Origin of the sequence: [Erwinia] mediterraneensis (assembly GCF_900604315.1) — a bacterium.
GTDB lineage: Bacteria > Pseudomonadota > Gammaproteobacteria > Enterobacterales > Enterobacteriaceae > Pantoea > Pantoea mediterraneensis_A.
The window spans coordinates 3048958-3106628 of the sequence record NZ_LR026978.1 but is presented as its reverse complement, the minus strand read 5'-3'; the positions used below and the strand labels follow the sequence as shown (position 1 = coordinate 3106628).

Here is a 57671-nt window from a genome sequence, read left to right as displayed (position 1 = left end):
GCTCGATCTTAATCCGCAATCAACGCTGGCGGTTTACGGTAACAACGAAGAGAATCTGCGCCTCGGCCTGGAAACGCTGATGGCGGTGCTGAACAGCAGCAGCCGTCAGGGCGCGGGCGCTGAGCTGACGCGCTATACCCTGAGCCTGATGGTGCTGGAACGCAAACTCAGCCATAACAAAAACGCGCTGGCGACGCTGGGACAACGCATTGGTCAGCTGGATCGCCAGCTGGCTCACTACGAGCTGGAATCAGAAACCATTACCAGCGCGATGGCCGCTATCTACGTGGATGTGATTAGCCCGCTTGGCCCGCGCATTCAGGTTACCGGCTCCCCCACCGTGCTGCAAAATACACAGCTGCAGAGCAAGGTGCGTGCTACCTTGCTGGCCGGTATCCGCTCGGCGGTGTTATGGCAGCAGCTTGGCGGTGGACGCCTGCAGTTAATGTTCTCGCGCCAGCGTCTGTTGCGCGAGGCGAAAACCATTTTATCCCGTCTGTCACCGGCTTACTGAGCCGGTAAGACCTCACGCTTTGTTAAATGATTCAGGAGTTGCACTGATGGAATTATCCTCTCTGACCGCCGTCTCACCTGTCGATGGTCGTTACGGCGAAAAAGTCAGCCCGCTGCGTGCGATTTTCAGCGAGTATGGCCTGCTGAAGTTCCGCGTAGAGGTTGAAGTTCGCTGGTTACAGAAACTGGCCGCGACCGCAGAGATCAAGGAAGTTCCTGCTTTTGATGCCGACGCAAACGCTTTCCTCGATGAAATTGTCGCCCGTTTCGACGAAAATGACGCAGCGCGCATCAAAACCATCGAGCGCACCACCAATCACGACGTGAAAGCGGTCGAATATTTCCTGAAAGAAAAAGTGGCCGCCGTACCGGCGCTGCAGGCGGTTTCTGAATTTATCCACTTTGCCTGCACCTCTGAAGATATTAATAACCTCTCTCATGCGCTGATGCTGGAAACCGCACGCCGTGAGGTGATCCTGCCTTACTGGCAGCAGATCCTGGACGCCGTGAAGAAGCTGGCGCACGAGTATCGTGATATTCCCCTGCTCTCCCGCACCCACGGTCAGCCTGCCACGCCCTCTACCATGGGCAAAGAGATGGCTAACGTGGCGTACCGTCTGGAGCGCCAGCTGCGTCAGCTCGCGCGCATTGAGGTGATGGGTAAAATCAACGGCGCGGTGGGCAACTATAACGCTCACCTGGCTGCCTACCCGGAAGTGGACTGGCACCAGCTGAGCGAAGCGTTCGTGACATCGCTGGGCATTACCTGGAACCCTTACACCACCCAGATCGAGCCGCACGACTACATTGCCGAGCTGTTTGACTGCATGGCGCGCTTCAATACTATCCTGATCGATTTCGATCGCGATATCTGGGGCTATATTGCGCTGAACCACTTTAAACAGAAAACCATCGCCGGTGAGATCGGTTCCTCCACCATGCCGCACAAAGTTAACCCGATCGACTTTGAGAACTCCGAAGGCAACCTGGGTCTGGCGAATGCCGTCATGCAGCATCTGGCCAGCAAACTGCCGGTTTCCCGCTGGCAGCGCGATCTTACCGACTCCACCGTGCTGCGTAACCTGGGCGTGGGTATTGGCTATGCGTTGATCGCCTATCAGGCCACGCTGAAAGGGATCTCTAAACTGGAAGTGAACCGCGATCGTCTGCTGGATGAGCTGGATCACAACTGGGAAGTACTGGCTGAGCCGATCCAGACCGTGATGCGCCGCTACGGCATTGAAAAACCCTATGAGAAGCTGAAAGAGCTGACGCGTGGTAAACGCGTGGACGCGGCCGGTATGCAGGCTTTTATTGATGGTCTGGATCTGCCGGAAGAAGAAAAAGTGCGTCTCAAACAGATGACGCCAGCGAACTACATCGGTCGCGCAACCACCATGGTTGATGAACTGAAATAAGTCTGCGGCAGGCCGGCAAGATGTCGGCCTGCGTTAACCTGCTGTTTAGCTCGCTGCGCCTATACTTCTCCTTTTTGCTGATTCGCCATTCTGTTTGAAGGTAAAGCTATGCGTGTTCTGGTTGTGGAGGATAATGCCCTGCTGCGTCACCACCTTGCGGTGCAGCTGCGTGATATGGGCCATCAGGTGGATGCCGCTGAAGATGCAAAAGAGGCGGATTATTTTCTTCAGGAACATGCCCCGGATATCGTGCTGGTCGATCTCGGCTTGCCCGATGAAGATGGCATGTCGTTGATTCGTCGCTGGCGCAGCCACAATCTGCGGCAGCCTATTCTGGTTCTGACCGCACGCGAAGGCTGGCAGGCCAAAGTGGAAGCGCTGGAAGCTGGCGCTGATGATTATGTAACGAAACCCTTTCATATTGAGGAAGTGGCGGCGCGCCTGCAGGCGCTGATGCGGCGCAACAGCGGCCATGCCTCGCAGTTGATCTCCCTGCCGCCTTTTCAGATCGATCTGTCACGTCGGGAAATCACTGTTCATGAAACGCCCATCAAACTCACCGCCTTTGAATATACCATTGCGGAAACCCTGATCCGCAATGCCGGTAAAGTGGTCAGCAAAGAGTCGCTGATGCTGCAGCTTTATCCCGATGCGGAGCTGCGTGAGAGCCATACTATCGACGTGCTGATGGGCCGTCTGCGCAAAAAAATCCAGCTGCTGCACGCCTCCGAAGTCATCACCACGGTGCGCGGTCAGGGCTACCGGTTCGATCTCTGAATCATGGCCTGGTTTAAACGCGCCAGACCCTTCTCGCTGCGCGCCCGCTTTCTGTTAGCCACGGCGGCCATTGTGCTGATCCTCTCGCTCTCCTACGGCATGGTGGCGGTGGTGGGCTATATGGTGAGCTTCGATAAAAACACCTATCGCGTGATGCGTGGCGAAAGCAATCTGTTTTTCACCCTGGCGCAGTGGCAGAACAATCAGCTGACCATTGCCCAGCCGGAACGCATGACCTTCAACTTCCCGACACTGGTGTTTATTTACGATGAGCACGGCAAACTGTTGTGGCAGCAGCGCGACGTGCCGGAAATCCGTAATAAAATTCGCCGCGACCAGCTGGCAAAGCCCGGCTTTTATGAAATCGCCACCAGCAACCGCACCAGTCTGGTAGCGATGGGCGATAACCAGGCGGCACAACGACGACTTCATGCCTGGGACAGCGACAGCGACGATACCTTCACCCACTCCGTAGCGGTCAATCGCTATGACGCCACTACCAATCTGCCCGCGCTGACGATCGTGGTGGTCGACTCCATTCCCCAGGAGTTGCAACACTCCGATGTGGTCTGGTCGTGGTTCAGCTATGTGCTGGCGGTAAACCTGCTGCTGATTATCCCCCTGCTCTGGCTGGCTGCTCACTGGAGCCTGCGTCCCATCGGTCATCTTGCCGCCCAGGTGCGTGAACTGGAGCTTAACCAGCGCGAAAACCTGGATGACCATCCTCCGCAGGAGCTGCGCAGCCTGGTACGTAACCTTAACCTGCTGCTGAGTAACGAACGTCAGCGTTATATGCGCTATCGCACCACCCTGTCGGACCTGACCCACAGCCTGAAAACGCCGCTGGCGGTATTGCAAAGCACACTGCGTTCGCTGCGCGGCGGCAAAGCCCTGTCCATTGAAGAGGCGGAGCCGGTGATGCTGGAGCAGATCAGCCGCATCTCGCAGCAGATCGGCTATTACCTGCATCGCGCCAGTATGCAGGCGGATCATAATCCGCTGCAGCGCGATCTCCACTCGGTGTCAGCTCTGCTCGACAGTCTCTGCTCCGCGCTGAATAAGGTCTATCAGCGCAAAGGAATTTCAATCACCCTTGATATTTCGCCTGAACTGACTTTTGTCGGCGATCAGAACGATTTTATGGAGGTGCTGGGTAATGTACTGGATAACGCCTGTAAATATTGCCTGGAATTTGTTGAGGTCAGCGCGCGCCAGACCGACAAGACGCTGCATCTGTTTATCGACGATGACGGACCAGGCATTCCTGAAAGCAAGCGTGATTTAATTTTTGTGCGCGGCCAGCGCGCCGATACTCTGCGCCCCGGTCAGGGGCTGGGACTGGCGGTAGTACGCGATATTCTTGAGCAGTACGCCGGTCAGGTCATCGCCAGTACCAGTCCATTAGGCGGTGCGCGCATGGAAGTGATTTTTGACCACCAGGAAGTGGAACATCATCACGAGTAGAAAACGGCACGTGCTGTTATACTTGCAGGCATTTACTGTTCAAACCGGAACGCTTGTATGGATTATCAGCTCGATCTTGACTGGCCCGACTTTATTCAACGTTACTGGCAGAAACGCCCGGTAATCATAAAGCGCGGCTTTAAAAATTTTATTGACCCTATCTCTCCTGATGAGCTGGCCGGTCTGGCGATGGAAAATGAGGTGGACAGCCGCCTCGTCAGCCATGAAGACGGGAAATGGCAGGTGAGCCACGGTCCCTTTGAAAGCTACGATCACCTGGGTGAAAACAACTGGTCGCTGCTGGTGCAGGCGGTTAACCACTGGCATGAGCCGTCAGCGGCGCTGATGCGTCCGTTCCGTTTTTTGCCCGACTGGCGTATTGATGATCTGATGATCTCCTTTGCCGTACCGGGCGGCGGCGTCGGCCCCCATTTCGACCAGTATGATGTATTTATTATTCAGGGTACCGGTCGCCGTCGCTGGCGCGTGGGTGAAAAGGTGCCGATGAAACAGCACTGCCCGCATCCGGACCTGCTGCAGGTGGAGCCGTTTGACGCCATTATCGATGAAGAGATGGAGCCCGGCGACATTCTCTATATCCCACCGGGTTTCCCGCATGAAGGCTACTCGCTGGAAAACGCCCTTAACTACTCCGTGGGCTTCCGCGCGCCCAGCGGCCGTGAACTGATCAGCGGCTTTGCCGATTACGTGCTGGCCAATGAACTGGGCAGCTATCGTTACAGCGATCCTGAGGTGCCGACCCGTGACTGTCCGTCACAGATTCTGCCACAGGAGCTCGACGCCCTGCGTCAGGTGATGCTGGATGTGCTTAATCAGCCAGAACACTTTAACCGCTGGTTTGGCGAGTTTATTTCGCAGTCGCGTCATGAGCTGGATATCGCTCCGCCGGAACCGCCCTATCAGCCTGACGAGATCTATGATGCGCTGCAGCAGGGCGACAAACTGACGCGTCTTGGCGGTCTGCGCGTGCTGACGCTGGAGGGCGACGTATACGTTAACGGTGAGCGTGTGGCCTGCGACAGGCCTGAAGTGCTGGCGGCGCTGGCGCATCGCGAGGTAATTGGCCTGGAGGAGCTGGGTGACGCCCTTGACGATCCTTCGCTGCTGGCGCAGCTTGCCGCGCTGGTAAACAGCGGCTACTGGTACTTCAGCGGAGAGTAACCCACCCGTGCGTTCCCCCATGGCGGACATGGGGGAACCTTTTCTCTGTCAGCTCAGTGACGGTTTTTTCTCTGCCGCCAGCTCGGCGATGCGCATGATCACCTGCACGGCCTGCTCCATAATATTCAGCGAAGCGAACTCATGTTTACCGTGGTAGTTATAGCCGCCGGTGAAGATGTTGGGACAGGGCAGCCCTTTACAGGAGAGCGCCGCGCCGTCGGTGCCGCCGCGAATCGGCTTCACCTCGGGTTCGATGCCGCAATCGCGAATCGCCTGCAGGGCCAGCTCGATAATCTGCGGATGCGGCTCCACTTTTTCACGCATATTAAAGTAGCTGTCGCTGAGAGTGACTTCAATCCCACACTCCGCCTGCTGGCCGCGGTTCAGACGCTGCGCGATATCCTGCAGCAGCTGCTTACGGGCCGCAAAACTGTCACGATCAAAATCGCGGATAATATAGTGCAGTTCAGCCTGCTCTACCGATCCGCTCATTTCATGCAGATGATAAAAACCTTCGTAGCCTGCGGTAAACTGCGGCTTTTCGTGGGCGGGCACCTCGGCATGGTAACGCATCGCCAGTTCCAGCGCGTTCACCATCACGCCTTTGGCTGAGCCGGGATGCACGTTATTGCCGCGGACTTTTACCGTCGCCGAGGCCGCATTAAAGTTTTCGAATTCAAACTCGCCGAGACCACTGCCATCAATGGTATAGGCCCAGTCGGCGGCGAAGGCTTCCACATCGAAATAACGCGTTCCGCGCCCAATCTCTTCATCAGGCGTAAAGGCGACGCGAATGGCGCCGTGCGGAATATCGCTGTGCGCCAGCCGCGCCATTGCCGTCATGATCTCCGCAACCCCGGCTTTGTCATCCGCCCCCAGCAGCGTGGTGCCGTCGGTAGTGATCAGCGTATGCCCCACCAGCTGGTTCAGCACCGGAAACAGCGCGGGTGACAGTACTTCATTGCCATTGCCGAGCCGGATATCGCCACCCGGATAATTCTCTACAATCTGCGGCTTCACATCGATGGCGGTAAAGTCAGGCGAGGTATCCACATGGGAAATAAAGCCAATTACCGGCGTCGGCCAATCCACATTAGCAGGCAGCGTGCCCATTACCACACAGTGATCGCTCAGAGTAACGTCAACAAAGCCCAGCGCCAGCAACTCCTCCTGTAACTGGCGCGCCAGCGTCCACTGACCTTCGCTGCTTGGCACCTGCGGGGCCTGGGGTTTCGACTGCGTTTCTACCGCGACATAACTTAAAAAACGCTCAAGTAACTGATCCATTTGTTATCCTTCAGAAGAGTCGGTGTTATCGATAACTGGCCGTGACGCCCTGTGGCGTCTGCTGAGATCTTCAGGTTAGTCCCCTCGCCCCCTGTTCAGGAAGCCCCACGAAGAAAAAGAGTCGGAAGGTTCAGCTTAATGGCTTAAATTCTACTCTTTTCCTCCCCAGGTCGTGGCAAAACATGGCATTAGCGCGTTTTTCAGGTATTATCCCGCCCTCACAATAGCAGGCCACGGTTAGCGGCTATGCTGTTATCTGGATCGGCTCTTACCCACTGAGTGACTAAAATGACGCAAACATGCGCGCAGCAGGCGCTGGTTACGCTTTCTGGCATCAGTAAAGCTTTCGACGGTAAATCAATTATTACCGATTTCAACCTGGCGATCGGTCACGGTGAATTTATTACCCTGCTCGGCCCGTCCGGTTGCGGCAAAACCACAATTTTGCGCCTGATTGCGGGCCTGGAAGAGGCCGACAGCGGCCAGATTGTGCTGGACGGCAGTCCGATTACCGATACGCCCGCCGAGCACCGACCGGTGAATACCGTATTCCAGAGTTATGCGCTGTTTCCCCATATGACCGTGTTTGAGAATGTCGCTTTCGGCCTGCGCATGCAGAAAACCCCGGCGGCAGAGATCACCACGCGTGTCAACGAAGCGCTGGCAATGGTGCAGCTCGACCGCTTTGCCGACCGCCGACCGCATCAGCTCTCCGGCGGTCAGCAGCAGCGCGTCGCCATTGCCCGTGCCGTGGTCAATCGCCCGAAAGTGTTGCTGCTGGACGAATCGCTCTCCGCCCTCGACTACAAGCTGCGTAAGCAGATGCAGAACGAACTGAAAGCGTTGCAGCGTAAGCTGGGCATCACCTTTATCTTTGTCACCCACGATCAGGAAGAGGCGCTCACCATGTCGGATCGCATCGTGGTGCTGCGCGACGGCAACATTGAGCAGGACGGCTCGCCGCGCGAAATTTACGAAGAGCCAGGCAATCTGTTTGTGGCGCGCTTTATCGGCGAAATTAACGTCTTTGATGCCGAAGTGATTGCCTGCCAGCAGGAGCAGCGCGTGCGCGCCCGGGTTGAAGGGCGCGAATGTGATATCCAGGTGCCCTTTGCAGTCACGCCAGGCGAAAAGCTGCATGTGCTGCTGCGTCCGGAAGATCTGCGCGTTGAGGAGATTAATGACAATACCCGCGCCGAGGGGCTGATTGGCTATGTGCGCGAACGCAACTACAAAGGCATGACGCTGGAATCCACCCTTGAGCTGGAAAACGGCAAGCTGGTGACCGTCAGCGAGTTTTTTAACGAGGACGATCCCGATTTCGACCATTCCCTGAATCAGAAAATGGCGGTGACCTGGGTAGAGAGCTGGGAGGTGGTGCTGCCTTATGAAGCTGATGCGTAATCGTTTCCAGAAAACCGTTACCGCGTTGATTGTCGGCTGGCTGACGCTGTTCGTTTTTCTGCCGAACCTGATGATTTTTGTCACCAGTTTCCTGACACGCGATGACGCCAGCTTTGTCAGCATGGTATTTACCCTGAGCAACTACACGCGCCTGCTGGACCCGCTCTACGCAGAGGTGCTGCTGCATTCGCTGAATATGGCGGTTATCGCCACCCTCTGCTGTTTGCTGCTGGGCTACCCCTTTGCCTGGTGTCTGACCCGGCTGCCCGCGCGTATCCGTCCGTTGATGCTGTTTCTGCTGATTGTACCTTTCTGGACCAACTCTCTGATCCGCATCTATGGACTGAAAATTTTTCTCGCTACGCGCGGTTGGCTGAATGAGTTCCTGCTCTGGCTGGGGGTGATCGACAAGCCGTTTCGCATTATGTATACCTCGGAGGCGGTGATCCTCGGGCTGATCTATATCCTGCTGCCTTTTATGGTAATGCCACTCTACTCCAGTCTGGAAAAGCTGGACAAGTCGCTGCTGGAAGCGGCGCGCGACTTGGGTGCCAGTAAGGTGCAGACGTTTTTCCGCGTGATCCTGCCGCTGACCATGCCGGGCATCGTAGCGGGCTCCCTGCTGGTGTTGATCCCGGCGATGGGGCTGTTCTACGTCGCCGATCTGATGGGCGGGGCGAAAAACCTGCTGATTGGCAACATCATTAAGAGCCAGTTCCTGAATATCCGCGACTGGCCGTTTGGCGCCGCCACCAGCATTGTGATGACGCTGCTGATGGGGCTGATGCTGCTGTTTTACTGGCGCGCCGCGCGCCTGCTGAACAAAAAGATGGAGCTGGAATGATGGCGCGCTGGTTACGCGGCGGCTTTATGGCCGTGATTTACGCCTGGTTTTATATCCCCATCGTGATTCTGATCGTGAACTCGTTTAACGCTTCGCGCTTCGGCATTAACTGGCAGGGGTTCAGCACGAAGTGGTATCAACTGCTGGTGAATAACGACAGCCTGATTCAGGCGGCACAGCACTCGCTGATTATGGGGATCCTCTCCGCCAGCTGCGCCACGCTGATCGGCTCGCTGACTGCCGTCGCGCTCTATCGCTACCGCTTCCGCGGCAAGCCCTTTGTCAGCGGCATGCTGTTTGTGGTGATGATGTCGCCCGATATCGTAATGGCGATTTCGCTGCTGGTGCTGTTTATGCTGCTGGGTATCTCGCTGGGCTTCTGGTCGCTGCTGTTTTCCCATATTACATTCTGTCTGCCGTTTGTGGTGATCACCGTCTATTCGCGCCTGAAAGGCTTTGATGTGCGCATGCTGGAAGCGGCAAAGGATCTGGGTGCCAGTGAAACCACCATCCTGCGCAAGATTATTCTGCCGCTGGCGATGCCGGCGGTGGCCGCCGGCTGGCTGCTGAGCTTTACCCTGTCGATGGATGATGTGGTGGTCTCCTCCTTCGTCACCAGCCCGACGTTCGAAATTCTGCCGCTGAAGATCTATTCCATGGTCAAGGTGGGTGTATCACCGGAAGTGAATGCGCTCGCTACCATTTTAATGGTGCTGTCGTTGTTGTTAGTGGTCGGCAGCCAGTTGTTGCTTCGTGATAAAACCAAATAACAGAGGATTGCGCATGAAAAAATGGTCTCGCTGGCTGGCCGCCGGGGCGCTGGCATTCGGCATGCAGAGCGCCCGGGCTGACGACAGCAAAACGCTCTATTTTTACAACTGGACCGAGTATGTACCGCCCGGGCTGCTGGAGCAGTTTACCCGTGAAACCGGCATTAAGGTGATCTACTCCACCTATGAGTCCAACGAGAGTATGTATGCCAGGCTGAAAACCTGGAAAGATGGCGCTTATGATCTGGTGGTACCGTCGACCTACTTTGTGGCCCGTATGCGCAATGAAGGCATGCTACAGAAGATCGACAAATCACAGCTCAGCAACTTTAAAAATCTCGATCCCAACCTGCTGAACAAGCCGTTCGACCCCGCGAATGACTACTCTATCCCCTATATCTGGGGAGCCACAGCGATCGGCATTAACACCGATGCCATGGAAGCCAACAGCGTGACGCGCTGGGCGGATCTCTGGAAGCCAGAGTATAAACAGAGCCTGCTGCTGACCGATGACGCGCGTGAAGTGTTCCAGGTGGCGCTGCGTAAGCTGGGCTACTCCGGCAATACGCGTGATGCGAAAGAGATCAACGCGGCCTACGCGGAGCTGCAAAAGCTGATGCCGAACGTGCTGGCCTTCAACTCAGACAACCCGGGCAATCCCTATATGGAAGGCGAAGTTAACCTGGGAATGATCTGGAACGGCTCGGCCTATGTGGCGCGTCAGGCGGGCACCCCGCTGCAGATCATCTGGCCAGAAGAAGGCGGCATTTTCTGGATGGATAACCTGGCGATTCCGACGAATGCGAAGAACAAAGCTGGCGCTCTGCAGCTGATTAACTTCCTGCTGCGTCCGGACGTGGCAGCCAAAGTGGCGGAAACCATCGGTTATCCGACGCCAAACCTGGCGGCGAAAGCGCTGCTGCCAAAAGAGGTGGCCGAAAATCCCTCTCTTTATCCGCCTGCGGAAGTGATTCAGAAAGGCGAATGGCAGGATGATGTAGGTGAAACCAGTGTGCTGTATGAGACGCTGTTCCAGAAGCTGAAAGCGGGACGTTAAGCCCACTTACACAGCGCAAAGGGCGGGCTCTCCGCCCTTTTGTTTTATCCCCGCTTATTCAACCCATGCAGAAAGGTGCGGACAAATTGCGGCACCACCTCGCTGGCAAGACCGTAATGGCTCTCAGCAAATTCACTGCCCATCTGGCTCGGCTCAAGGTTAAGCTCAACGGTATGCGCGCCCTGTAGCTTCGCTTCATGAACAAAGCCTGCCGCCGGATAAACATGCCCTGAGGTGCCGATAGCGATAAAAAGATCGGCTTTCTCCAGCGCCATATAGATGTGATCCATTCCCAGCGGCATCTCGCCAAACCACACCACATGCGGACGCAGCGGCGATGGAAACTGGCAACAGGTGCAGCGATCTTCAGGCTGCAAATCCCCCGTCCACTGCAGCACCTGACCACTGGTGGTACAGCGCACCTTCAGCAACTCACCATGCATATGCAGCACGCGCTGGCTACCGGCACGCTCGTGCAGATTATCGATATTCTGCGTCACCAGCAGAAAGCGATCGCCCAGCAGCGCTTCCATATCCGCCAGCGCCTGGTGGGCCGCGTTGGGCGCAATCTCTGGCTGCTGTAGCTGACGCCGACGCGCATTGTAAAATGCCTGCACCAGCGCCGGATTGCGCTGAAAGCCCTGCGGGGTGGCGACATCTTCTACCGAATGCTCCTCCCACAACCCCTCTGCCGCGCGAAAGGTGCGAATGCCCGATTCCGCCGAGATCCCCGCGCCGGTCAGCACCACCACGTGCGGCAGTACGCGCATAGCCAGCTCAGCCAGGCGGTCGCGCTCGAAAATGCGCTGCCGAAAACGTTGATGCACTTTGCGCCGGTTTTTTTTATAGCGGGCGAGTCGTAAGCGACGATGCGGTGTGAGCATAAAAACTCCCTGATTCCCGGGTATTAACCAGCCGATAATAACGGCTGATGATGACAAAAGCCCACTCACCGGCGCTGCGGGCAGGTTATCCGCTCTGGCGCGCCTGTTGCTGCGCGTCAGAGCGGATGCGCGTTACTGACCGCTAAGCACGCGTGCAGGTTCGATACGGCTGGCACGCCGCGCCGGATACCAGCTGGCGACCAGACTCAGTACAATGGCGGTGACCAGCACCGAAATCACATCCAGCCAGTGCAACTCTGAAGGCAGAAAGTCGATAAAGTAAATATCGCCCGCCAGCAGATGGTGCCCGGAAAGTTTTTCGAGGCCGCTCACCAGCGCCGTCAGGTTCAGCGCAGCCAGTACGCCGAACACCACGCCGCTCAGACTCCCCAGCAGCCCCGCCAGCAGACCATACCAGATAAAAATGGCACGGATCAGGCCATCTTTCGCTCCCAGGGTGCGTAACACGGCGATATCGCTGCTTTTATCCTTCACCGCCATCACCAGGGTGGAAACAATATTAAAGCAGGCTACGCCAATCACCAGGATCATCGCCAGATACATAATGGCGCGAATCATCTGAATATCACGATACATATAACCGTAGGTGCCGACCCAGCTACGAATATAGACATAGGCGTGGGTCGTCTCACCGGCAGCCCGTACCAGTTTCACCGCCTGAAAAGGATCGTCCATTTTCAACGCAATGCCGGTCACACTGTCAGCCATATCCAGATAGCGCTGCGCATCGGCCAGCGGCACCAGCGCCAGACTATGATCGAGCATACCGCTCAGCTGCAGGATCCCGCTCACCTGCAGGCGGATACGCTTAGGCTGCAGTAGCTTGTTCTCGCCGTCATTGTTCGGAATCATCACCGTCAGCCAGTCGCCGGTTTTTACCTTCAGCGCACGGGCGATGCCGCCGCCGAGGATAATCTGCTGCTTGCCTGCAGCAAACTGCGACCAGGCGTTGCCCTGCACAAACTGCGGCAGAGCGCTGAGGCGCGGCTCCTGCTGGGGATCAACCCCTTTGACCTGAATCGCCTGCAGTTTCGCGCCGCTCTCGATCAGCCCGGTAAAATTCACATAAGGCGCAGCGGCAGCGATGCCTTCTACCTGTTCAATCGGCGCAATCAGCTGTTGCCAGTTGTTGAAGGGTTGTTTCACCGGCTCGATTTCGCCATGCGGCACCACCGCCAGAATGCGGCTGTTCAGCTCACGCTCGAAACCGTTCATCGCGCTCAGGCCGATAATCAGCACCGCCACGCCAAGAGCGATCCCCACAGTAGAGATCACCGAGATCAGGGATACCATGCCGCCACGACGACGGCCGCGGCTGAAACGCAGCCCTAACAACAAAGATAACGATGACGCCATTAGCGTACTCCCGTCAGCGTCAGTTCGGGGTTAAGCTGGCCATCACGCATCTCCATCTGATGCCGTAGCCGCTGCGCCAGATGCAGGTCATGGGTCACCACCAGGAAAGCGGTCCCCTGTCTGACGTTCAGCTCGCCGAGCAGATCAAAAATAGCATCGGCGTTGCGCGCGTCCAGGTTGCCGGTGGGTTCATCCGCCATCACCAGACGCGGACGATTTACCAGCGCACGGGCGATAGCCACACGCTGGCGCTCGCCGCCGGAGAGTTCAGAGGGGCGGTGCGCGGCGCGTTTTTCCAGCCCTACCGCAGCCAGCATCTCCAGCGCCTGTGACTGCGCCTCGTTTTTACTCTGACGGCCAATCAGCAGCGGCATCGCCACATTTTCCAGCGCGCTGAAATCGGGCAGCAGATGGTGGAACTGGTAAATAAAGCCCAGCTCACGGTTGCGCAGCTCCGCTTTGGCGGAAGCAGACATGCTGTTCAGCGACTGGCCGTTAAAAATCACATCGCCGGAGGTGGGTGCATCCAGTCCGCCCAGCAGGTGCAGCAGCGTACTTTTACCTGATCCCGAGCTGCCGACAATCGCCGTCATCTCGCCCGGCTGCAGGGAAAAGGTCACGTTACGCAGGACATCGGTCTGCACGCTGCCTTCCTGATAGCGTTTGCACAGGTTGTGACACTGTAACAAAGGGGTATTACTCATAACGTAAAGCCTCAGCGGGTTGTACGGCGGCGGCGCGCCAGGAGGGATAGAGCGTTGACAGCAGGGCAACGGCCATCGCCGTGAACGCGATGGTGACCACCTGCCACGGGTTGATCGCCACCGGCAGCGCCGCGCCATCAAGGAAAAGACCGATCACCGGCAACAGATGGTTAAGCTGGCTGGCTAACAGTACGCCAAGCAGCGTTCCCAGCAGCGCCCCGATAATCCCGGCGCTGGCCCCCTGCACCATAAACACCAGCATAATTTGCCGACGCGTTAGCCCCTGGGTTTGCAGAATCGCCACTTCGCCCTGCTTCTCCATAATCAGCAGACCGAGTGACGTAATGATATTGAAGGCCGCCACGGCAATGATCAGGCTCAGCAGCAGCCCCATCATATTTTTTTCCATGCGTACCGCCTGAAACAGATCCCCTTTGCGCTCGCGCCAGTCTTTCCACTGCAGGCCGGCGGGCAGGTTTTGCTGACTCAGACTCTCCACTTCCAGCGGTTCATCCAGCCACAAACGCCAGCCAGTGATCTGTCCGGCGGGATAGCGCATCACGCGCGAGGCATCCTGTTGATTCACCAGAATCTGATAAGCGTCCACCTCGCTGTTGGCGGCATAGGTGCCCGCCACGGTGAACAGGCGCTGACTGGGGACCACCCCCATCGGCGTGAACTGGCTGACGGAAGGTACCATCAGACGCAGCCGATCGCCGCGCCGTACGCCCAGCTGACTCGCCAGCTGCTCACCGAGGATCACATTGTACTGCCCCGCCTGCAGCACGCTTTGCGGCGTGTTGATAAGAAACGGCGTTAAGGGATCTTTTTCGTCAGGATTAATGCCGAGCATCACCCCGACCGAGACATTATGGGCACTCTGCAGCACCACATCGGCGGTGGTCAGCGGCGCGATGCGGTTGACCCCTTTCAATTGCAGGCTCTGTGCGGGCTGCTGCTGCGGATTCATGCCGCCCTTCTCACTGACAATAAGAGCCTGAGGCATCAGCCCGAGAATATTCCCCTCCAGCTCGCGTTCAAAGCCGTTCATGACCGACAGCACGGTGACCAGCGCCAGTACGCCGAGCGTAATGCCAATGGTCGACAGCCAGGAAACAAAGCGACCGAAGCGGTCTGATGCTCGTCCGCGCATGTAGCGCAGACCGATAAATAGCGCAACAGGTTGATACATGTAATCCGTCCTGGACTGTGGACTAAAATTAAGTAAAAGGGATGATAATAGAGCGGCCTGCTTTATGAAACCTCAAACCCGCTGCGAAACGGCAAAGTTACGGTAAAACCCGGAGATGGCATCCGGCCGCCCGGAAAGCGAGCAAAAACTGTCCACCCGGCGGTCAATGATTGACCGGCTGGTGCCAGGCGACTCTCCCCTTATCCGCAGGCGGGGTGTATCGTGCAGCACGCGCTGGAGTACATGGTATGTGCAAATTTCCCAAAGGCAGTATTGTGAAAATGAAGACCGGAGAGATTAAAGGCGAAGTGATAAATATCTTTAAGCAGGGGGATGCGCCTGCGGGTTACTATGTCAAATGGGACGATGGTAACCACAGCTACCATCTGGAAAATGAGCTTTGCTGGGCGAATATTCACCGTCCACGCATGCATTACAACCCGCCCCCGGCAAAATAAGCTATTTTTGACGTTCAGGCCGCGCCGCGAAAAATCCACGGCGACAGGTGATCCACAGGGCGTATTATGGAATGATGACGCCCTGGAAAAACTGGAGTGAACGTCAAATTCCCATGTCCGAACAGATCCGCTATTCCCTGCCCGGCAAAGCGGGCGATCATCGCCAGCTTGGTCAACTCATTGGTGCCGCCCATGCGGTTGAATGTGCCGATATCGTTGAACGGCACCCCGGTCCGGTACTGATGATTACGCCGGATATGCAAACAGCCCTGCGTCTGCAGGATGAAATTCGCCAGTTTACGGACTATCCGATTACCAGCCTCGCCGACTGGGAAACCCTGCCGTACGACAGCTTTTCGCCGCATCAGGATATTATCTCCGCCCGCCTGTCGACCCTGTATCAGTTGCCCGGGATGACGCGTGGCCTGCTGATTCTGCCGGTGAATACGCTGATGCAGCGCGTCTGCCCGCACAGCTTCCTGCACGGACACGCCCTGGTGATGAAGCAGGGGCAAAAGCTGTCGCGCGATCGCCTGCGTGAGCAGCTGGAGCAGGCCGGTTATCGCCATGTCGATCAGGTAATGGAGCATGGCGAATATGCCACGCGCGGCGCGCTGCTGGATCTGTTCCCGATGGGCAGCGAACAGCCCTACCGTATCGATTTCTTTGATGATGAAATCGACAGCCTGCGCCTGTTCGACGCTGATACGCAGCGTACCCTGGAAGCGGTGGAGGCGATCAATCTGCTGCCAGCCCATGAGTTTCCCACCGATAAAGCGGCGATTGAGCTGTTTCGCAGCCGCTGGCGTGAAATTTTCGAGGTCCGGCGCGAAGCAGAACATATCTATCAACAGGTGAGTAAAGGCACCCTGCCCGCCGGGATTGAATACTGGCAGCCGCTCTTCTTTGATCAGCCGCTGCCGACACTGTTCAGCTATCTGCCGAAAACGGCCCTGCTCATGAACTGCGGCGACCTGGAAGGCAGCGCCAGCCGCTTCTGGCAGGATGTGAATGCCCGTTATGAGAATCGCCGCGTCGATCCGATGCGCCCGCTGCTGGAGCCGGAGAGCCTCTGGCTGCGCCCCGACAGCCTGTTCTCAGAGCTGAAAGCCTGGCCGCGCCTGCAGATGAGCAATGCGCAGTTGCCGGAGAAGGCCGCCAATACCAATCTGGGCTACGCGCCATTGCCGGAACTGACGGTACAGGCACAGTCCAAAACGCCGCTCGACCTGCTGCGTCAGTTCCTGGAGCAGTTTCAGGGCCCGGTGATTTTTTCTGTTGAAAGCGAAGGACGACGCGAAACCCTGCAGGAGCTGCTGGCGCGCATCAAACTGCGTCCGCAGCTGATTCACCGCCTGGACGACGTCGGCAGCAGCGGTCATTACCTGATGCAGGGCGCCAGCGAACGCGGTTTTATCGATACACAGCGCCAGCGCGCCTTTATCTGTGAGGGTGATCTGCTGGGCGAACGGGTCAGCCGCCGCCGTCAGGACAGTCGCCGCACCATTAACCCGGATGTCTTGATCCGTAACCTCGCCGAGCTGCACCCGGGTCAGCCGGTGGTGCACCTTGAACATGGCGTCGGCCGCTATATCGGCCTGACCACGCTTGAGGCGGGCGGCATTCAGGCGGAATATCTGATGCTCGCCTATGCAGGCGACGCCAAACTCTATGTGCCGGTTTCGTCGCTGCACCTGATCAGCCGCTACGCCGGCGGTGCTGATGAAAACGCCCCGCTGCACAAACTGGGCAGCGATGCCTGGTCGCGCGCGCGGCAGAAAGCGGCGGAAAAAGTGCGCGACGTGGCCGCTGAGCTACTGGATATCTATGCGCAGCGCGCGGCGAAGGCGGGTTACGCCTTTAAGCATGATCGCGACCAGTACCAGCTGTTCTGTGAAAGCTTCCCGTTTGAAACCACGCCGGATCAGGCGCAGGCGATTAATGCCGTATTAAGCGACATGTGCCAGCCGCTGGCGATGGATCGTCTGGTGTGCGGCGATGTGGGCTTCGGCAAAACCGAAGTGGCGATGCGCGCCGCCTTCCTGGCGGTAGAAAATAACAAGCAGGTGGCGGTACTGGTGCCAACAACCCTGCTGGCGCAGCAGCATTTCGACAACTTCCGCGATCGCTTTGCCAACTGGCCGGTACGCATTGAGATGCTCTCCCGCTTCCGCAGCGCGCGCGATCAGGCACAGATCCTGGAGCAGGCCAGCGAAGGCAAAATCGATATTCTGATCGGCACCCATAAGCTGCTGATGAGCGACCTGAAATGGCGCGATCTCGGACTGCTGATTGTGGATGAAGAGCACCGCTTTGGCGTCCGGCATAAAGAGCGTATCAAAGCGATGCGCGCTGATGTCGACATTCTTACCCTGACCGCCACCCCGATCCCGCGTACGCTGAATATGGCGATGAGCGGCATGCGCGACCTGTCGATTATCGCCACGCCGCCTGCGCGCCGTCTGGCAGTGAAAACCTTTGTGCGCGAGTATGACAAACTGGTGGTGCGTGAAGCGATCCTGCGTGAAATCCTGCGTGGCGGCCAGGTCTATTATCTCTATAACGACGTGGAGAATATCGAGAAAGCCGCCCAGCGTCTGGCAGAGCTGGTGCCCGAGGCGCGCATCGCCATCGGTCATGGTCAGATGCGTGAACGCGACCTGGAACGGGTGATGAACGATTTCCACCATCAGCGTTTTAACGTGCTGGTCTGCACCACCATCATCGAAACCGGCATCGATATCCCGACCGCCAATACCATCATTATTGAGCGCGCCGACCATTTTGGCCTGGCGCAGCTGCATCAGCTGCGTGGCCGCGTTGGTCGTTCACATCATCAGGCGTACGCCTGGCTGCTGACGCCGCCACCGAAAGCAATGACCAGCGATGCGCAAAAACGCCTGGAAGCGATCGCCTCGCTGGAAGATCTGGGGGCCGGTTTTGCCCTTGCAACGCACGATCTGGAGATTCGTGGTGCCGGTGAGCTGCTGGGAGAAGATCAGAGCGGCCAGATGGAAACCATCGGCTTCTCGCTCTATATGGAGCTGCTGGAAAACGCCGTGGATGCGTTAAAAGAGGGCCGCGAGCCCTCGCTGGAAGATCTTACCAGCAACCAGACCGACATCGAGCTGCGTATGCCCGCCCTGCTGCCGGAAGATTTTATTCCGGATGTGAATACCCGCCTCTCGCTCTACAAGCGTATTGCCAGCGCGGACAGTGAGGCAGAGCTGGAAGAGCTGAAAGTGGAAATGATCGATCGCTTTGGCACCCTGCCTGATGCGGCGCGTAACCTGCTGGATATCGCCGGGCTGCGTCTGGTCGCCCGCGCGCTGGGTATCCGGCGTATTGAGGCGAGCGATAAAGGCGGCTTTTTTGAGTTCGCTGAGAAAAATCAGGTGGATCCCGGCTGGCTCATCAGCCTGTTGCAACAGGAACCGCAGCACTGGAAGCTGGAAGGCCCCACGCGCCTGAAGTTCACGCGCGATCTGGCCGAGCGCAAGCAGCGTATGCAGTGGGTGAAAGACTTTATGCAGCAGCTGCAGAGCAAGGCGGCCTGACGGTTTCAGCCAGTAAAAAAAGGCGCATCACCGGATGCGCCTTTTACTGTGGCTTTGCTGTGTTGCCCGAAGGCGTAATCTTTGCCCAATCAGGCCTGATCAGAGTTCAGGATCAGCTGGCCATTACGGTCCAGCGGGATGCGGGTGCCAGGGTCGTTTTCCATGCGGATTTTGCCCTGCTGGTTGCCTATTTTATAGGTCACATCATAGCCCAACATCTTTTCCTGTTTATCGTACACCGTTTTACAACGCTGCTCGGTGGTAGTGTAGGTATCACGCTGTTGCAGGCCGCCCTGCACCTGATTACCGGCATAGCCGCCGGCCAGCGCGCCAGCTACCGTTGCGACGTCACGACCACGACCGCCCCCGAACTGATGGCCAAGAACGCCACCTGCTACAGCACCCAATACTGAGCCAGTAATACGGTTTTCATCCTGCACCGCACGCCGGTGTGTCAGCGTCACGTTACGGCACTCCTGGCGCGGTGACTTCACTGTTTCTTTGATCGGCGTGGCGGCCAGCACCTGAGCATATTGTGGACCCGGATTAAACACATCCATACTGGCTACCGCAGCGACCCCCAGAGCAGCCACTACGCCAATACCGATACCCGCTAACATTGATTTATTCACAGGAATATCCTCCTGATTATTGTTACCGCGCATTCCTGCCGCTACAGGTTCCCGTGCAACAGCGGTTTGAACGGCGTGCGCGACCCACCGTGTTTGTGAAAAGAAGTTTTACAGATGGCTCACTTTTACGACATCAGAAAAATGGAGGAAAACACGCGAACGCGAGTCGGGAAAACGTTTTCAGAGAGTTCTTATCGCTGGTTTATGCAGCAAAAAGTGGTGGTAATAGCAGCGAACGACGCGGGGAGAAATAACCTAACCTGTTGAAAGGCGAGGAAAACCTCGCCTTAATCGGTCAGTGCAGCTTCAGACGTGGACGGATAACCCGGTTAAGGCTACCCACCACCATCATCAGCCCGGTTTTGAAATATCCGTGGAGCGCAACCTGGTGCATACGATACAGAGAGATATAGACAAAACGCGCGATGCGCCCTTCTACCATCATCGATCCGCGCATCAGGTTCCCCATCAGACTGCCCACGGTGCTGAAGCGCGAAAGCGAAACCAGCGAGCCATGATCTTTATAGACATAGGGTTTCAGCGGTTTAGCGTTTAACTGGGCCAGAATATTTTCCAGCACCTGTGACGCCATCTGGTGCGCAGACTGCGCGCGCGGCGGCACAAAACCGCCGCCAGGCAGGGCGCAGGAGGCGCAATCGCCGATAGCATAGATATCGTCATCCAGCGTGGTCTGCAGCGTCTCTTTCACCACCAGCTGATTAATGCGGTTCGTCTCCAGCCCGCCGATCCCCTGCATAAAATCGGGTGCCTTGATTCCGGCCGCCCAGACCATCAGATCCGCTTCAATAAAGTCGCCGCTTTTGGTGTGCAGACCCTGCTTATCCGCGCTGGTGACCATGGTTTGCGTCAGCACGCGTACGCCCAGTTTGGTCAGCTCCTGATGAGCCGCTGCAGAGATACGCGGCGGCAGCGCAGGCAGGATACGCTCACCCGCCTCCACCAGCGTCACGTTCAGGGCGTCGCTGTCGAGTCCCTGATAGCCATAGCTGTGCAGCTGCTTAACCGCATTATGCAGCTCAGCAGAGAGTTCCACCCCGGTAGCGCCACCGCCGACAATGGCAATATTCACCTTTTTCAGCCGTCCGGCGCTGGCGGAGAACTTCAGGAACAGGTTGAGCATTTCGTTGTGGAAGCGGCGCGCCTGATGGGGATTATCCAGAAAGATACAGTGCTCCCTGACGCCCGGCGTGCCGAAATCGTTGGAGGTGCTGCCCAGCGCCATCACCAGGGTGTCGTAAGGCACCTCGCGCTCTTCGACCAGCACTTCCCCCTGCTCGTTACACACTTCCGCCAGGCGAATGCTTTTGTGTTCACGATCGATAGCGGTCAGCGAGCCGAGCTGAAAGCGAAAGCCGTGATTACGGGCATGCGCCAGATAGCTCAGCGCATCGATGCCCTCATCCATCGAGCCGGTGGCCACCTCATGCAGCAGCGGTTTCCATAAATGGCTGTGGTTACGATCGACCAGAATGATTTCCGCTTTCTTCTTCCGACCCAGCTTATGACCTAACTGGGTCGCCAGCTCCAGGCCGCCAGCACCACCACCAACGATAACGATTTTTCTCATAGATGTCGTCAACAGGACCCCCTCGAAAAGTAAACCAATCGTTAATAAAAGGTTAAAATAAAAACCTTAATTAACATAAGGTTGGCGAATTTAAAGTCGCAATCTGGGGGCAGAATAACATGGTGCGGTGAGTTGGTCATACCAAAATTGACCTGCATCAATTTATCGCGCCCATTCTCAGCGTAGTACGAAACAACGCATTCTACCCGTTTTACACATGCGGGCTTAATCTGTTGTTTTAATGAAGTTAATCAGGAAAGCGTCGGCAGGAAAAAGAGAAAAGCGACCCGGTTGCGACTCAGCCGCACTGGCGACAGACGTCGCGGCCGAGCCACCCGACAAGAATTAACGTGCGGCTTTATGCTCCAGCCAGCGGGCCTGCAGCGCGCTCAGCTGCTGCTGATTCTCCTGCCAGCGTCGGCTTGCCAGCAGCTGCTGACGGTTGTAACGTCCCCGGTGGTAAAGCCCTGGCACCCGGCTGGCTTCAACCGGCGTCAGGTTATCCAGCACGGCAATCGCGCCCTGGCGCTGGTTACAGACCAGAATCATATCGCAGCCCGCTGATAATGACTGGCTGGCGCGCTCTGCATAGCTGCCCATGATCGCCGCTCCCTCCATCGACAGATCGTCAGAGAAGATCACGCCATCGAATCCCAGTTCGTTGCGCAGCACCGTCTGCAGCCAGTATGGTGAGCCGCTGGCGGGCAAGGGGTCAATTTCGCTATAGATGACATGGGCAGGCATAATCGCATCCAGTGCCTGCTCGTCAATCAGCTGGCGGAATATCGCCATATCATGCTGACGCAGGGTAGCCGCATCGCGCTCATCACGCGGCGTCTCTTTATGGGAGTCAGCGCTGACCGCACCGTGGCCCGGAAAATGTTTGCCGGTGGTTTTCATTCCCGCCTCATGCATGCCGGCAATAAAACAGCGCGCAACCTGTAGCGCAATCGCCGGATCGGCATGGAAGGCGCGATCGCCAATCGCCGCGCTGATATGGCCAATATCCAGCACCGGCGCAAAGCTGATATCAATATCCATGGCGATCATTTCAGCGGCCATCTGCCAGCCTGCCTGCTGCGCCAGTGCGCCTGCTTGCGGCAGATCGTGCAGCGCGGCAAAGGATTGCATCGCCGGTAAGGTGGTAAAACCTTCGCGAAAACGCTGCACCCGTCCCCCTTCCTGATCCACGGCCACCACCAGCCGCGTATGGGACGCGCTGCGTATCTGACGGATCAGCGCTGACAGCTGCGCGGGATCGTGATAGTTGCGGGCAAAGAGGATCACCCCACCCACCAGCGGATGTTGCAGAATCTCCCGTTCTTCGGCGTCCAGCTCGTAGCTTTCGACATCCAGCATCAGCGGACCGGGTAACGATGTTGTCATAATCAATGTCCTGTTCACACTCAGCGCAGGAGCGGCCTCTGCCCCTGCGGATTAAAATTGTTGCCAGCCTGCCGCCGCCCGCTGCAACGCCGCGCGATCGTCCTGTTGCTCGGCGCGCAGCTGATACCAGCTGGCCATTAACAGGCGCAGCCAGGGTTGCCAGCGCCGCACCTGCTCTTCCAGCTGTGCCGGTGCCAGCCGCGCCTGGCGCGCATAGCTCGCTATCCAGCACGCCTGACGCTGCGGATCGGCGGCACAGAGTACGGCAACATCCAGCGCCACGTCGGCATCAGCGGCATATTCCCAGTCGATGAAATGGAGTTCGCCCTGCGCCACGATAACATTGCCGGGATGAATATCCATATGCACGGGCGCCAGGCGCAGCGGTTGAGGTTCTCCCTGCCGCGTCAGCCGCCGCAGTGCGCGTTGCCAGCGCAGATTACGCTGGCGACACAGCTGCCAGTAACGCTGTAACAACGGCAGCAGCTGCAGCCGGTAACCGGTCAGCGGCTGGCGATGCAACTGATGCAGCCGGGAAACCACCGCCTCCCGCTGCTGACGAAAGGCGTGTGTATCGATCGTGTCGCCCGCCAGCCAGGGTAGCAGCAGCCAGTGAGCATTATACGCCAGCGGCGACGGCGTCAGCCCGGCGCGGTGCAGCTTTTTCAGCACACGATATTCCCGCTGGCGATCGACAAAGGGAATCGGCATAACAGGCTGACGGCGCGCCAGCAGCGCGCCCGCTGCAGTGTCGATGCGACCACTCTGCCCGGTCAGCCCGACCAGCGGTAAAAAAGAACCGGCAGGATCAACTGCCGGTTGGATGTTGGCGAGCAGCTGCTGCAGCGCGGGATCAATATTGGGTGTCACCGTTGCCTGACCAGATGATTTCGCCGCTCTGCACCAGCATCAGCTGCATCTGCAATTCAGGCGACTTTACATCCCCCTGGGCATTGCTGTAGAGCACATACTGCGCGTTCAGGTAACGGGCCAGCCCCACCGCCTTGCTGCGTGAGCTGAGACTGTCATCCGGCGGCAGACCCAGCGTCTGCTTCGCCTGCGTCAGCTGATCGTCCGTCACCAGGGTAAATTTGCCGTTGTTGTTCAGCGCGCTCTGAATGGCAGCGGTCGCTTTTTCACTTTGCAAATTGCCATTGGTGCTGTTTTTTACCCGATCCACCAGCAATATGCTGCCCGGTGTGACAGTAGCGGACTGCAGCATTTGCGCCACCAGCGGCTGTACGCTGAGGTCCCAGTTAATGGTTTTGAGTTTGGGGGGTTGCGGCACGCTCTCGCCCGGCTGCGGCGCAGGCGGCTGTGGTACGGAGGGCGGCGTCGGCTCGCTGGGGGGCACAGGTTGCGTCGGCTCAACCGGCGCGGGCGGCTGCTGTTGCGTTACACAACCGGCGAGCATAAGCGCCAGACATAACGCGGCGGAAAATTTTACACTGCGAATCACGTAATCGTCCTCAGAGATAGAGATAGAGACGTACCTTGCTGGCCGTCAGATTTCCCGTCTGGGAGACCACTTCGGCGCTGCCGTAACCGGGCACGGTAAACTGCTGAGGTGGCTCCTGCGGCTCGATTTCCAGGCCTTTATCGTCATACCAGTAAAAACGATAGTGCACGGTAACCGGCGTTTCGCGCTGGTTATAAAGCACGCTGCCAGCGCGCTGCTGACCATCACGTTCCGTCAGCGTCGGCTCGCTGGTTAAGATCCCGGCAGACAGCACCGATGAGTCCATCACCAGCGACTGGGAGGTGTTAATCATCGGTTTTTTACTACTGCAGGCGCTCAGACTCAGCAGCAGTGACAGGCTAATCAGCCATAAGCGCATAGCAAGTTTCCATGAAGGCCATCAGTGGGAAAGCATCGGCCCGAGCGGGCGTCCACCTACCAGATGCATATGAATATGATAAACCTCCTGCCCGCCATGTCGGTTGCAGTTCATAATCAGGCGGTACCCATCCTCGGCAATACCTTCCTGACGCGCAATTTTCGCGGCGACCGTAAACATACGCCCGAGCGCATGCTCATGCGCTTCACGCACGTCATTACAGGTCGGGATCAGCACATTCGGGATAATAAGAATATGAGTCGGTGCTTTAGGCGAGATGTCACGAAAAGCGGTGACCAGTTCGTCCTGATAAACCACGTCGGCGGAAATTTCGCGACGAATGATTTTACTGAAAATGGTTTCTTCAGCCATGATGCAATTCCTTGAGCCTGGATGTCAGTAAGGGAGTATGAGGGAGAAAATTGTTTTCTTTCAACCTCCGGACCCTATTTCTTTTCTCAACTGGCTGCCTTTGCAGCGCTTTGCTGACCCGGAAGCGTGCCGTTACACACAACAGCGGAACGGATTTTCCCCGCGCCAGCGTATAAAAAAAGCCCCTGACGGGCTGAGGGTTCCCCATAAATAAAGACAGGCATAGAAGGTTATGATCTACTTAGTGTTCCACCAAAAAGTAAGGTCACACCTCTATGCCTGTTTCACAAGTTTGCCATAAATTTTTTAGCCAGTCCCTGAACTCCATTCATCAGTACCGTAAAAACGCTCTGCTTGATATGACCGTGGCTCTGACGCGTGGTGCTTCGCTTTCTCTTACCAGCATCGGCAGATATCTGCCAGGCCCCGCACGTGTTAAGCACAAGATTAAGCGTGTTGACCGGCACCTCAACAGCGACCTGATGTTCAGTGATATTCCCTGTGTCTACCAGCAGCTTGTATCCCGCCTCACACACAGCCTTTCAGTTTGTGTCATTGCTGTGGACTGGAGTGGTTATCCTTCATCAGAGCTCAGTGTTTTGCGGGCAAGCTTATTGTGTGATGGCAGAGCTATCCCTCTGATGAGTAAAGTCATTTCCTCCCGCTACCAGAACAACTCTGCCGTACAAAATGCCTTTCTCGATCAGATGGCTGTCGCCATCGGCAAAGATAAGCAGGTCATTATTGTGACCGATGCAGGCTTTCGCAGCAGCTGGTTTCACCACATCCGCTCTCTGGGCTGGGATTTTGTCGGACGAGTCAGGGGCAGCCTCTATTTTCAGGTCATCGGGGATGAAGAGTGGCAGATGGCGCGGGATATTGTGTCATCAACAACGGCACGCTACCCGGGATTCGGGCGTCTGGCACGTAACGCCAGTCGTGACTGTCCGGGACATTTCTACACCGTGCATAAGCGGGCGACGGGCAGGAAAAGCAGCCAGCATTACCCCAAAACAGACAGGATGTACCGTAAAAACGCGCGTGAACCGTGGCTGCTTTTTACCAGCCTGATGGAATATAAGCCACGCGAGACAGTTAAACTTTATAGTCGCCGTATGCAGATAGAACAGAACTTCAGGGATGAAAAAAGCGAGCGCTATGGGTTGGGACTGCGGGCAAGTAAAAGCCGGGGAGAAAAAGGAATATCCGTGCTTTGCCTGGTTGCAGCTCTCTACAGCATCATCCTGTGGCTGACGGGATATTACCTTGAAAGTAAGGGAATAAATCGATGGTTCCAGGCGAACAGTGAGAAATCACGCAGGGTGCTGTCGTATCTGACATTGAGTGAAAATGTCATCCGGCAGTCGCCGGAGCTCCTGTCGGGAATGAACCCCGACAGGGTGTATGCCGATATGGCCAGAGCCTACAGAAACATCATCATGGTGTACTGATAATGTTTCTGGGGATCCCTCAGCCCTGACGGGGCTTTTTTGCGTAGTAAGCCATGCTTACATGCTGCGGATATAGTCATCCATTTCCGTTTTCAGGTTATCGGACCTGGTGCCGAAAATCGCCTGAACGCCGGAGCCAGCAACCACCACGCCACGGGCGCCGAGATTTTTCAACTCACCCTGATTCACTTTGCCAACATCCGCCACGCTGACGCGCAGACGGGTGATGCAGGCATCCAGATTGGTGATGTTCTCTTTGCCACCAAAGGCGGTCACCAGTTTGCCAGCCATTTCGCTACCGCTGGCTGTGCTCTGTTCAATCGCGGCATCTTCACGGCCCGGCGTTTTCAGATTCAGTTTGGCAATCAGCACACGGAAAACGGTGTAATAAATCAGACCATAGATAATACCGACAATCGGGAACAGCCAGATTTTACTGCTGTTACCGCTCAGTACGATAAAGTCGATCAGACCGTGCGAGAAGCTGGTGCCATCACGCATGCCCAGCAGGATACAGATCGGGAACGCCAGACCCGCCAGAATGGCATGGATCACGTACAGCACCGGCGCGACGAACATAAAGGAGAATTCAATCGGCTCGGTAATACCGGTCAGGAACGAGGTCAGCGCCGCGGAGATCATAATACCGCCCACTTTCGCCCGGTTTTCCGGTTTCGCTGAGTGCCAGATAGCGATTGCAGCTGCTGGCAAACCATACATTTTGAACAGGAAGCCGCCAGAGAGTTTGCCTGCAGTCGGGTCGCCCGCCATGTAGCGCGGAATATCGCCATGGAAGACCTGACCGGCAGCGTTGGTAAATTCACCAATCTGCATCTGGAAAGGCACGTTCCAGATATGATGCAGACCAAAGGGCACCAGCGCACGTTCTACTACGCCATAGATACCAAAGGCGACAACCGGGTTCTGATAGGCAGCCCACAGGGAGAAGCGCTGGATAGCCGTGCCGACCGGCGGCCAGATAAAGGCGAGCAGCACGCCGAAAATAATGGCGGTCAGACCGGAGATAATGGGTACAAAGCGCTTACCGGCAAAGAAGCCGAGGTATTCCGGCAGCTTAATGCGATAGAAGCGGTTAAACATATAAGCGGCGATGGCACCGGCAATAATGCCCCCCAGCACCCCGGTGTCAGCAAGGTGCTTTGCCTCGATCTCGGCAGCAGGCAGCTGAAGTACCAGAGGCGCCACTACCGCCAGGGTTTTCACCATGATGCCATAAGCCACTACAGCCGCCAGCGCGGACACGCCATCGTTATTGGTAAAGCCGAGCGCTACACCAATAGCAAAAATCAGCGGCATATTGGCGAAAACAGAGCCGCCCGCTTCGGCCATGACGTGTGAGACGACGGCAGGCAACCAGCTGAAGTTTGCTGAACCTACCCCTAATAAAATGCCGGCAATCGGCAGAACCGATACCGGCAACATAAGCGATTTTCCGACCTTCTGCAGGTTCGCAAAAGCGTTCTTAAACATAGCGTGAAGCTCCTGAATAGACTGACATTGCGCGTAACGCGCTTGATAAAGGGAGAGGACCTTTACCGACCTGGCATTGGGCTGCCTTTTGATTTATTACGAAGGGTAAAATAAATAGCGCTGACTTACTTTGACGGTTATCACGTTTCCCTGCACAAAGATGCCTGCAATGCGTAATTTCTGCGCTGCAGGCTGGCGTCGCGCGGCCGCAAAGCCCGCCAGGACCGGGCAACAGGCACAGCAGGCGGACTTTCAGTGATTAATTATGGTCAGTAAAATAAATTGTGTGTTCAGGCTCCGAGGCGGGAAAGCGGAATCTGAAACAGACGCGAGAAGTTCCGGGTAGTGGTCGCGGCCAGGGTTTCAATATCGACCCCTTTCAGGACGGCCATATACTCAGCCACATCGCGGGTATAGGCGGGCTGGTTCTCTTTGCCACGATAAGGAACCGGAGCCAGATAAGGCGAATCCGTTTCCACCAGGATGCGATCCAGCGGCACATAACGCGCCGCCTCGCGCAGCGCTTCTGCGTTGCGGAAGGTGACGATACCGGAAAAAGAGATATAGAACCCCATGTCCAGCAGGCTGGCTGCCGTTTCACGGTCTTCGGTAAAGCAATGCAGTACGCCGCCACAGATGTCAGCCTGCTCTTCACGCAAAATCGCCAGCGTATCTTCGCGGGCATCGCGTGTGTGCACGATGATCGGTTTGTTCAGCGCGCGCCCGGTACGAATATGTTCGCGAAAAGACGCCTGCTGCTGCGCTTTGGTTTCCTGCTGATAATAATAATCGAGGCCGGTTTCACCCAACGCCACCACCCGCTCATCCGCGGCCAGACGACGAAACTCTTCTACATCATAGGGCGTCTCCTGGTTCAGTGGATGCACGCCGCAGGAGAGCGCGATATTAGAACGATCGCCTACCAGCGCTTTCAGGGTATGAAAGCCCGGCAGCGTGGTGGCGATGGCCAGCATAAATTTCACATCACGCGCGGCGGCTTTCGTAATCACATCATCCAGGTCGCGGTGATTTTTTTCATAATCCAGGCCATCAAGATGGCAATGGGAATCCACAATAAACATACTTCTTTTCTCCTGCGTTAACCTGTCATGGCGGGCTTCATGAGTTGTTCCCAGGCCAACAGCTGATCGGTTATCAGTAATTCCCGGTTTACCGCGGACACCTGCAGCAGATGCTCACGGCACTGCATCCAGCGCTGCGCACTTGCGTTCAGTGCACTGACGGACAGGTGTTGCGCCAGCAGCTGAACCAGATCGGGACGGTCGCAATTTATCAGCCACTGGCTTGCGCCCTGCTGAGCCTTCATGGCATCCACCAGCAGCGTCAGTAACCAGCTGATACGTGCCGGGGCGTCATCACTGTTCAGTACCGGCAACAGCTGCAAAATATCCTGCTGCAATGCCGTGGGGAGCGCCGTACAGAGCGTTTCCCGCGCCTGCCAGGTGCGGTTTTCCAGCAACGTCAGCGCCGCGCCGGGCGCGCCGCCAGCCAGGCGCAGCGCCGTCAGCCGCGTTGCCTCGCCGGCGGGAGTCTGCTTCGCCAGCCATTGCAGACTCTGATTTTCCTCTGGCGGGGAGAGATGGAGCGCCATACAACGGCTGCGCAACGTCGCCAGCAGGCGGGACGGCTCACGGCTGGAGAGAAAGAACCAGCTGTTGGCTGGCGGCTCTTCCAGCGTTTTCAGCAGCGCGTTGGCCGCAGCTTCACTCAACTGCGACGCATCCGGCAGCCAGACCACTTTGGCGCCGCCCTGCTGAGCAAAATGCCAGAGCTTTTCGCTTACCTGACGTACAGCGTCAATTCCCAGCGTGCTTTTACCCTTTTCCGCCTCGAGGCGATACCAGTCCGGATGAGTATGGGCCTGCATCAGCTGACAGCCATGACAGTGGCCGCAACTTTTCAGTCCGTCCGGCTGCTGACACATCAGCCAGCGGCTGATGCCCCAGACCAGCGCGTCATCTCCCATGCCCGCCATCGCCTGGATCAGTAAAGCGTGATGGGCGCGGTTCTCCTGATGCTGCGCAATAATGTGCCGGTAAGGCTGATTCAGCCAGGGATACCAGTTCATCACGCCTGTTCCGCCAGCCACGCCGTCAGAGTCCATTTAAGTGACGCTGTCACTTCTTCCAGCGACTGTGTGGCATCCAGTGTCCGGATGGTCGGATCGGCTGCCGCCAGGCTCAGATATCGTTCACGCGTGCGCTCAAAAAAGCGCAGCGACTCCTGCTCAATCCGATCCAGTGCGCCGCGCGCGCGCGCACGTTGCAGGCCGATCTCCGGCGTTACGTCGAGGTAAAGGGTAAGATCAGGGCGAAAATCGCCTAACACCGCATCGCGCAGCGTCTGCATCAGCCGGATATCCAGCCCACGCCCACCGCCCTGATAGGCCTGGGAAGAGAGATCGTGACGATCGCCTATCACCCAGGCCCCACGCGCCAGAGCTGGTTTGATAATGGTATCCACCAGCTGGACGCGTGCGGCATACAGCATCAGCAGCTCCGCTTTCGCGGTCACCTGCTCGCCCTCTACTCCCTGTTTGACCAGCACCCGCAGCTGCTCCGCCAGCGGCGTGCCGCCCGGCTCCCGGGTAAACACCAGATCGGTAATGCCCTGCGCCTGCAGCACCTCAACCAGCGCATCACGCGCGGTTGTTTTACCTGCACCCTCCAGGCCCTCAATCACAATGAACTTACTTTTCATTCTTTTCCTTCATCGCCAGCCGCCAGGCCTGCACGGCACGGTTGTGACTGGCGAGATTGGTAGTAAAGGTGTGGCCACCCTTACCATCCGCCACAAAATAGAGATAGTTGCTTTTCACCGGATGGGCCGCCGCTTCCAGCGAGGCTTTGCCCGGCATCGCGATAGGGCCCGGCGGCAGACCATTAATGGTATAGGTGTTGTAAGGGGTCGGCGTATCCAGATCTTTGCGCGTCAGCGTGCCGTTCCACGCCTCGCCCAGACCGTAAATCACGGTGGGATCGGTCTGCAGACGCATCCCGATACGCAACCGGTTAATAAACACCGAGGCCACTTTACTGCGCTCCTCGCTGACGCCGGTCTCTTTTTCAATAATCGACGCCATGGTAACCAGATCGTTTTCATTGCGGTAGGGCAGATCGGCCTGTTTATTTTGCCATACCTCGCGGATCGCTTTTTCCATCCGTTCATGAGCGCGCTTTAAGATCGCCACATCGCTGGTATTAGCGGTATAGAGGTAGGTATCGGGATAGAACCAGCCTTCGAGGCGCGCCCTGTCCAGCTTCAACGCCGCAGCGACCGCGTCAGCGTTATCTTCCGGCAGCGTATGATGGATATAAGGCGCAGCGCGCAACTGACTCAGCCACTCCTGCAGGCGAGAACCTTCAATGAAGCGCAGAGGGAACTGCGCTTCTTTACCGCTGGCGAGCAGCTGCAGCAGCTCGCGTACGGTCATGCTCGCTTCCAGGCGATAAGTCCCGGCTTTAAAGCGCGCCAGTTCAGGCTCCAGCTTTAACAGGCTGCTAAACCAGATGCTTTGCGGAATAATATGCTGACTGACCAGTTGCGCTTCCAGCGCCACGCGGCCTGTCCCGGCAGGGAGCGTGTAGATTTTTTCCTGTTGCAGCGTCAGCGGCGTGGCGGCAAAGCGTTTGATTTGCCATCCACAAAACAGGAGAGCCAGTGTTACGATCGCCATAGCGGCGACGATAACTTTCGTTGTTCGGGTCATCATGCTTCCATTTTTTCACAGCTGGCGTAAAGCAGGTCGAACAGCATACGGGCACGATAAGTGACATGATCAAGCTGCCTGACCGGTAAAACCGGCATCAGCGCATTACATATTACCACTTCATCCGCCTCCAGAACCGCTTCTATTCCGGCGCTCACCACCTGGCAGGCGTGATCAGCGCTTGCCATCTCATCCAGCAGATAACGCCGCATCGTACCTGCTACCCCCGCCTCATCCAGATTCGGGGTAAAAATCTGTTCGCCTTTGCGCCAGAATAAATTGGCCGCACAGCATTCCACCACCCTGCCCTCGGTGTCAAGCACCAGCGCCTCATCGGCGTCGCTCTGGTCGAGATGTGCCCGAATCAGCACCTGCTCCAGCCGGTTAAGGTGTTTAATCCCGGCCAGCAGCGGGTTGCGCCCCAGTCTGATCGGGCTGAGCGTCAGGTAGACACCGGTGCTGCGTTGCGTACGGTAATGTTGCGGGTAAGGCAGCAGAGACAGGATGCGCGTCGCCTCGCCGCATCCGGCGCTGCTGTAACCACGTCCGCCTTCGCCACGGCTGATTATCACTTTCAGTACCGCTTCCTGCTGCTGTTGCGCCAGCTGACGCATCTCGTGCTCGAGCTGCAGCCAGTCAACCTGACCGATTAGCAGGCGCTGACACCCTTCCTGCAGACGCTGCAGATGCGCGCCGAGGTGAAAGATTTGTCCATTTTTAACCGCGCTGGTGGTAAAACAGCCGTCGCCGAACTGTACCGCGCGATCGCGGGCGGAAAGGCGATGTTCTTCATGTCCGTTAATCCATATCATGTCGCGATCTCACTGATCTGAGCGTTAAGCTTACCGATTTCTACAGCTGACAATTAGCAGAATTAAAAAAGGCCCGCAATGCGGGCCTCAGAGAGAGCAGAAAGGGATTAAACCTTACGGAAGATCAGTGAACCGTTGGTGCCACCGAAGCCGAAGGAGTTACACAGGCTGTACTCCAGACCGCTAACCTGACGTGCTGTATGCGGAACGAAGTCTAAATCGCAGCCTTCATCCGGGTTGTCGAGGTTGATGGTTGGCGGAACCGCCTGATCGCGCAGCGCCAGAATCGAGAAAATCGCTTCAACCGCTCCAGCCGCACCCAGCAGGTGACCGGTCATGGATTTGGTTGAGCTGACCATCACATTTGCCGCTGAAGCGCCAAACACCGATTTTACCGCCTGCGCTTCGGCTTTATCGCCGGCAGGGGTAGAGGTGCCATGAGCATTCACGTAACCAATCTGTTCAGGCGACAGCTGCGCATCGCGCAGCGCGTTGGTCATTGCCAGCGCAGCCCCGGCGCCATCTTCCGGCGGCGAGGTCATATGGTACGCATCGCTGCTCATACCAAAGCCAACCACTTCCGCATAGATTTTCGCGCCACGTTTTTTCGCATGCTCATACTCTTCCAGCACGAGAATACCGGCACCATCGCCCAGCACGAAGCCGTCACGATCTTTATCCCAGGGACGGCTCGCCGCCTGAGGATTATCGTTGCGGGTAGAAAGCGCACGCGCCGCGCCAAATCCGCCCACGCCCAGCGGCGTACTGGCTTTTTCCGCGCCACCGGCCAGCATGACGTCAGCATCATTGTAAGCAATGATACGCGCCGCATGACCAATATTATGCACGCCAGAAGTACAGGCGGTTGCAATGGAGATGCTCGGGCCCTTCAGACCAAACATGATGGTCAGGTGCCCAGCCACCATATTGACGATAGTGGAAGGAACAAAGAACGGACTGATTTTACGCGGTCCGCCTTTCACCAGCGCGGCGTGGTTTTCTTCAATCAAACCGAGCCCGCCAATGCCTGAACCAATGGCCGCACCGATGCGACTCGCATTTTCATCGGTCACAATCAGGCCGGAATCCTGCATCGCCTGGATACCCGCGACAACGCCATATTGGATGAACTCATCCATCTTGCGCTGATCTTTGCGCGAGATGAAATCATCACAATTAAAATTATTTACTAAGCCAGCAAAACGTGTTGCGTAGGCACTAGTATCAAAATGGTCGATCAGGTTGATGCCGCTCTGACCGGCAAGAAGAGCACGCCAGGTAGACTCTACGGTATTGCCGACAGGAGACAACATGCCAAGACCGGTCACAACTACTCGACGCTTAGACACGTTCGTCCTCCGGGGACGGGGAAAAAAGATCTCTGTGGGACGGACTTAAAACTCAGGCGGTCGAGCGACCGCCTGAAGATATTCATTAACCGTTGTGGCTAGTGACGTAGTCGATCGCTGCCTGAACGGTAGTGATTTTCTCAGCTTCTTCGTCTGGAATTTCAGTATCAAACTCTTCTTCCAGAGCCATTACCAGCTCAACGGTATCAAGAGAATCAGCGCCCAGGTCTTCCACGAAAGACGCAGAGTTAGTCACTTCGTCTTCTTTAACACCCAGCTGCTCTGCAATGATTTTCTTAACGCGTTGTTCGATATCGCTCATACTATTTAATTTCCTATCAAAACTCGCTTACGCGATGGTTTTCGTAGTGTATAAAATGTTGAAAAAGATGCAACAAAATCCCGGCTGGTCGAACCACGATTTTACGCTATTTTGCGGTTTTCACCGCAAATAATGCAAATGGTTTTCGTGATTATCAGACCATGTACATTCCGCCGTTGACGTGCAGCGTCTCACCTGTGATGTACGCCGCCTCGTCAGAGGCTAAAAATGCAACAGCATTGGCGATTTCCTGCGCGTCGCCTAAACGACCTGCCGGAACCTGCGCCAAAATACCAGAACGTTGATCTTCGTTCAGTGCACGCGTCATGTCCGTCTCAATAAAGCCCGGCGCCACGACGTTTACGGTAATGCCACGTGACGCGACTTCACGCGCCAGTGATTTGCTAAAGCCAATCAAACCCGCTTTTGCTGCGGCGTAGTTTGTCTGACCCGCGTTACCCATGGTGCCAACAACGGAACCAATGGTGATGATACGGCCCACGCGTTTTTTCATCATGGCACGCATAACCGCCTTCGACAGACGGAAGACGGAAGAGAGGTTGGTTTCCAGAATATCCTGCCACTCATCGTCTTTCATGCGCATCAGCAAATTGTCACGCGTAATGCCTGCATTATTGACTAAAATATCAACTTCGCCAAATTCAGCGCGAACTTTCTCAAGAACGCTGTCGATCGATGCGGGATCGGTCACGTTGAGCATCAGGCCTTTGCCCTTGTCGCCCAGGTAAGCGCTGATCGCTTCAGCACCGCTTTCGCTGGTAGCGGTTCCGACCACTTTCGCACCCCGTGCCGCCAGGGTTTCAGCGATAGCACGACCGATACCGCGGCTTGCACCGGTAACCAGTGCAACTTTTCCTTCGAAGCTCATGTTCATCCTCTTACTTTTGTTCAGCCGCCGCGGCCAGTGAGGCGGGATCGTTCACCGCGCTCGCTGTCAGGGTGTCAACAATACGTTTTGTCAGGCCGGTCAGCACCTTGCCCGGACCCATTTCCAGCAGCGAGGTAACGCCCTGAGCGGCAATGTATTCAACGCTTTCCGTCCAGCGTACCGGGCTGTACAGCTGACGCACCAGCGCGCTGCGGATCGCTTCCGGACGCGTTTCGCATTTCACATCCACATTGTTAACGACCGGCAAAGCGGGCTCGTTAAAGGTGATGTCTTCCAGCGCCTGCGCCAGTTTTTCAGCGGCAGGTTTCATCAGGGCGCAATGGGAAGGTACGCTCACCGGTAACGGCAGCGCGCGTTTGGCACCGGCCGCTTTACAGGCTGCGCCTGCGCGTTCAACCGCGTCTTTATGACCGGCGATCACCACCTGGCCTGGCGAGTTGAAGTTCACCGGAGAAACCACCTGGCCCTGGGCGCTCTCTTCGCAGGCTCTGCGAATAGAATCATCATCCAGACCGATAATCGCCTGCATAGCGCCAGTACCTTCCGGCACCGCTTCCTGCATCAGCTTACCACGCAGTTCCACCAGTTTAATCGCGTCGGTGAAATCGAGCACGTCGGCACAGACCAGCGCGGAATATTCACCCAGGCTATGGCCAGCCATCAGCGCTGGCTGTGCACCGCCCTGCTGCCGCCAGGCACGATAGATTGCGACCGACGCCGCCAGCAGTGCCGGCTGCGTCTGCCAGGTTTTATTCAGTTCTTCGGCCGGACCCTGCTGCACCAGCTGCCATAAGTCGTAGCCCAGGGCTGCAGAAGCTTCGCTAAAAGTAGCCTCGATTTCAGGAGAGACCGTTGCCAGTTCCGCCAGCATACCCACGGTTTGTGAACCCTGTCCCGGGAACACCATTGCAAATTTTGTCATGTTAAGTTCCTGACAATCAAAAACGAACCAGTGCCGAACCCCAGGTGAAACCGCCACCAAAGGCTTCCAGCAAAATGAGTTGTCCACGCTGGATACGGCCATCGCGTACCGCTTCATCCAGCGCGCAGGGCACCGACGCCGCAGAGGTGTTGCCATGGCGATCAAGCGTCACCACCACTTTATCCATCCCCATATGCAGTTTTTTCGCCGTTGCACTGATGATACGCAGGTTAGCCTGATGCGGCACCAGCCAGTCAAGCATTTCATGATCGAGATTATTTGCCCGCAGGGTTTCATCCACAATGTGCGCCAGTTCAGTCACTGCCACTTTGAAGACTTCATTACCTGACATGCTCAGGTAAGCGGGTTGATCCTGCTGTGCGCGATCCTGATACGGCAGCGACAGCAGCTGACCATAACGTCCGTCAGCATGCAGATGGGTCGACAGAATGCCCGGCTCCTCGCTCTGGCCCAGCACCACGGCGCCTGCGCCATCACCAAACAGGATGATGGTGCCGCGATCGGTGGGGTCAAGCGTACGCGCCAGCACATCGGAACCGATCACCAGCGCATATTTTACCGCACCGCTTTTGATGTATTGATCGGCAACGCTGAGGGCGTAGGTAAAGCCGGCGCAGGCTGCAGCCAGATCGAAGGCAGCACTGTCGTTGATGCCCAGCATCTGCTGAATCATACAGGCTGAACTGGGAAAGGCGTGACTGGAAGAAGTGGTGGCGACGATAATCAGGCCAATTTCCTGACTTTCAATCCCGGCCATCTCCAGCGCACGTTGAGCGGCAGTGTAACCCATGCTGGCAACCGTTTCATCGGCTGCGGCAATGCGGCGCTCACGGATACCGGTACGGGTGACAATCCACTCGTCCGTCGTCTCCACCATTTTTTCCAGGTCGGCGTTCGTGCGGACCTGGCTGGGCAAATAGCTGCCCGTACCGATAATTTTGGTAAACATCTAGGCTTTGTCACTCCTGGCTAATACAGCGTTCAGGCGCGCAGCGATTCGCTCAGGAATATTACGCCGCACCGCCTGCTCTGCCTGTTCTATCGCCACGGCAAATGCACCTACGTTTGCCGCGCCGTGACTCTTGATTACTATCCCGCGCAATCCTAACAGACAAGCGCCATTGTACTGGTCGGGGTTGAGATGGCCAAAGCGCTTCATCAGGCGTTTCTGGATCCAGCGCCCTGACAACTTTAGCCACCATGATCGTTTATTTCCCGCGCCCGATGATTTGAGCAAAGAGAGAAACATTCTTACCACGCCTTCCATGGTCTTCAGCGTGACGTTACCGAGGAATCCATCACAAACCAGCACATCTGTCTTGCCAGTAAGGAGATCATTACCTTCAAGGTAACCAATATAATTGATCCGGGGCGTTTCGCGCAGAACTGTTGCCGCTTCGCGAATGCTGTCGAGCCCTTTCGTCTCTTCCTGGCCGATATTCAGCAGCGCTACGCGCGGTTGAGCAATACCCAGTATCTCTTCCGCCATAACAGCGCCCATCACGGCAAACTGTACCAGCATGGCGCCGTCCGAATTCACATTGGCGCCCAGATCCAGCAATACCGTTTTGCCACGCTGTTGATGCGGCAATACAGACATCAACGCCGGGCGGTCAATGCCGTCCAGCGATTTTAACAATAATTTTGCCAGGCCCATCAGGGCACCGGTATTGCCCGCGCTGACGCAGGCATCGGCTTTACCCTCTTTCACCAGCTCCAGCGCGATACGCATGGAGCTGCCCCGGCTGTGTCGCACCGCCTGAGAGGGCTTAGCATCACTTGCGATAACCGATTCCGCAGGGATCACCTGCAAACGCCCCAACAGGGAGGAATCTGCTTTAGCAAGCAATGGCGTGATAATGTCGGGATCGCCGACCAGAAAGAGAACCAGTTGCGAATGAGAGGCCAGAGCCTGCAAAGCTGCAGGCACTGTCACGCGGGGACCGAAGTCCCCGCCCATGGCATCAATTGCCAGGGTCAAACGTGTCAAGGTATCGCCTTGCGAAGCCGCAAGAATTACTTAACGATAACCTTGCGACCGCGGTAGTAACCGTCCGCAGTGATGTGGTGACGCAGATGAGTTTCACCAGAAACTTTATCTACAGACAGAGTGGCAGTGGTCAGTGCATCATGAGAACGACGCATACCACGCTTAGAACGGGTGGGTTTATTCTGTTGTACGGCCATGGACCTTACTCCTATTACTTACGCTTTAAACTGGCTAATACGGCAAATGGGTTTGGTTTCTCCGCCTCTTCAGGCAATTTGCCAAAGACCATGTCCGCGTCGGACACTTCACAGTGTTCAGAATCGTGCACCGGAACGACTGGCAGCGCGAGGATAATTTCGTCCTCGATTACGGCCAGCAGATCGACTTCGCCAAACTCATCGACTTCGACCGGCTCGTACATTTCCGGCAGTGCATCGGCCTGCTCATCACTTGACACAGGACTGAAGCAATAGCTTACGTGAACATGATATGGAAAGGGTTGATTACAGCGCTGACATGACAACGTCACCTGCACTTCAGCTGTACCTTTCAGTACCGCGAGGCGCTGGTTGTCAACGGCAAACGACATATCACAGACCACATCACTGTCCACACTGACGACCGATTCGGCCACCCGCTCAACCTGCTCAGCGGCATAAACGCCCTGATAATCGAGGCGTTTTTGGGCGGATCGTACCGGATCCAGCGTCAGGGGTAATTTTACCTTTTGCATAGGGCGCGCATATTAACTTTGTAACGTCTTAGAGTCAAAGAAAAAGGCCTTTTAACAGCATCTTTCACCCATTGTTCGCATCCAGTGCGGCGCACAGTTTAAAATGACTGTATCCAATTCGCTATCTCTATCCGCAAAAAAATGCAGACATTACTTCTTTTAGCTTCTACATCGCCTTTCCGCCAGACGTTACTGCAGAAACTTGGCCTGCCTTTTATTACCGCCGCTCCGCATGTCGATGAAACGCCGCTGGCGCAGGAGACGGCGCCGGAACTGGTGCAGCGCCTTGCTGTCGCGAAAGCCCGGGCGCTGTCTGAACAGTATCCGCACCACTGGATTATCGGTTCCGATCAGGTTTGCGTGCTTAACGGTGCCATTACCGGCAAACCCCATACGCCAGAAAATGCCTGCCGTCAGTTGCGTGCCGCCAGCGGTCAGGCCGTGACCTTTTATACTGGCCTGGCGCTCTGGTCAGCACAGCACCAGCGTCTGATGCAGTGCTGTGAACCCTTCACCGTGCACTTTCGCATGCTCAGCGAGGAGGAGATCAGCGGTTATGTTGCCAGAGAACAGCCGCTGCAATGTGCCGGCAGTTTTAAAAGCGAAGGGTTAGGGATTTGTCTGTTTGACCGGCTGGAAGGGCGCGATCCTAATACGCTGGTGGGTCTCCCGCTGATTGCGCTGAACGCCATGCTGCGCGAGGCGGGCATCAATCCCCTGCTCGGGGAAAGCTGCCCGTAATGCATCAGGCTTTCTGCTGACGCAACGCGGCCAGACATTGCCGGAGCTCCGCGTCGAGCGGGGCTTCCAGCCGTAAAGTTTCGCCGCTTTGCGGATGGGTAAACGTCAGGGCCGCAGCGTGCAGAAACAGGCGGCTCAGGCCAGTGGCCGTCAGCTGACGATCGAATTCGCGTTCGCCGTAGCGATCGTCAAAGGCGATAGGATGACCCGCATGCAGCGTATGAACGCGGATCTGGTGTGTACGTCCGGTCACCGGGCTCGCCTTGACCAGTGTGGCGAACTGAAAACGCTCTTCAACCTTAAAGCGCGTTTCTGAGGGCTTACCTTCACTGCTGACGCGCACCACGCGCTCGCCGCTCTGCAAAATATTTTTCAGTAACGGCGCCTGCACCACCTTGAGATGAGACGGCCAGTTACCGCGCACCAGGGCGAGATAATCTTTTTGCATACCTTTGTCACGCAGCTGTTCATGCAGAGAACGTAACGCTGAACGCTTTTTCGCTACCAGCAGCACACCGGAAGTGTCGCGGTCGAGGCGATGCACCAGCTCGAGAAAGCGCGCTTCCGGACGCAGGGCGCGTAATCCTTCGATCACGCCAAAGCTGAGACCGCTGCCGCCGTGCACGGCGGTGCCGGACGGCTTATTCAGCACCAGAATCGCCTCATCTTCATAGAGAATAGCATCCGCCAGCGCGGCAATTTTATCCAGTTTCGGCGAGAGGTTTTGCTCTTCACGCTCGGCGACGCGCACCGGCGGAATACGCACCTCATCCCCCTCCTCCAGTTTATATTCCGGCTTAATGCGCTTTTTATTTACCCGCACCTCGCCTTTACGCAGAATGCGATAAATCATACTTTTTGGCACGCCCTTTAATTGGGTGCGCAAAAAGTTATCAATGCGTTGTCCGGCATTATCAGCCGAAATGGCGACAATTTGTACGCCAGGAGTCTGAGTTTTCATGGCGGCGATTCTAAATAGTGTCTCTCCATAGCGCCACCCCTTTTTATGTGCTTAACTCACTCGGTATTGCCTGATAAAGCGGGTCAGAATGACTGCTTTTTCATCAATCTGCTTATTAGCCCTGCAAATTAACGGGTTAACAGCAAAGAAAGTATAGCGGGGGGTAAAAGTCGCCTTGCTATATGAAGGTTAGCAGTGGAATAATGCTGTTGTTTCTTACCTGACAGGTTCAGGCGAGAAAAGAGCGAAATAAGTCATTTGGCCGGATGAAACAGACACGCAGCAATGGCGTAAGACGTAATGTTAAATCAGGCACTTAGCGGGCTGCGGGTTACAGCCTGGACGAAAGACTGGGATGCACAGGTTTTACGCATTATTTGTGGCATTTCCACCATCGGGCGCTGTTTTTCCTTATGAAAAACAGGCCACCGACTCTATTTGCGCCCCTCGAGCGGTCGACAGCCGTGAGGTTGACGTCATTGCGATAAGACACGGGGCCATCGGTTGACACTCGTCCTGGGTAACTATGCCCGCAGCTTTATCACTCATGTGAGAATAACGAGTAAGTCACGATGAAAAGAATGTTAATTAACGCAACTCAGCAGGAGGAGTTGCGCGTTGCCCTGGTTGACGGACAACGTCTGTACGATCTGGATATTGAAAGTCCCGGGCACGAACAGAAAAAAGCCAACATCTACAAAGGTAAAATTACCCGCATTGAACCCAGCCTTGAAGCTGCGTTTGTCGATTACGGCGCTGAGCGTCACGGTTTTCTCCCTCTGAAAGAAATTTCCCGCGATTATTTTCCTGCCAGTTACAACGCTCACGGTCGTCCCAATATCAAAGACGTGCTGCGCGAAGGTCAGGAAGTGATCGTTCAGATCGATAAAGAAGAGCGCGGCAATAAAGGCGCGGCGCTGACTACCTTTATCAGTCTGGCGGGCAGCTATCTGGTCCTGATGCCGAACAATCCACGCGCTGGCGGTATTTCGCGCCGGATTGAAGGCGACGATCGCACCGAGCTGAAAGAAGCGCTCTCCTCGCTGGAGCTGCCGGAAGGCATGGGCCTGATTGTGCGCACCGCGGGTGTGGGCAAATCGGCGGAAGCGCTGCAGTGGGATTTAAGCTTCCGTCTGAAACACTGGGAAGCGATTAAAAAAGCCGCCGAAAACCGCCCTGCCCCCTTCCTGATCCATCAGGAAAGTAACGTGATTGTGCGCGCTTTCCGCGATTATCTGCGTCAGGACATCGGTGAAATCCTGATCGATAATCCCAAAGTGCTTGAACTGGCGCGCCAGCATATCGCCGCGCTGGGCCGTCCCGACTTCAGCAGCAAAATCAAGCTCTATACCGGTGAGATCCCGCTGTTCAGCCACTACCAGATTGAGTCACAGATTGAATCCGCCTTCCAGCGTGAAGTGCGCCTGCCTTCCGGCGGCTCGATTGTTATCGACAGTACCGAAGCGCTGACCGCCATCGATATTAACTCGGCCCGTGCGACACGCGGCGGTGATATCGAAGAGACCGCCTTTAACACCAACCTGGAAGCGGCCGATGAGATTGCCCGTCAGCTGCGCCTGCGTGACCTGGGTGGCCTGATCGTTATTGACTTTATCGATATGACGCCAGTTCGCCATCAGCGCGCCGTCGAGAATCGTCTGCGTGAAGCGGTACGTCAGGATCGCGCCCGTATTCAGATCAGTCATATTTCCCGCTTTGGCCTGCTGGAGATGTCACGTCAGCGCCTGAGCCCGTCGCTGGGCGAGTCAAGTCATCATGTCTGCCCGCGCTGTAGCGGCACCGGCACCATCCGTGATAACGAATCCCTGTCGCTCTCGATTCTGCGTCTGATTGAAGAAGAGGCGCTGAAAGAGAACACCAAAGAAGTCCACGCTATCGTCCCGGTGCAGGTTGCCTCCTACCTGCTGAACGAGAAGCGTGATGCAGTTAACGCCATTGAGAAACGCCAGGGCGGCGTGCGTGCGATTATCGTCCCTGACGATCGCATGGAGACGCCGCACTACTCCGTGCTGCGTGTGCGCAAAGGCGAAGAGACACAAACCCTCAGCTATCACCTGCCCAAACTGCACGAAGCGGAAATGGCCCTGCCTTCTGAGGAAGAGCATGGTGAGCGTCGTCGTCCTGAGCAGCCGGCTCTGGCCGCCTTTGTGATGCCTGATGCCCCACCAGTCCCTGCCGAGGTGGCCTCCCCTACGCCGGATGCCGCCCGGACAGCCGAAAAACCGGCTGCGCAGGCAGCTGCAGCTACCGGTGGCGGGTTACTTGGTCGTCTGTTCGGGGGCCTGAAGAAACTGTTTGCCGGTGAAGAGCAGACCGCAGCGACCCCTGCCGCCGCGCCAGCGCCGGAGCAAACGGAAGCAACCAGCGACGAAAGTAACGCACAGCGTGGCGAACGTCGTAACAATCGCCGCAACCCACGCCGTGAACGCACACCGCGTAACGGTGAAGGGGCGACCGCACGAGAAGCACGCGAGCCACGTGAAGCGCGCGAACCGCGTGAGCCGCGTGAAAGCCGTGATGAAAATCGCCGTAACAAACGCCAACAGGCACCTGTCAGCGAAGCGCGCGAAGATCGCACCAATACCCCGCTGAGCGAAGAAGCGCGTCAGCAGCGTGAAGAGCAGCAGCAGCAACGTCGTGAGCAGCGTGCAGAACGCCAGCGTCGTCGTCAGGAAGAGAAACGTGCTCAGCAGGAAGCGAAGAACGCTGAGCAGGCGGTACAGCCGGAAGCAACGCCTGAGGCGCAGCCAGAAGAAGAAGATCGCGTGCAGGTTATGCCGCGTCGTAAGCCGCGTCAGCTGAGCCAGAAAGTGCGGGTGGAAGAGAATACCCAGCCTGAAGCCAGCGCCGTACCGCCACGTGCGGAAAGCGACGTGCCGCGCCCTGTGGCTGTTGAAGCGGCTGAACCCGCGGAAACAGAAGAACAGGATGAGAACGACAGCCGTGAAAATGGCAGCATGCCTCGTCGTTCACGCCGTTCGCCGCGTCATTTGCGCGTCAGTGGCCAGCGTCGTCGTCGCTACCGTGACGAACGTTATCCAACGCAGTCAGCTATGCCGCTGACCGTGGCCGCCGCATCGCCGGAAATGGCATCAGGTAAGGTATGGATTCGTTATCCGGTGGCGCAAAGCAACGAGACAATTACGCCCGAAGCAGTGAACGAGACGCCTGACTACAGCCGTGAAGAGACAGCCGCCGCTATTCCGCTGGCTGCCGCGAGCGAAGTGCCGTCACTACCGGAAACCGATGCGAATGCGGCGGTGCATGATGCCGGGCCGCAGACGGAAACCCCGATCGCGCTGGTCAATACCGATGACATCACCGCCATCGAAACCCCGGTGAATGAAGAGCCCTCAGTGATTTCTGCCGCAGACGAAGCCCGTGCAGCAGCGGTCGCAGCGGAGGCTGTCCCTGCCGATGCCGTCACCGAAGCGGCTGCGCAAGCGCCTCAGCCTGCAACGCCGACTCAGGAAGAGCAGAGCGCCAGGCTTGCCCGGGCAATGCCAGCTGAAGTCACGCCAGAAAGCCAGCAGCAGGTCGCTGAGGTGCTGGCGGCGCCAGTGGCCGCAGAAGCGATGCCTGAGCCGGTACAGGAACCCCATGCGCCGGTAGCGGCACGTGACAAGGCGCCTGAGCCTGTGGCAGAAAGCGCACGCTCAACGCATTTTGCCAGCGCGCCGATGACCAAAGCGCCCGCGCCCGCCTGGCAGCCCGAGCCAGCGCGTCACAGCGACTGGGTACGTCCGCCGTTCAAATTTGAAGGTAAAGGGGCCGCAGGTGGTCACAGCGCCAGCCATCAGGCGACAGCACCAGCGACCAAACCTGAGAATCCCTGATCCTCCAGGCTGTAGTATCAACCCCGGCATCGCCGGGGTTTTTTATTACCAACTTAAAACCACGTCCTGCGGGCGTAGTCATCAATACGTTTTGGCTCTGCCTTATCGTCTCTGGATTTGAATCTTACGGAACAGGCAGAGACTGCTTTTTAAGATTTTTGGTACACCCCTATGGGGTGCAAACAAAGCCGCCTTCTATGAAGGCGGATTTTTACTACCAGCAATCTGCAGACAAAAAAAATCCCACGGGCTTCGCAGGCCGTGGGAGAAATCAAGCACACCCGGTTTAAGTGCGCTCAAATCGTCAGTACAGTTACGCGTTCAGCTGGAACAGCGACATTTTGGACATGTCAGTAAAGGTCTTATAAGACGCCTGCAGCGCTGTTTGCTGCATGGTGTAGCTGGAGATTGCCTCGGTATAGTCGACATCCACCAGATCGCTCATCTCGGTGGTCAAAATCAGCTGACGATCGTCACCCTGAGCATTCAGCGTATCGAGCTCGGACAGCTGAATACCGATTTCAGAACGTACGGCCAGCACATTATTCAGCGCGTTGCTCAGGCCACGGTTGGTTTTATCCATGGCATCCTGGAAGCTCTGTTTCGTGGCGTCATCCGCATCAGTCTGCGGCGTGCGCAGCGCTGCAATCGCACTGTCGAGCATGTTAAACAGATTGGTCTCGCTCGGGTCACCGTTCGGCTCCGGCGTCGCATTGCCGGTAATCGACATAAACACCGCATCACCGGTATGACTCACGGTCATGGAGCGGCTGCTGTCCACCTTTTGCGTAATCGCCTCGGTGCCGCCGACATAGGTCACGCTGCCCGTAGTGTCATCGAAAGGGGCCTTGTCGGTGTTGTAACCGGCAAAGATATAACGACCGTTGCCATCTTTGCTGTTGGCCAGGTTCAGCAACTGGGCACGAATCCCCTCCAGTTCAGTGGCCAGCGATCCGCGGTCATCATCGCTCAGGGTACCGGTAGAACCATTGACGATCTTGGTTTGTGCCGCCTGGATGCTTGTCGTAACGCTTTTCAGCGTGTTCTCTTCCATCGACAAGCCCTGACTGGCGAAAGTGCGCGCCAGCGCATATTGTTTGGTTTGCGTCTGGGTCTGCGAAAGCACCACGGCACGGGAGGCCGCAATGGGATCGTCAGAAGGGTTGGTGACGCGTCGACCACTGGAGAGCTGCTCACCCACTTTCAGCCATGAGGCCTGAGAGTCGGTGATGCCGCGCACCTGCTGGTTGAAAATCATATTGGTACTGAGTCGCATAATTAATCAGTCCTTGTTACTTATCGGGTTGCGCTCAGCAGCGCATCGAAAATCGCACTGGCTGCCTGCAAAACCTGCGCATTCGCCATATAAAACTGCTGATATTTGGTCAGGTTGGCGTACTCTTCATCCAGGTTCACGCCGGAAACCGACTGCTGGCGGTCGCTCAACTGATTGACCACATGCTCCTGGGAAGTGCTGGTGACCTGCAGTGAATTGGTTTTGTTGCCCACGCTGCTTACCAGGCTGGCGTAAGCCTGTGACAGAGTTGCATTACCGTTAACCACATTCGCGTCCTGCAAATCGAGCAGTTTCTGCGCGTTGCGGTTATCGCTCTCACCGCCCGGCGCAGCGGCGGCGGCAATCTGTGATTCACTGGTGATCGCCACTGACATGCCGCCAATCACATTCTGTACCGGTTTTACCAGGAAGCTGTCTTTTGCAGCAGGCGTCCCGTCAACTGTGAGCGTGACCCCTTCAAAACTCAGGGTCGTGTTACCTGACGCATCAACATCCTGCGTCGGCGTCACTTTAACATTGTCAGACATACGCGTCACAGACCAGCTGGTGCCGTCATAGCTGACCGTGTAATTAGAGGCTTTCAGTGCGCCGGCATCGTTCCAGCTGGCCGTTACCGTCGTAGCAGAGCTGTTTTTGCTGTTACCCAGGACTGTCGGGCTACCGATAGTGAAAAAGTCAGTGCCCGGGTTACCTTCGCTGTCGAAACCTTGTTTATGCACTTCGTTAAAGCTGGAGGTAAAAGCGGCCGCCAGTTGTCCCAGCTGATTCTGCGCCGTATCCAGATCCTCACGGCGAAAAGCCAACAGGCCGCCCAGAGAACCGGTAGTAAGCATTTTTTCCGGCAGTTGGACATTACCGGCCATGTTATCTACATAACCCACTGTAATACGCGTCGGATCACTGTCGGAAGGCATCGCCACCAGGTCGGTGGATTTGGTGCCGCTGACCAGCGTTACGCTGCCCATGGCGACCACATAGTGACCATCCTGCTGTGAAACCGACACGCCAGCGATATTGTTCAGATCGTTGACCAGCTGATCGCGCTGGTCCAGCAGGTTGTTCGGCGCAGCGCCGCTTCCGCTGGTGAGCTTAGCGATCTGCTTGTTGAGATCGGCAATCTGGTCGCTATAGGTATTGATTTGCGCTACGCTGGAGGCGATATCAATGTTGACGTTGCTCTGCATATTCGTCAGATAGTTTGACGTGGTCTGGAACTGGTTCACCAGACCCTGTGCGTAGCTGAGCATCGACTGGCGTGCCGAGGGATCGTCCGCGTTACTGACCACGTTCTGCACGTTGGTAAAGAAGCTTTGCAGCGAATTAGAGAGGCTGGTGGTCGAGGTAGACAGCAGATCATCAATACTGGAGATCTGATTGTATTGCGTCGTCACTGCGCTGCTGGTGGCGCTGGCGCTGCGCAGCTGAGAAGTAATAAATTCATCATACTCACGCTGTACGCCGGTCACCGTCACGCCATTACCGTAATAGGTGTTGCCCATCAGGGTGCTTTGCGCCTGAGAGAGCAGCGTGGTCTGCCGCGAATAGCCCGCCACAGTGTAATTACTGATGTTGTTGCTGGTGTTACTTAAGGCGGCCTGCGCGGCGCTAAGCCCGCTCATGGCGGAGTTAATTATGCTGGACATCTCGGTTCCTTAGTTTCCGTTCACCGGACTGGCAGTCAATAATGCGGTTGCCAACGGGCGAAAACGCTCGCGGCCTTTCTCTGTTATCGACGTGCCAGCGTGAAACTTGAGGCTGAAAATCAGAACAGACTGCTTAAATCCTGACTGTAGGCTTTCACCACTTTTTCGCCCATGCCTTTGAATTGCTGAATCATTCCTACCAGTTTTTGCGCGTAACGCGGATCGGTGGCGTAACCCGCCGCCTGCAACGCGTGCGCGCCCTGCTCCGCCGTCTGGGCATTGCTGACCGCGGCGTAGCGCGGGTTGTTGGTCAGTAGCTTCACGTAATCGCTGATCGCTTCCAGATAGGAGCCATACACGCGGAAGCTGGCGCGCACTTTTTTCGCCTCGCCATGCTCATATTCGGTGGTCATGATATCGGTGGTTTCGCCCTGCCAGTTGCCGCTGGCCTTAATGCCGAACACGTTATAGCTGGGCTTACCGTCGCGAGTCAGAATCTGACGCTGGCCCCAGCCCGACTCCAGCGCCGCCTGCGCCAGAATCAGGTGATGCGGGATACCGCTCTGCTCGCTGGCGATTTTCGCCGGCTGCGCCAGCTGGGCAATAAACTCGCTGCTGTCGCCGGGCAGATCGGCGGGTGACACGGGCAGACGCGGCAGCGCTTTACGCACCATCTGCTCCAGCTGCACCGGTGCCATACTGGAGACGATAAAGTTGTTATCCAGCTTCATCGGCACGGTGCCCGCCTTCTCGTCCGGCGCCTGCGCAGGCTGCATCTGTTTCACGATGGTTTCCGCCAGCCCCAGTCCGCGATTACCGATTTCCTGCGCGATCTGCTGATCGTACAGCGAGGTATAGAGGCGTGTTTGATCGTTGCTCAGGATGCCGTCCTGCGGCAGCGCGGCGCGCATGCTCTTCAGCATCATCTGCACGAACATCCCTTGCACCTGTTTCGCCACCTGCAGCGCTTTGCCCTGCGGGTCGCTGCTCGCCTGGCGTTTCAGTTCGTTGAGTGAGCGGCTGTCATATGCCGCTCCGGTCAGGCTATCCAGATCAGCCATCAGATAATTTCCAGTCTGGCGCGTAAACAGCCGGCACTCTGCATCGACTGCAAAATGGACATCAGTTCAATCGGGGACGCACCCAGCGCATTCAGCGCGCGCACCACGTTATTCAGATTGGCGCTGGCGCTGACCCGCTGCAGCGCGCCGCCGCTCTGGCGCAAATCGATCTGCGTTTGCGGCGTCACCACCGTCTGACCGCCAGCGAATGGCGTATTCGGCTGGTTGACGTTCTGCTGCTGATTCACCGTGACGGAGAGGTTGCCCTGCGCCACCGCACAGGTATTCAGCGTTACTTCGCGGTTCATCACCACCGAGCCGGTACGCGAGTTAATAATCACCTTCGCGTCTTCCAGCGGAACAGCCACATCAATGTTCTGAATATCGGCCAGCAGGCGCACCTGAGCACTGTTATTCGGTGAGACACGCACCTGTACGGTACGGGCATCAAGCGGTTGTGCGGCACCGTAGCCGCCGCGGCTGTTAATGGCATCAGCAATGCGTTGTGCCATGGTGAAATCTTCGGTGTTCAGCTGCAGGTTGATAACGTTCTGGCTGCCGAAGTTGCTTTGCAGTTCACGCTCGACCGTAGCGCCACCGGTGATGCGGCCACCGTTCAGCTGGTTAACCTGTACGCTGCTGCCGCCCGCCTGGGCTCCCGCACCGCCAACCAGAATATTGCCCTGGGCCAGCGCATAAACCTGGTTATCAACGCCTTTCATCGGCGTCATCAGCAGCGTACCGCCGCGCAGGCTTTTCGCATTACCCAGCGACGAGACCACCACATCCAGGGTTTGTCCCTGACGGGCAAAGGAAGGCAGCTTCGCCGTCACCATCACGGCCGCGACGTTCTTGAGCTGCATATTGGTGCCGGGTGGCACCGTGATCCCCAGTTGAGAGAGCATGTTACTGACCGTCTGGGTGGTGAATGGCGTCTGGGTGGTCTGATCCCCGGTTCCATCCAGTCCCACCACCAGGCCATAACCAATCAGCTGGTTTTCACGCACGCCCTGTACCGTGGTGAGGTCACGTATGCGATCGGCCTGCACCAGGAAACTCAGGCCGAGCAGCAGGCCCAGGCCCACGCGCAGCAACGTTAACTTTTTCATCATAACCCTCTTACATCGGTGAGATGTTCAGGAAGAAGCGTTGCAGCCAGCCCATGGTCTGCGCTTCATTAATATAACCGTTACCGACGTACTCAATACGTGCGTCAGCCACCGCCGTTGAAACCACCGAGTTGCTGGCACTGATGGTGCGCGGATTCACCACGCCTGAGAAACGAATGAACTCGGTGCCCTGATTAATCGCGATCTGTTTTTCACCCACCACCTTCAGGTTGCCATTGGACAACACCTGATTAACGGTCACGGTAATGGTGCCGGTAAAGGTGTTATTGGCCGAAGCGCCACCTTTGCCCGCGAAATCGTTATTGCCTTCTGCCGCAAAATTGGCTTTTTCGCCACCGGCACCCACCAGCCCGGCAAGACCGGTTGGTATGGAACTCAGGCCAAAGCTGTTGCTGCCGTCGCGGCTGGCGTTAGCGGATGAGCTTTTACTGGCGCTGACATTTTCCTGCAGGGTAATGGTCAGCGTATCGCCGACGTTACGTGGACGACGGTCTTCAAACAGTGGCTGATAGCCGTAGTTAAGCGGCGCCACACCCTGAAAAATAGAGCCGTTGACCACCGGCGGCGCAGAGGGCAGCGGCTGAGCCGAAGTTGCCCCTTCCACCAGTGGCGTGCGCGGCACTAACGCACAACCGTTAAGGGTCAGCAGCGTTGCCACTAACCAGTATCCAGGCTTGATATTCACTTGCTTCGCCACGGCGTCACGACCTTATTCATATTCTGGGTTGGGCCAGCCGGAGCTGGCCCTTAACGCACCGGTTTACACCTGTGTTAATTTTTGCAGCATCTGATCAGAGGTGCTGATCGCTTTACTGTTAATTTCATAAGCACGCTGGGTCTGAATCATGGTAACCAGCTCTTCCGCCACGTTGACGTTTGAGGTTTCAACATAGCCCTGGTAGATCAGACCGGCGCCATTCTGGCCCGGGGTGCTCTCGGTCGGCGCGCCTGAAGCCTGAGTTTCCTGGTAGAGGTTTTCACCAATACTTTCCAGACCTGAGTCGTTGATAAAGGTGCTCAGGGTCAGCTGTCCAACCTGCACCGCCTGCGCCTGGCCCTGCTGCGTCACGCTGACCACACCATCGCGGGCAATGGTAATGCTCAGCGCATTCGCCGGAATGGTGATGCCTGGCTGCACCGGGAAACCGGCGTTGGTCACCAGCTGGCCATTCTGATCCACCTGGAACGAGCCGTCACGGGTATACGCAGAGGTGCCATCCGGCATCTGTACCTGGATATAGCCCTGGCCGTTGATCGCCACATCTTTCGAGTTGCTGGTTTGCGACAGGTTACCCTGATTGTGCAGACGTTCCGTGGTGACCGGACGCACACCCGTACCGATCTGCAGACCGGAAGGCAGCGTGGTCTGTTCAGACGACTGAGCACCCGGCTGACGCAGCGTCTGATACATCAGATCTTCAAACACAGCACGCGAGCGTTTAAAGCCATTGGTGCTGACGTTCGCCAGGTTGTTGGCGATCACGTCCATATTGGTTTGCTGTGCGTCAAGACCGGTTTTCGCGATCCATAAAGAACGAATCATTATTTTTCCTCGCGCCTTAGCTGCTCATATTCAGCAGCTGGTTGGCTTTTTGTTCGTTTTCATCCACGTTTGAGATCACTTTCATTTGCATCTCAAAACGGCGGGCATTGGTGATCATATCAACCATGGTTTCCACCGGCTTGACGTTACTGCCTTCCAGCACGCCCGGCATGACCTGCACGGTAGCGTCATTGGGCAGCACCGCGCCACGTTGCGCCTGGGCATTTGCTGTCAGACGAAACATGCCGTCGTCGCCGCGCGTTAACTCGCTACCCGTGGCCTTCACCAGTTTGAGACGTCCCAGCTGCACAGTGGCATTGGGGGCGTCGCCGGCGTTCAGCGCAGTAATCGAGCCATCGGCGGCAATGGTCAGCTCCGCGCCTTGCGGCACGGCGATCGGGCCGCCATCACCCATTACCGGGTTGCCCTGGATCGTCAGAATGCCGGTCGGGCTGATCTGCATGCTACCGTTACGGGTGTAGGCCTCGCTGCCATCGGCGGTGCGTACTGCCAGCCAGCCGTCCTGCTGTACCGCCACATCCAGCGGACGCTCGGTATAGTTCATCGCCCCCGGGCTCATATCAGCACCCGGGGTTGACGCGGCCACCAGGGTACGGGTCGGCAGCGACCAGCCCTCGACCGGCACCGCGCGCAGCGCGTTGAGCTGCGCACGAAAACCTGGCGTGGAGGCGTTGGCGAGATTGCTGGCCGTGACCGCCTGCTGATCCAGCGTCTGACTGGCGGCGCCCATGGCGGTATATATTGCGTGATCCATAAGGCAATCCCGTTAGCGTATTAACGCAAGTTAACCAGTGTGTTGAGGATCTGATCCTGGGTTTTGATCGTCTGGGCGTTCGCCTGATAGTTACGCTGCGCCACGATCATGTTCACCAGTTCCTGGCTCATATCGACGTTGGAGGATTCCAGCGCGCCGGCGATCAGCGATCCATAGGTGCCGGTGTTTGCCAGGCCGATGGCCGCCTGTCCGGATGCGTTGGTTTCAGACCAGACGTTGTTGCCTTCTGACTTCAGGCCTTCAGAGTTTGAGAAGCTGGCCAGCACAATCTGACCCAGCAGCTGGGTTTTCTGGTTGGAGTAGGTACCGGTGATGGTGCCGTCATCGTTGATCGCATAGCTGGTCAGATCGCCCGGTGCATAGCCATCCTGGGTCGGGTTACCAAAGGTCGTGGCGCCGGTGTTCTGCTGCATGCTGTTCAGCATGCTGAGGGTAATGTTCTGGTTTGCTGCTGCACCGTTAGAACCATTGATGGTCAGGGTAACGGAGGTACCAGTTGCAACAGTAGTGCCAACACCAGTAATGCCGGTCATCGTACCGTTTTCATCAAACGCCATCTTAAACTCGCCAGCATTACCACCTGTGGTGGAATCCAGAGCATGCACATTCCATGTATTGGCTGGGGTGGAAGCTTTAACGAAATAAAGGTCCAATTGATGATCGTTCCCTTGGGAATCAAAGGTAGTGATAGTGCTTTTGCCGTTATAGCTGTCGATCTTACTGGCGTCAAAAGCTACGGCTGGTACTTGATCGGTGGAGTTCAGGTTAGCAACCAGTGAAGCATTGGCGGTCGCGCGCGCCTGCATCTGGGTGGCCGGAATGCTCAGCGCTACCGGGTTAGCACCGGTCTGAATGGTCGGCGGCGTGCCGCTGGCCGGATAGCCGGTCACGTTCAGGCCCTGGGTATTCACCAGGTTACGTTCGGCATCCAGGGTAAACTGGCCGTTACGTGAGTAATACACCGCACCGCTCTGATCAGCCATACGGAAAAAGCCGTTACCGCTCAGCGCGACGTCAAGACCGCGGCTGGTGGTGGTGGTGGATCCATCGTTAAAGTTCTGGATCACCGCAGCCACTTTGGTGCCGAGACCCACTTTAGAGCCGGCATACATATCGGCGAAAGCGATGGTACTGGATTTAAAGCCTGCTGTAGCGGAGTTAGCGATGTTGTTGCCGATAACGTCGAGGTTACTGGAGGCAGCACCCAGGCCGCTGACCGCTTGGGAAAATGACATGTGTTTTATCCTGTTAAGAGGTTAATCAGAGAATCTGACGAATTTCATCCAGGGTCGCAGTGCCCATGGTGCCGAGATCAAGACGCGTCACTTTGTCGGTGGTGCTGACGCCGCTGACGTACGCATAGTTCAGTGGCTGCGCCACCAGCTGCTCTGAGCCGTTACTGGCGGCGACAGAGACGCTGTATTTCCCGTCCGGTGCCGCAGAGCCGTCGGCCAGCTTGCCGTCCCAGGAGAAGGTATGTACCCCGGCGGAGAGCCCGCCGATTTCAATGGTGCGTACCACGCTGCCATTGCTGTCTTTAATGGTGGCCGTGGTCGCGGTGGACGCGCTGCCCAACTCCACGCCAAAAGGTGTGCTGGTGCCGTTGCCGACCAGCACCTGGGTTCCTTTCACCATCACGCCGTGACCAATCAGCGTCGAGCTCTGTAGCGACTGGCCAGCGGTAATCTGACCGGAAATCGAACCCAGCGTGGTGTTGAGTTTTTCAATACCGCCCAGCGTGTTGATCTGCGCCAGCTGGGTCGTCAGCTGGCTGTTATCCATCGGGTTGGTTGGATCCTGGTTCTGCAACTGCGTCACCAGCAGGGTCAGAAACTGGTTCTGTAAGTCCTGCGCATTATTGGCTGTCTGGCTGCTGCTGGAACTGAGGACGCTGGGATCCAACGACTCATTAACGCCTACCGCGATGCCCATAGTTACTCTCCGTTATTGACCCATGGTCAGGGTTTTCATCATCATTGATTTCACGGTATTCAGGACTTCCACGTTGGCCTGATAGCTGCGTGAAGCGGACATGGTGTTCACCGTCTCGGCTACCACATCGACGTTGGGCATCTTGACGTAGCCCTTGTCATCAGCCATCGGGTTACCCGGGTCATAGACCAGTCTGGCGGGAGAGGGGTCCTCGACCACCTGCGCCACGCGCACACCACCGGTCGCCGCGCCCGGGGCGGCATCGGTCTGAAACACCACCTGTTTTGCCGCATAAGGCTGGCCGTCCGGCCCGGTGACGCTGTCGGCGTTGGCCAGGTTACTGGCGCTGACGTTGAGTCGCTGGGATTGTGCGGTCATGGCTGAACCGGCAATGTCAAAAATATTCAGCAATGCCATCTTTATTGCCCCTGCAAGACGCTCATCATGCCTTTGATCTGGCTGCTGATGAGGGTGAGATCGGTTTGATATTTCAGGCTGTTATCCGCGAACTGCGTACGCTCACGATCCATATCAACGGTGTTGCCATCCGCCGAAGGCTGATCGGGAATGCGATAGAGCAGATCCAGTGCCGGCTGGGAATTGTTTTGCGCTTCGATGTGGCGTGTCGAGGTTACCTTCAGCGCCATGCTGCGCCCTTCGGCACGTCCGTTTTGCATCACGCGACTCAGCTCACTGGCAAAGTCAATATCCCGTGCCTGATAGCCCGGCGTATCTGCGTTAGCGATATTGGACGCCAGAATCTCCTGACGTTGTGCACGCAGGTTAAGGGCTTCAGTACCGAATCGCATTGCCGCATCCAGTTTGTCGAGCATGCTTCCTCCGCAAATGAGAATTTCGAGCTGACAGCTTACGGGGTGAAAAGCAAGGGCCATCGTCTGAATAAAGCCTAAAAGATCGGTTATTTTTCGCCTTGAGTTCACGCGTGTCTGCGTAGAATCAGCGTCACTGTCAGTAAGGAGATGCAACATGCGTGGATATTCAGTGCTGTTGGGCATGCTGCTGGTGCTGATTGCCCTGCCGGTGCGCGCCAGCGATCTCACGGCACAACTGACCCGTTTCTTTCAGGTGCGCGACCCGCAACATGCCGCTGGCATGAAGGTGGTAGTGCGCACGCCTGAGGCGCAGTGGCCCGCCTGTGAAGCGCCTCGTTTTACCCTGCCGGGCAACAGCCGCCTGTGGGGCAACCTGAGCGTGGCGGCCAACTGCGGCGAAAACCGCCGCTATCTGCAGGTGCAGGTCCAGGTCACCGGCAACTATCTGGTTGCCACCCACGCGCTGACGCGCGGCAGCAGCGTGACGGCCAGCGATTTTCGTCTGCAGTCCGGGCGCCTCGATACCTTACCGGCACGCGCGCTGTTCAACAGCAACGGTCTCAACGATGCAGTGGTGCTGCGCGATATCCTGCCGGGACAGCCTGTGACGCTCTCCATGCTGCGTCAGCCCTGGCGCGTGAAGGCGGGACAAAAGGTGGTGGTGATCGCCAGCGGCGACGGCTTTAACGCCAGCGGCGCAGGACAGGCGCTGAATAACGCCGCTGCCTCGCAGTGGGTACGTGTGCGTATGGGAAATGGCCAGGTGGTCAGCGGCCGGGTGGACGATGATGGGAATATTCTGATAACGCTATAAAGCGCTAAAGTACCCTGTTGCTTTGCCGATAGAGTAAGCAACATTGATCATACTCTACGCTGATGCAGGCGGCACGATCCGCCCAGCTTACAGGAGCCCAAGAATGAGCATCGACAGAACTCAACCTTTAAACCCGGTTAGCACGGTTCAAACCCGCGAAAACAACGACAGCAACAACACCACGAAGGTGCGTCAGGCTGCTACGCCCGCGACCAGTGAAACCGGGGCTCAGGTCCGTCTGAGTGAAGCCCAGGCGCAATTAACGAAACCCGGCGCGCAAGACATTAATATGGCACGTGTTGAGCAACTGAAAACCGCTATCCGTAACGGCGAGCTGAAAATGGATACCGGCAAAATTGCTGACGCGCTGATCGCCGATACCAGAGATTATTTACAGGGTAATTAACTCCCATGACTGATTTGCTGACCACACTGGATAAGATGCAGGCCGTGCTTTCCTCACTGGCAGAAGTGATGAACGAAGAACAACAGCAACTCTCTGCTGGCCACATCAACAGTAATTTGCTGCAGCGTATTACCGAAGATAAGAGCGCGCTGCTCGCTACGCTGAACTATCTGGATGAAATGCGTCGTGCCAGCGAAAAGAGCTGCGGCGTACAGGCACCTTATCGTGGTCAGAGCGAGATGACACGCCGCTGGGAGGCGATCCAGCTGCAGACTCAGCGTCTGCGTGACACCAACGTGCATAATGGCATGCTGTTGCAGCATCAAATCGATTATACCGATGAGGCGCTCAGGGTGTTAAAACCGCACCAGACCCAGGCATTTTACGGCCCGGACGGGCTGGGCAAAGGCAACGCCACCCTGAGTCGCAAGGCATAAAAAAAAACCGCTGGCCTACACCAGCGGTTTTTTTCTGTCTCAGGCGTGGGTACGACGCGCAAAGTCGCTCAGACGGAAACCCATCAGCGCCAGCATCATAAAGTAAGCCGCGCCGCCTGCCGCGCAGATCCCTGCCAGGCGTAACAGACGCCAGAGCATATTGCCCTCTTCCCAGGCTGGCATCACCTGCATCAGTCCCCAGAGCGTGCCCGCCATCACCGCCACCGCCACGATCAGCCGCAGCATAAAGGCGTACCAGCCCGGCTGTGGCTGAAAAATTTTCTGCTTACGCAGCTGCCAGTAAAGCAGTGCGGCATTCAGACAGGCGGCCAGGCCAATCGACAGCGCCAGCCCGGCATGCTTCAGCGGGCCGATAAAGGCCAGGTTCATCAGTTGCGTCATGATCAGGGTGACAATGGCGATTCTTACCGGGGTTTTGATGTCCTGGCGGGAATAGAAGCCCGGCGCCAGCACTTTTACCACAATCAGCCCCAGCAGACCGACAGAATAGGCAATCAGCGCGCGCTGGGTCATCAGCGCATCGAAGGCGCTGAACTTACCATACTGAAACAGGGCGATGGTCAGCGGGCCGGAAAGAATGCCCAGCGCCACCGCACTGGGTAACGCCAGCAGAAAACAGAGGCGCAGGCCCCAGTCCATCAGGCGCGAATATTCATCGTGATTGCCGGTGGCGAAACTTTTCGACAGCGACGGCAGCAAGATGGTGCCAAGCGCCACGCCCAGCACGCCAGAAGGGAACTCCATCAGGCGATCGGCGTAATACATCCAGGAAACCGAGCCGGAAACCAGAAAGGAGGCGAAAATGGTGTTGATAATCAGGGAGATCTGGCTCACCGATACCCCGAGGATCGCCGGCCCCATCTGCCGTATCACGCGCCAGACGCCCGCATCCTTCAGGTTGAGGCGCGGCAGCACCAGCATGCCGATCTTTCTCAGGTGCGGCAACTGGTAGCCCAGCTGCAGTACGCCACCGGCCACCACGGCCCAGGCGAGTGCCAGCACCGGTGGGTCAAAATGGGGAGCCGCAAACAGGGCAAATCCGATCATGCTGATATTCAGCAGCGTTGGCGCAAACGCGGGCACTGAAAAGCGGTTCCAGGTATTCAAAATCGCGCCCGCCAGCGAGGCGAGCGAGATCAGTAAAATATAGGGAAAGGTGATACGCAGCAGCGATGAGGTTAAGGCGAATTTATCGGCGGTGTCGGCAAAACCGGGCGCGGTGACCAGAATTACCCAGGGCGCGGCGAACATGCCCGCGAGCGTAACCACGGCCAGCGCCAGTGTCAGCAGGCCGGAAACCCAGGCAACAAACAGTCGGGTCGCCTCTTCCCCCTGCTTGCTTTTATATTCCGCCAGGATGGGCACAAAGGCTTGCGAAAAGGCACCCTCGGCAAAAATGCGGCGTAACAGATTGGGCAGCTTGAAGGCGACAAAAAAGGCATCGGTCGCCATGCCGGCACCAAATACACGCGCAACGATGGCATCGCGGGTAAAGCCCAGCACGCGGGAAAACAGGGTCATCGAACTGACCGCTGCCAGCGATTTTAACAAATTCATAAGTGGCGGCGCATCCTGAAAAGAAACGGCAAAATGAGTGACTTAGCGCGGACATCCTTTGATGCCCGGCGATAGTCTACTGACAAAGCGGGAAATGACCAGCAGCGATTGTGATCAGAGGTTAGTGTTGTTGCGCTTTACGCCACAGTTTTTCGACCATTCGCTGCGCCAGCAGCGCCTGTTCGCCACTGGTTTCAGGCATCGTCT

General features: G+C 56.8%; 57 protein-coding genes (2 of these 57 only partly in view). 17 read left to right on the top strand and 40 right to left on the bottom strand.

Translation table 11 applies throughout. The annotated features are described in order from the left end of the window. The 5 genes from hflD to E0E17_RS14580 all read left to right on the top strand — a co-directional run. Positions 1–514, top strand: partial view of a high frequency lysogenization protein HflD gene (gene hflD / locus E0E17_RS14600; protein WP_130834744.1) — the 3' portion only. The gene continues 128 nt to the left of window position 1, outside the view; only the last 514 of its 642 coding nucleotides appear in the window; the start codon falls outside the window, past its left edge; the stop codon is at positions 512–514. Between the two features lie 46 nt (positions 515–560). Beyond that, positions 561–1931: an adenylosuccinate lyase gene (gene purB / locus E0E17_RS14595; RefSeq protein ID WP_130834743.1), complete on the top strand. Its 1371-nt coding sequence runs from the start codon at positions 561–563 to the stop codon at positions 1929–1931. Between the two features lie 108 nt (positions 1932–2039). Next, positions 2040–2708: a two-component system response regulator PhoP gene (phoP, locus tag E0E17_RS14590; RefSeq protein WP_130834742.1), complete on the top strand. Its 669-nt coding sequence runs from the start codon at positions 2040–2042 to the stop codon at positions 2706–2708. A 3-nt stretch (positions 2709–2711) separates the two neighbouring features. Beyond that, positions 2712–4172 carry a two-component system sensor histidine kinase PhoQ gene (gene phoQ, locus E0E17_RS14585; RefSeq protein WP_130834741.1) on the top strand — a complete coding sequence of 487 codons (1461 nt, stop codon included), beginning with the start codon at positions 2712–2714 and terminating at the stop codon, positions 4170–4172. Between the two features lie 57 nt (positions 4173–4229). Beyond that, positions 4230–5354: a ribosomal protein uL16 3-hydroxylase gene (locus tag E0E17_RS14580; protein ID WP_130834740.1), complete on the top strand. Its 1125-nt coding sequence runs from the start codon at positions 4230–4232 to the stop codon at positions 5352–5354. A 48-nt stretch (positions 5355–5402) separates the two neighbouring features. Here E0E17_RS14580 and pepT read toward each other — a convergent pair whose 3' ends face one another. Next, a complete protein-coding gene (gene pepT, locus E0E17_RS14575) occupies positions 5403–6641 on the bottom strand; it encodes a peptidase T (RefSeq protein ID WP_130834739.1) in 1239 nt (412 codons plus the stop codon). A gap of 288 nt (positions 6642–6929) precedes the next feature. On the opposite strand from pepT, the gene potA reads away from it, so the two are divergent. Genes potA through potD form a run of 4 tightly spaced genes read left to right on the top strand, consistent with a single transcriptional unit; the run spans position 6930 to position 10716 of the window. Further along, entirely contained in the window at positions 6930–8045 is a 1116-nt protein-coding gene (potA, locus tag E0E17_RS14570) for a spermidine/putrescine ABC transporter ATP-binding protein PotA (protein ID WP_130834738.1), read from the top strand. After that, positions 8029–8889: a spermidine/putrescine ABC transporter permease PotB gene (potB, locus tag E0E17_RS14565; protein ID WP_130834737.1), complete on the top strand. Its 861-nt coding sequence runs from the start codon at positions 8029–8031 to the stop codon at positions 8887–8889. The genes potA and potB overlap by 17 nt, the downstream gene beginning before the upstream one ends. Continuing rightward, positions 8886–9659, top strand: coding sequence for a spermidine/putrescine ABC transporter permease PotC (potC, locus tag E0E17_RS14560; RefSeq protein ID WP_130834736.1), 774 nt, complete (start codon positions 8886–8888; stop codon positions 9657–9659). Before potB ends, potC begins: the two co-directional genes overlap by 4 nt. A gap of 13 nt (positions 9660–9672) precedes the next feature. Beyond that, entirely contained in the window at positions 9673–10716 is a 1044-nt protein-coding gene (gene potD, locus E0E17_RS14555; protein WP_130834735.1) for a spermidine/putrescine ABC transporter substrate-binding protein PotD, read from the top strand. A gap of 44 nt (positions 10717–10760) precedes the next feature. Here potD and cobB read toward each other — a convergent pair whose 3' ends face one another. From cobB to lolC, 4 genes are all read right to left on the bottom strand, one after another. Next, positions 10761–11600 (bottom strand): Sir2 family NAD+-dependent deacetylase, encoded by an 840-nt coding sequence (gene cobB / locus E0E17_RS14550; RefSeq protein WP_130834734.1) that lies wholly within the window; start codon positions 11598–11600, stop codon positions 10761–10763. Between the two features lie 132 nt (positions 11601–11732). After that, entirely contained in the window at positions 11733–12977 is a 1245-nt protein-coding gene (lolE, locus tag E0E17_RS14545; RefSeq protein ID WP_130834733.1) for a lipoprotein-releasing ABC transporter permease subunit LolE, read from the bottom strand. After that, positions 12977–13681 (bottom strand): lipoprotein-releasing ABC transporter ATP-binding protein LolD, encoded by a 705-nt coding sequence (gene lolD / locus E0E17_RS14540; RefSeq protein ID WP_130834732.1) that lies wholly within the window; start codon positions 13679–13681, stop codon positions 12977–12979. Before lolD ends, lolE begins: the two co-directional genes overlap by 1 nt. After that, positions 13674–14873 carry a lipoprotein-releasing ABC transporter permease subunit LolC gene (lolC, locus tag E0E17_RS14535; protein ID WP_130834731.1) on the bottom strand — a complete coding sequence of 400 codons (1200 nt, stop codon included), beginning with the start codon at positions 14871–14873 and terminating at the stop codon, positions 13674–13676. Before lolC ends, lolD begins: the two co-directional genes overlap by 8 nt. Before the next feature lie 248 nt (positions 14874–15121). On the opposite strand from lolC, the gene E0E17_RS14530 reads away from it, so the two are divergent. Together E0E17_RS14530 and mfd are read left to right on the top strand one after the other, a co-directional pair. Next, on the top strand, positions 15122–15331 hold the full coding sequence (locus E0E17_RS14530; RefSeq protein WP_130834730.1) for a hypothetical protein: 210 nt from the start codon (positions 15122–15124) through the stop codon (positions 15329–15331). Positions 15332–15444: 113 nt separating this feature from the next. After that, positions 15445–18888 carry a transcription-repair coupling factor gene (gene mfd, locus E0E17_RS14525; RefSeq protein ID WP_130835565.1) on the top strand — a complete coding sequence of 1148 codons (3444 nt, stop codon included), beginning with the start codon at positions 15445–15447 and terminating at the stop codon, positions 18886–18888. An 89-nt stretch (positions 18889–18977) separates the two neighbouring features. Here the strand turns inward: mfd and E0E17_RS14520 are convergent, their stop codons facing one another. The 7 genes from E0E17_RS14520 to hinT all read right to left on the bottom strand — a co-directional run bounded on the left by E0E17_RS14520 (position 18978) and on the right by hinT (position 24704). Beyond that, positions 18978–19520, bottom strand: a complete 543-nt coding sequence (locus tag E0E17_RS14520; RefSeq protein WP_130834729.1) for a glycine zipper 2TM domain-containing protein — start codon at positions 19518–19520, stop codon at positions 18978–18980. Positions 19521–19815: 295 nt separating this feature from the next. After that, on the bottom strand, positions 19816–21120 hold the full coding sequence (locus E0E17_RS14515) for an NAD(P)/FAD-dependent oxidoreductase (protein WP_130834728.1): 1305 nt from the start codon (positions 21118–21120) through the stop codon (positions 19816–19818). A gap of 333 nt (positions 21121–21453) precedes the next feature. Next, positions 21454–22494, bottom strand: a complete 1041-nt coding sequence (gene nagZ, locus E0E17_RS14510) for a beta-N-acetylhexosaminidase (RefSeq protein WP_130834727.1) — start codon at positions 22492–22494, stop codon at positions 21454–21456. A 51-nt stretch (positions 22495–22545) separates the two neighbouring features. After that, complete coding sequence (gene thiK, locus E0E17_RS14505; RefSeq protein WP_130834726.1) at positions 22546–23364, bottom strand: thiamine kinase; 819 nt, start codon at positions 23362–23364, stop codon at positions 22546–22548. Further along, positions 23348–23953 carry a penicillin-binding protein activator LpoB gene (gene lpoB, locus E0E17_RS14500; protein ID WP_130834725.1) on the bottom strand — a complete coding sequence of 202 codons (606 nt, stop codon included), beginning with the start codon at positions 23951–23953 and terminating at the stop codon, positions 23348–23350. The genes thiK and lpoB overlap by 17 nt, the downstream gene beginning before the upstream one ends. A gap of 10 nt (positions 23954–23963) precedes the next feature. Beyond that, positions 23964–24332 (bottom strand): YcfL family putative periplasmic lipoprotein, encoded by a 369-nt coding sequence (locus E0E17_RS14495; protein WP_130834724.1) that lies wholly within the window; start codon positions 24330–24332, stop codon positions 23964–23966. A 21-nt stretch (positions 24333–24353) separates the two neighbouring features. Next, positions 24354–24704 (bottom strand): purine nucleoside phosphoramidase, encoded by a 351-nt coding sequence (gene hinT / locus E0E17_RS14490; RefSeq protein WP_130834723.1) that lies wholly within the window; start codon positions 24702–24704, stop codon positions 24354–24356. A 275-nt stretch (positions 24705–24979) separates the two neighbouring features. Between hinT and E0E17_RS14485 the strand changes: the two genes are divergently transcribed. After that, complete coding sequence (locus tag E0E17_RS14485) at positions 24980–26155, top strand: IS4 family transposase (RefSeq protein ID WP_130834722.1); 1176 nt, start codon at positions 24980–24982, stop codon at positions 26153–26155. A 57-nt stretch (positions 26156–26212) separates the two neighbouring features. Here the strand turns inward: E0E17_RS14485 and ptsG are convergent, their stop codons facing one another. From ptsG to yceD, 14 genes are all read right to left on the bottom strand, one after another. Beyond that, a complete protein-coding gene (gene ptsG, locus E0E17_RS14480) occupies positions 26213–27646 on the bottom strand; it encodes a PTS glucose transporter subunit IIBC (protein ID WP_130834721.1) in 1434 nt (477 codons plus the stop codon). 290 nt (positions 27647–27936) lie between these two features. Further along, entirely contained in the window at positions 27937–28728 is a 792-nt protein-coding gene (locus E0E17_RS14475; RefSeq protein ID WP_130834720.1) for a metal-dependent hydrolase, read from the bottom strand. 17 nt (positions 28729–28745) lie between these two features. Further along, positions 28746–29735, bottom strand: a complete 990-nt coding sequence (gene holB / locus E0E17_RS14470) for a DNA polymerase III subunit delta' (RefSeq protein WP_130835564.1) — start codon at positions 29733–29735, stop codon at positions 28746–28748. Then, complete coding sequence (gene tmk / locus E0E17_RS14465) at positions 29735–30367, bottom strand: dTMP kinase (RefSeq protein ID WP_130834719.1); 633 nt, start codon at positions 30365–30367, stop codon at positions 29735–29737. The genes holB and tmk overlap by 1 nt, the downstream gene beginning before the upstream one ends. After that, positions 30357–31376, bottom strand: a complete 1020-nt coding sequence (gene mltG, locus E0E17_RS14460; protein ID WP_130835563.1) for an endolytic transglycosylase MltG — start codon at positions 31374–31376, stop codon at positions 30357–30359. Before mltG ends, tmk begins: the two co-directional genes overlap by 11 nt. Further along, complete coding sequence (pabC, locus tag E0E17_RS14455; RefSeq protein ID WP_207302057.1) at positions 31376–32188, bottom strand: aminodeoxychorismate lyase; 813 nt, start codon at positions 32186–32188, stop codon at positions 31376–31378. The genes mltG and pabC overlap by 1 nt, the downstream gene beginning before the upstream one ends. A gap of 107 nt (positions 32189–32295) precedes the next feature. Beyond that, positions 32296–33537, bottom strand: coding sequence for a beta-ketoacyl-ACP synthase II (gene fabF / locus E0E17_RS14450; RefSeq protein WP_130834718.1), 1242 nt, complete (start codon positions 33535–33537; stop codon positions 32296–32298). An 85-nt stretch (positions 33538–33622) separates the two neighbouring features. Beyond that, complete coding sequence (gene acpP, locus E0E17_RS14445; protein ID WP_130834717.1) at positions 33623–33859, bottom strand: acyl carrier protein; 237 nt, start codon at positions 33857–33859, stop codon at positions 33623–33625. A gap of 154 nt (positions 33860–34013) precedes the next feature. After that, positions 34014–34748 (bottom strand): 3-oxoacyl-ACP reductase FabG, encoded by a 735-nt coding sequence (gene fabG / locus E0E17_RS14440; protein WP_130834716.1) that lies wholly within the window; start codon positions 34746–34748, stop codon positions 34014–34016. A gap of 10 nt (positions 34749–34758) precedes the next feature. Beyond that, a complete protein-coding gene (gene fabD / locus E0E17_RS14435; protein ID WP_130834715.1) occupies positions 34759–35691 on the bottom strand; it encodes an ACP S-malonyltransferase in 933 nt (310 codons plus the stop codon). Positions 35692–35707: 16 nt separating this feature from the next. Continuing rightward, a complete protein-coding gene (locus E0E17_RS14430) occupies positions 35708–36661 on the bottom strand; it encodes a beta-ketoacyl-ACP synthase III (RefSeq protein ID WP_130834714.1) in 954 nt (317 codons plus the stop codon). Beyond that, entirely contained in the window at positions 36662–37702 is a 1041-nt protein-coding gene (plsX, locus tag E0E17_RS14425; RefSeq protein ID WP_130834713.1) for a phosphate acyltransferase PlsX, read from the bottom strand. A gap of 26 nt (positions 37703–37728) precedes the next feature. After that, positions 37729–37899, bottom strand: coding sequence for a 50S ribosomal protein L32 (gene rpmF / locus E0E17_RS14420; protein ID WP_013025362.1), 171 nt, complete (start codon positions 37897–37899; stop codon positions 37729–37731). 14 nt (positions 37900–37913) lie between these two features. Continuing rightward, positions 37914–38435 (bottom strand): 23S rRNA accumulation protein YceD, encoded by a 522-nt coding sequence (gene yceD, locus E0E17_RS14415; RefSeq protein ID WP_130834712.1) that lies wholly within the window; start codon positions 38433–38435, stop codon positions 37914–37916. Positions 38436–38576: 141 nt separating this feature from the next. Here yceD and E0E17_RS14410 point away from each other — a divergent pair, with 141 nt between their 5' ends. Further along, positions 38577–39176: a Maf family protein gene (locus E0E17_RS14410; RefSeq protein WP_130834711.1), complete on the top strand. Its 600-nt coding sequence runs from the start codon at positions 38577–38579 to the stop codon at positions 39174–39176. A 4-nt stretch (positions 39177–39180) separates the two neighbouring features. Here the strand turns inward: E0E17_RS14410 and rluC are convergent, their stop codons facing one another. Continuing rightward, positions 39181–40137 (bottom strand): 23S rRNA pseudouridine(955/2504/2580) synthase RluC, encoded by a 957-nt coding sequence (rluC, locus tag E0E17_RS14405; RefSeq protein WP_130834710.1) that lies wholly within the window; start codon positions 40135–40137, stop codon positions 39181–39183. Positions 40138–40709: 572 nt separating this feature from the next. Between rluC and rne the strand changes: the two genes are divergently transcribed. Then, a complete protein-coding gene (gene rne, locus E0E17_RS14400) occupies positions 40710–43994 on the top strand; it encodes a ribonuclease E (protein WP_130834709.1) in 3285 nt (1094 codons plus the stop codon). Positions 43995–44307: 313 nt separating this feature from the next. Here the strand turns inward: rne and flgL are convergent, their stop codons facing one another. The 11 genes from flgL to flgB all read right to left on the bottom strand — a co-directional run bounded on the left by flgL (position 44308) and on the right by flgB (position 54229). Beyond that, the gene (gene flgL / locus E0E17_RS14395) at positions 44308–45270 is read right to left on the bottom strand and encodes a flagellar hook-associated protein FlgL (protein ID WP_130834708.1); all 963 of its coding nucleotides are present in this window, start codon (positions 45268–45270) and stop codon (positions 44308–44310) included. Between the two features lie 20 nt (positions 45271–45290). Next, positions 45291–46934, bottom strand: coding sequence for a flagellar hook-associated protein FlgK (gene flgK, locus E0E17_RS14390; RefSeq protein ID WP_130834707.1), 1644 nt, complete (start codon positions 46932–46934; stop codon positions 45291–45293). Between the two features lie 119 nt (positions 46935–47053). After that, on the bottom strand, positions 47054–47995 hold the full coding sequence (gene flgJ / locus E0E17_RS14385; protein ID WP_130834706.1) for a flagellar assembly peptidoglycan hydrolase FlgJ: 942 nt from the start codon (positions 47993–47995) through the stop codon (positions 47054–47056). Continuing rightward, positions 47995–49104, bottom strand: a complete 1110-nt coding sequence (locus E0E17_RS14380) for a flagellar basal body P-ring protein FlgI (protein WP_130835561.1) — start codon at positions 49102–49104, stop codon at positions 47995–47997. The genes flgJ and E0E17_RS14380 overlap by 1 nt, the downstream gene beginning before the upstream one ends. Before the next feature lie 10 nt (positions 49105–49114). Beyond that, complete coding sequence (locus tag E0E17_RS14375) at positions 49115–49822, bottom strand: flagellar basal body L-ring protein FlgH (RefSeq protein WP_130834705.1); 708 nt, start codon at positions 49820–49822, stop codon at positions 49115–49117. A 63-nt stretch (positions 49823–49885) separates the two neighbouring features. Beyond that, positions 49886–50668 (bottom strand): flagellar basal-body rod protein FlgG, encoded by a 783-nt coding sequence (gene flgG / locus E0E17_RS14370; protein WP_130834704.1) that lies wholly within the window; start codon positions 50666–50668, stop codon positions 49886–49888. Between the two features lie 16 nt (positions 50669–50684). Then, positions 50685–51443, bottom strand: a complete 759-nt coding sequence (locus E0E17_RS14365; protein ID WP_130834703.1) for a flagellar basal body rod protein FlgF — start codon at positions 51441–51443, stop codon at positions 50685–50687. 20 nt (positions 51444–51463) lie between these two features. Then, a complete protein-coding gene (gene flgE, locus E0E17_RS14360) occupies positions 51464–52699 on the bottom strand; it encodes a flagellar hook protein FlgE (protein WP_130834702.1) in 1236 nt (411 codons plus the stop codon). Between the two features lie 25 nt (positions 52700–52724). After that, positions 52725–53396 carry a flagellar hook assembly protein FlgD gene (gene flgD / locus E0E17_RS14355; protein ID WP_130834701.1) on the bottom strand — a complete coding sequence of 224 codons (672 nt, stop codon included), beginning with the start codon at positions 53394–53396 and terminating at the stop codon, positions 52725–52727. A gap of 12 nt (positions 53397–53408) precedes the next feature. After that, entirely contained in the window at positions 53409–53813 is a 405-nt protein-coding gene (flgC, locus tag E0E17_RS14350) for a flagellar basal body rod protein FlgC (protein WP_130834700.1), read from the bottom strand. A gap of 2 nt (positions 53814–53815) precedes the next feature. Further along, a complete protein-coding gene (gene flgB / locus E0E17_RS14345; protein WP_130834699.1) occupies positions 53816–54229 on the bottom strand; it encodes a flagellar basal body rod protein FlgB in 414 nt (137 codons plus the stop codon). Between the two features lie 154 nt (positions 54230–54383). On the opposite strand from flgB, the gene flgA reads away from it, so the two are divergent. From flgA to flgN, 3 genes are all read left to right on the top strand, one after another. Then, the gene (gene flgA, locus E0E17_RS14340; protein ID WP_130834698.1) at positions 54384–55043 is read left to right on the top strand and encodes a flagellar basal body P-ring formation chaperone FlgA; all 660 of its coding nucleotides are present in this window, start codon (positions 54384–54386) and stop codon (positions 55041–55043) included. A 103-nt stretch (positions 55044–55146) separates the two neighbouring features. Next, on the top strand, positions 55147–55449 hold the full coding sequence (gene flgM, locus E0E17_RS14335) for a flagellar biosynthesis anti-sigma factor FlgM (RefSeq protein ID WP_130834697.1): 303 nt from the start codon (positions 55147–55149) through the stop codon (positions 55447–55449). 5 nt (positions 55450–55454) lie between these two features. Beyond that, positions 55455–55886 (top strand): flagellar export chaperone FlgN, encoded by a 432-nt coding sequence (gene flgN, locus E0E17_RS14330; protein WP_130834696.1) that lies wholly within the window; start codon positions 55455–55457, stop codon positions 55884–55886. A gap of 39 nt (positions 55887–55925) precedes the next feature. On the opposite strand, the gene murJ is transcribed toward flgN, so the two are convergent. Both murJ and E0E17_RS14320 read right to left on the bottom strand, forming a co-directional pair. Then, entirely contained in the window at positions 55926–57464 is a 1539-nt protein-coding gene (gene murJ, locus E0E17_RS14325) for a murein biosynthesis integral membrane protein MurJ (RefSeq protein ID WP_130834695.1), read from the bottom strand. Between the two features lie 121 nt (positions 57465–57585). Then, positions 57586–57671, bottom strand: partial view of a Gfo/Idh/MocA family protein gene (locus tag E0E17_RS14320; protein ID WP_130834694.1) — the final stretch only. Its footprint extends 835 nt past the window's final position; 86 of the gene's 921 nt are visible here — the last part of the coding sequence; its start codon lies off the right edge, out of view; it ends in the stop codon at positions 57586–57588.

Coding starts and splice junctions, on each gene's coding strand:
- purB (WP_130834743.1), top strand. CDS start 561: ATGGAATTATCCTCTCTGACCGCCGTCTCACCTGTCGATGGTCGTTAC.
- phoP (WP_130834742.1), top strand. CDS start 2,040: ATGCGTGTTCTGGTTGTGGAGGATAATGCCCTGCTGCGTCACCACCTT.
- phoQ (WP_130834741.1), top strand. CDS start 2,712: ATGGCCTGGTTTAAACGCGCCAGACCCTTCTCGCTGCGCGCCCGCTTT.
- E0E17_RS14580 (WP_130834740.1), top strand. CDS start 4,230: ATGGATTATCAGCTCGATCTTGACTGGCCCGACTTTATTCAACGTTAC.
- pepT (WP_130834739.1), bottom strand. CDS start 6,641: ATGGATCAGTTACTTGAGCGTTTTTTAAGTTATGTCGCGGTAGAAACG.
- potA (WP_130834738.1), top strand. CDS start 6,930: ATGACGCAAACATGCGCGCAGCAGGCGCTGGTTACGCTTTCTGGCATC.
- potB (WP_130834737.1), top strand. CDS start 8,029: ATGAAGCTGATGCGTAATCGTTTCCAGAAAACCGTTACCGCGTTGATT.
- potC (WP_130834736.1), top strand. CDS start 8,886: ATGATGGCGCGCTGGTTACGCGGCGGCTTTATGGCCGTGATTTACGCC.
- potD (WP_130834735.1), top strand. CDS start 9,673: ATGAAAAAATGGTCTCGCTGGCTGGCCGCCGGGGCGCTGGCATTCGGC.
- cobB (WP_130834734.1), bottom strand. CDS start 11,600: ATGCTCACACCGCATCGTCGCTTACGACTCGCCCGCTATAAAAAAAAC.
- lolE (WP_130834733.1), bottom strand. CDS start 12,977: ATGGCGTCATCGTTATCTTTGTTGTTAGGGCTGCGTTTCAGCCGCGGC.
- lolD (WP_130834732.1), bottom strand. CDS start 13,681: ATGAGTAATACCCCTTTGTTACAGTGTCACAACCTGTGCAAACGCTAT.
- lolC (WP_130834731.1), bottom strand. CDS start 14,873: ATGTATCAACCTGTTGCGCTATTTATCGGTCTGCGCTACATGCGCGGA.
- E0E17_RS14530 (WP_130834730.1), top strand. CDS start 15,122: ATGTGCAAATTTCCCAAAGGCAGTATTGTGAAAATGAAGACCGGAGAG.
- mfd (WP_130835565.1), top strand. CDS start 15,445: ATGTCCGAACAGATCCGCTATTCCCTGCCCGGCAAAGCGGGCGATCAT.
- nagZ (WP_130834727.1), bottom strand. CDS start 22,494: ATGACAACATCGTTACCCGGTCCGCTGATGCTGGATGTCGAAAGCTAC.
- E0E17_RS14495 (WP_130834724.1), bottom strand. CDS start 24,332: ATGCGCTTATGGCTGATTAGCCTGTCACTGCTGCTGAGTCTGAGCGCC.
- hinT (WP_130834723.1), bottom strand. CDS start 24,704: ATGGCTGAAGAAACCATTTTCAGTAAAATCATTCGTCGCGAAATTTCC.
- E0E17_RS14485 (WP_130834722.1), top strand. CDS start 24,980: ATGCCTGTTTCACAAGTTTGCCATAAATTTTTTAGCCAGTCCCTGAAC.
- ptsG (WP_130834721.1), bottom strand. CDS start 27,646: ATGTTTAAGAACGCTTTTGCGAACCTGCAGAAGGTCGGAAAATCGCTT.
- E0E17_RS14475 (WP_130834720.1), bottom strand. CDS start 28,728: ATGTTTATTGTGGATTCCCATTGCCATCTTGATGGCCTGGATTATGAA.
- holB (WP_130835564.1), bottom strand. CDS start 29,735: ATGAACTGGTATCCCTGGCTGAATCAGCCTTACCGGCACATTATTGCG.
- tmk (WP_130834719.1), bottom strand. CDS start 30,367: ATGAAAAGTAAGTTCATTGTGATTGAGGGCCTGGAGGGTGCAGGTAAA.
- mltG (WP_130835563.1), bottom strand. CDS start 31,376: ATGACCCGAACAACGAAAGTTATCGTCGCCGCTATGGCGATCGTAACA.
- pabC (WP_207302057.1), bottom strand. CDS start 32,188: ATGATATGGATTAACGGACATGAAGAACATCGCCTTTCCGCCCGCGAT.
- acpP (WP_130834717.1), bottom strand. CDS start 33,859: ATGAGCGATATCGAACAACGCGTTAAGAAAATCATTGCAGAGCAGCTG.
- fabG (WP_130834716.1), bottom strand. CDS start 34,748: ATGAGCTTCGAAGGAAAAGTTGCACTGGTTACCGGTGCAAGCCGCGGT.
- fabD (WP_130834715.1), bottom strand. CDS start 35,691: ATGACAAAATTTGCAATGGTGTTCCCGGGACAGGGTTCACAAACCGTG.
- E0E17_RS14430 (WP_130834714.1), bottom strand. CDS start 36,661: ATGTTTACCAAAATTATCGGTACGGGCAGCTATTTGCCCAGCCAGGTC.
- rpmF (WP_013025362.1), bottom strand. CDS start 37,899: ATGGCCGTACAACAGAATAAACCCACCCGTTCTAAGCGTGGTATGCGT.
- yceD (WP_130834712.1), bottom strand. CDS start 38,435: ATGCAAAAGGTAAAATTACCCCTGACGCTGGATCCGGTACGATCCGCC.
- E0E17_RS14410 (WP_130834711.1), top strand. CDS start 38,577: ATGCAGACATTACTTCTTTTAGCTTCTACATCGCCTTTCCGCCAGACG.
- rluC (WP_130834710.1), bottom strand. CDS start 40,137: ATGAAAACTCAGACTCCTGGCGTACAAATTGTCGCCATTTCGGCTGAT.
- rne (WP_130834709.1), top strand. CDS start 40,710: ATGAAAAGAATGTTAATTAACGCAACTCAGCAGGAGGAGTTGCGCGTT.
- flgL (WP_130834708.1), bottom strand. CDS start 45,270: ATGCGACTCAGTACCAATATGATTTTCAACCAGCAGGTGCGCGGCATC.
- flgK (WP_130834707.1), bottom strand. CDS start 46,934: ATGTCCAGCATAATTAACTCCGCCATGAGCGGGCTTAGCGCCGCGCAG.
- flgJ (WP_130834706.1), bottom strand. CDS start 47,995: ATGGCTGATCTGGATAGCCTGACCGGAGCGGCATATGACAGCCGCTCA.
- E0E17_RS14380 (WP_130835561.1), bottom strand. CDS start 49,104: ATGAAAAAGTTAACGTTGCTGCGCGTGGGCCTGGGCCTGCTGCTCGGC.
- flgG (WP_130834704.1), bottom strand. CDS start 50,668: ATGATTCGTTCTTTATGGATCGCGAAAACCGGTCTTGACGCACAGCAA.
- E0E17_RS14365 (WP_130834703.1), bottom strand. CDS start 51,443: ATGGATCACGCAATATATACCGCCATGGGCGCCGCCAGTCAGACGCTG.
- flgE (WP_130834702.1), bottom strand. CDS start 52,699: ATGTCATTTTCCCAAGCGGTCAGCGGCCTGGGTGCTGCCTCCAGTAAC.
- flgD (WP_130834701.1), bottom strand. CDS start 53,396: ATGGGCATCGCGGTAGGCGTTAATGAGTCGTTGGATCCCAGCGTCCTC.
- flgC (WP_130834700.1), bottom strand. CDS start 53,813: ATGGCATTGCTGAATATTTTTGACATTGCCGGTTCAGCCATGACCGCA.
- flgB (WP_130834699.1), bottom strand. CDS start 54,229: ATGCTCGACAAACTGGATGCGGCAATGCGATTCGGTACTGAAGCCCTT.
- flgA (WP_130834698.1), top strand. CDS start 54,384: ATGCGTGGATATTCAGTGCTGTTGGGCATGCTGCTGGTGCTGATTGCC.
- flgM (WP_130834697.1), top strand. CDS start 55,147: ATGAGCATCGACAGAACTCAACCTTTAAACCCGGTTAGCACGGTTCAA.
- flgN (WP_130834696.1), top strand. CDS start 55,455: ATGACTGATTTGCTGACCACACTGGATAAGATGCAGGCCGTGCTTTCC.
- murJ (WP_130834695.1), bottom strand. CDS start 57,464: ATGAATTTGTTAAAATCGCTGGCAGCGGTCAGTTCGATGACCCTGTTT.